The sequence below is a fragment of the Dactylosporangium siamense genome (assembly GCF_016862795.1).
Taxonomy (GTDB): Bacteria; Actinomycetota; Actinomycetes; order Mycobacteriales; family Micromonosporaceae; genus Dactylosporangium; species Dactylosporangium siamense.
This window is the reverse complement of sequence record NZ_BONQ01000183.1, coordinates 1-57,671: the sequence shown is the minus strand read 5'-3', so window position 1 is coordinate 57,671 and position 57,671 is coordinate 1. Positions and strand designations below refer to the sequence as shown.

Here is a 57,671-nt window from a genome sequence, read left to right as displayed (position 1 = left end):
GAGGTGCGGGTGGTCCGGGTGAGCCAGAACCGGTCCCGCTGGAACGCGTACGTCGGCAGCGCGATCCGCTGCCCGGTCAGCATCGCGGCCCAGTCCGGGGACCAGCCGCTGACGTGCATCCGGGCAACCGCGGCGAGCAGCGTGACCGCCTCGTCGCGGCCCTTGCGCAGGGCGGGGACCCCGCCGACGAGCGCGGACAGCACCCCGTCGGGGCCGACCTCCAGGAACCTGGTCACGCCCTTCGCCTGCAGCGCCTCGGCGGCGTCGGCGAACCGGACCGTCCCGCGGACCTGACGGACCCAGTACTCCGGATCGGTGACCTCACCTGTGGACGTGGTCGCGATCGGGATCGCCGGCGGGTTGAACGTCACCGTGGACAGAACGTCGCGGAACGCGTCGAGCATCCCGTCCATCCGCGCCGAGTGGAACGCGTGACTCACCGTCAACCGGCGCGTCTTGGCGAACCCGGCGGCCACCGCCGCAACCGCGGCCTCGTCGCCGGAGATCACGACCGCGTCAGGACCGTTCACCGCGGCAATTTCAGCGCCTTCGACCAGCACCGCCCGGACATCGGCTTCGCCGGCCTGGATCGCGATCATCGCACCACCGGCCGGCAGCGCCTGCATCAACCGGCCGCGCGCCTCGACGACCTTGCACGCATCCTGCAGCGACCAGACCCCGGCGACGTGCGCCGCGGCGAGCTCGCCGATGGAGTGACCGAGGAGGAAGTCGGGCTTGAGACCCCACGACTCGAGGAGCCGGTACACCGCGACCTCGACGGCGAACAGGGCCGGTTGGGTCCACCGGGTCTGGTCGAGCAGGTCGCCGTCGACGTCCGCGAGGCCGTCGATGTGGGCGCAGACCTCGTCATATGCCGCGGCGTAGGCCGGGAACGTCCGGTAGAGGCCGCGGCCCATGCCGGGGAACTGTGCGCCCTGGCCGGTGAACAGCAGCGCCGAGGCACCCTCGAGATCTGCGGCGCCGATGACGACGTCGGGATCCTGCTCGCCGGCGGCGAGCGCGGCCAACCCACGGGTCAGCGCGGCAAGGTCGGCGCCGAGGACGACGGCCCGGTGCTCCAGATGCGCTCGGGAGACGGCCCGGGTCACGGCGATGTCGGCCGGGTCGGCGCCGGGGTGCTCGGCGAGGAACGCGAGCAGGGCGTCGGCCTGCGCCGGCAGAGCGGCGGCCGTCCGCGCCGACAACGCCCACGGCAGCACCGGAATGCCCGGCACCGTGAGCTGCTCCGGCGCCGCCTCGACCTCCGGTGGTGGGGCCTGCTCCAGCACGACGTGCGCGTTGGTACCGCTGGCGCCGAACGCCGACACGCCCATCCGGCGCGGCCGGTCGGCGGCGGGCCAAGGCTGCGCGTCGGTCAGCAGCCGCACCGCACCCGCGGACCAGTCGACCTTCGACGACGGGGCGCTGACGTGCAGTGTGCGGGGCAGGACGCCGTGCCGCATCGCGAGGACGGCCTTGATGACCCCGGCGACACCGGCCGCGGCCTGCGTGTGCCCGAGGTTGGACTTCAGGGTGCCGAGCCACAGCGGCGTCTGCCGGCCCTGCCCATAGGTGGCGAGCAGCGCCTCCGCCTCGATCGGGTCGCCGAGGGTGGTGCCGGTGCCGTGCGCCTCGACGGCGTCCACGTCGGACGCTTCCAGGCCGGCGTCGGCGAGGGCGGCGCGGATGACCCGCTGCTGCGCCGGACCGTTCGGGGCGGTGAGGCCGTTGGAGGCGCCGTCCTGGTTGACCGCGGACCCGCGGACCACGGCGAGGACGGGGTGGCCGGCGGCGACCGCGTCGGAGAGCCGCTGCAGGAGCAGGACGCCGACGCCCTCGCCCCAACCGGTGCCGTCGGCGTCGTCGGAGAACGCTTTGCAACGCCCGTCGACGGCCAGGCCCCGCTGGCGGGAGAACTCGATGAACGACTGCGGGACCGCCATGACGGTGACGCCGCCGACGACGGCCATCCCGGACTCCCCCGCCCGCAGCGAGCGGACCGCGAGGTGCAGCGCGACGAGCGAGGACGAGCACATGGTGTCGACGGTGACGGCCGGGCCGCGGGTGCCGAAGGTGTAGGCGAGCCGCCCGGACAGCACGGCGGCGGCGCCGCCGGTGAGCAGGTGCCCCTCGACGCCCTCGGGGGCGCCCTCGGTCGCGGTGCCGTAGCCCTGGTGGCTGGCGCCGACGAACACGCCGGTCTCGGTGTCGCGGATGCGCTGCGGGTCGATGCCGGCGTCCTCCAGGGCCTCCCAGGTGGTCTCCAGCAGCAGCCGCTGCTGGGGGTCCATGGCGAGGGCCTCGCGCGGGGAGATGCCGAAGAAGCCGGCGTCGAACGCGTCGGCGTCGTGCAGGAAGCCGCCGTCGCGGGCGTAGGTGCGGCCGGGCCGGCCCGGGGTCGGGTCGTAGATGCGGTCGAAGTCCCAGCCGCGGTTGACCGGCACGCCGGTGACGGCGTCGCGCCCCTCGGCGACCAGGTCCCACAGCGCGTCGGGGCCGGTGACGCCGCCGGGGAACCGGCAGCCGATGCCGATGACCGCGATCGGCTCCCGGTCGCGGTCCTCGAACTCCCGGATGCGCCGGTTGGCCTGGCGCAGGTCGGCCGTCACCCGCTTGAGGTAGTCGCGGAGCTTGTCCTCGTTCGCCATCTGGCTCGGCTCCTCGTGACAGCGTGCGGGTGCCCGTCGGCCGGGACGCACGGTGGTGGTCGGTCGGTCCCTGCGGTCCGGCGTCAGGCGCCGACGGTCTCGCCCCGCGGCACCGCCTGCGCCGGGATCGACCCGGCCGGCACAGCACCGCCGGAAGCGGCGTCGCGGGCGACGGCGGCGACCCGGGCGATCGTCGGCTCCCGCACGATCTCGCCCAGCCGGGCCATGAACAGCGGCTCGGCGGCGGCGCCGACGACGTCGCGGCACACGGCGCCGACCATCGACAGCATCAGCAGCGAGTCGCCGCCGAGCTGGTGGAAGTCGGTGTCGTCGGCGAGGCGGTCGGGGTCGACGCCGAGAGTGCCGGACCAGATCGCGGCGACGGCGCGGGTGACCTCGTCGCGGCCGGAGTGGTCGGCGGCGGGTTCGTCCGCACCCGCGAAGGGATCCGGCAGCGCCCGCACGTCGATCTTGCCGTTGACGGTGCGGGGCAGCTCCGCGACGACGGTCACCGTCGCCGGGACCATGTAGCGGGGCAGCCGCTCGGCCACGAATGCCTGCAGCTGCGCCGGGTCGGGCGACGTGCCCACGACGTAGGCGCACAGCAGCTTGTGCTCGCTGCCGGGGCGGCTGCGGGCCAGGACCGCGGCTCGGCTGACCGTCGGGTGGTCCTCCAGCGCCTGCGCGATCTCGGCCGGCTCGATCCGGTTGCCGAGCACCTTGACCTGGTCGTCGGCGCGGGTGAGGAACTCGACGACGCCGGCGTCGGTGACGCGCACGACGTCGCCGGTGCGGTAGACGCGGGTGCCGTCGGCGAGGCGCACGAAGCGGGTCCGGGTCAGGTCCGGCCGGCCGCGGTAGCCGCGGGCCAGCTGGACCCCGCCGATGTACAGCTCGCCGACCTCGCCGGGGCCGACGAACCGGTGCTGGGCGTCCAGGACGTGGGCGGTGCAGTTGTCCGGCGGCACACCGATCGGCACCCCGGCCGCGGTGTCCGTCGCGGGGTCGAACGTGTGGGCGAGGCACTCGATGGTCGCCTCGGTGGGGCCGTAGAGGTTCATGACCCGGCATTCGGGGCCGAACATCTCCAGGGCCTGCAGGGCGACGCTGCGGCGCAGGACCTCGCCGGCCGCCCCGATGACCCGCACCGTGCTCGGGCGCACGTCGAGCTCGCAGATCAGCTCCAGCAGCGACGGCGTCATCGTCAGCACCGTCGGCGCGTCCTCGGTGAGCAGGGCGCGCAGCGTCGCGTGGTTGAGGTCCCCGCGCGGCAGCAGCACGCTGCCGCCGACCAGGAGCGGCAGGAACAGGGTCGTGCACGACACGTCGAACGCGAACGAGGTCAGCAGCGGCATCCGGGTGGACGCGTCGACGCCGAGGTCGCGGGTGGCCCAGGCGACGTAGTTGGCGAGGGCGCCGTGCTCGATCTCCACACCCTTGGGCCGGCCGGTCGAGCCGGAGGTGTAGATGACGTAGGCGAGGTCGCCGGGGCCGGTGGCGGGCTCGGCCCAGTCGGCGGGCGGCTCGCCGGTCAGCTCGTCGAGCAGCACGGTGACGCAGCCGGCCGGGACGGCGGCACGCTCGGCGTGCGGGCGCTGTACGAGACAGACCGGGGCCCGCGCGTCGGTGAGGATGCCGGCGAGGCGGGTGTCGGGGTGCTGGGTGTCCAGCGGCAGGTACGCGGCGCCGGACCGCACGACGCCCCAGATCGCGGCGACGGCCTCGGCGGTGCGGTCGGCGAGCACGCCGACGACGTCCTCACGGCCGATGCCGCGGGCGCGCAGGGCGGTGGCGACGACGCGGGAGCGCCGGTCGAGCTCGGCGTAGGTGAGGTCGCCGTCAGGGCCGGTGACGGCGAGCGCGTCGGGGGTGGCGGCGCACTGCGCGGCGAACGCGGGCAGCACGGTGCGGGACGCCGGCCGCAGCAGCGTGGACGGTGTCCGCAGTTTGGCCGGGGACAGCGCCTCCTCGATCAGGTCGAGCAGCGCGGTGGCCTTCTCCTCGATGCCGGGGCCGTCGTGCCAGCTCAGGGTCAGCTCGGTGTGCCCGGCGCATTCGACGGCGTCGAGCTCGACGGGGCCGCCGGCGGGGCTGCTGGACAGTGAGTACAGCGCGGTCGCGGTGAACGAGGCGGTGCTGAACTCCTCGACATCGACCCGGCCGAGGTGGGCCAGCGACGCGTGCGACGGGTACCGGTTCTGTTTGACGGCCTTGCTCTCCAGGGCACCGTTGATGAACCGCAACAGCGGCTGCGGGATCTTCAGCACGGCCGGGTCGAGGCGGGCCTGCGCGTCGCGTTCCTCGGCGAGCATCGTCAGCAGCCGCTCGTGGGTGGCCTCCCAGTCCTGCCCGGCGGGCACGGTGAAGGGCAGGCTGTGGGAGAGGCTGGCGGTGGAGCGGGTCTGCGGGGCGTAGCGGCGCAGGTTGACCGGCACGGCGAACTGGGCGTCGCCGCCGCACAGCGGTGCGATGGCGGTGGCCAGGCGGGCGATGAGCCCGGCGTGGTAACCGTCGACGCTGCGGCGCAGCCACAGGGTCCGCCGTGGTGTGCCGGGCGTGCGCTCGCCGAGCAGCGCCGGGTACTGCATGGTCGGCGGGGTCGGTTTCTGCGTCAGCGGCGGCAGCAGGTCGACCTCGGTGACGGTGTCGGTGGCGCCGGTGAGCGGCTCGCCGCGCAGGGCGCGGAACACGTCGGCCGCCCAGAGCAGCACGCCGCCGGCGTCCATGACGGCGTGGGAGGCGCGGAACACGACCGCCGGGCTCGCGCCGCCGACGAGGAGCACCTCGCAGGTCGGCCCGCCGCGGTGCAGCAGCGGCTCCTGCAGCTCCGGCAGCCGGTGCACCGGCGTCCCGTCGCCGGATGCGGCGAGGCGGACCGCGGGCGGCCGGCCGGTGTCGACCCACTCCCGGCCCTTGCGGGCGAGGCGGGTGCCGGGGCACGCGTCCGACGCGGCGGTGACCGCCTCGGCGAGCCGGTCGGGGTCGAGCGCGCCGACGCCCTCGACGGCGACCTGCAGCACCGGCACGGCACCGCGCGGATGCGCGGCGATCCACCACTCGACGGGCGACACGGCCCGGCGGAACGTGGCGCTCTGGCGCTGATCGGTGGACGGCAAGTCGGCCTCCCTCTCGCCGCGCCGGCGACGGACGGCGGGCGACACCGGTCGCCGGCCCGCCCGCCGCTGCGGCGCGTCCACGCCGCATCCGTGCGGCGGCTTCGACTTCTGAGACGAAGTACGTCTGCGACGAAGTATGGTGCGCCGTCACGCCCCGCAGCGTCGCCGAGGACGATCTCTAGGAGAACCCTTAAGCCGGGAGCCGGTTCGCGAGCCGCACGACGTCCTCGACGAGTTCCATGGTGCGCACCATCGAGCGCAGCCCGGCGGCCTCCTCGGCGTGGCCGGCGCCGCGACCGGCGAGGACCGCTGCGGTGAATGAGGCGACCGCACCGAGGAACTGGTGCCCGGTGGCGAGGACGAACTCCTCGGTGTGGTCCTGTTCCTCGATGCGCAGCACCGGCTGCCACGTCGCGGCCGGCGTGAACGCCTTGTCCAGCGTCAGCCGGGCCGTGCTGCCCCACAGCGTGTACGAGGAGCCGTAGGTGTGCTCGAAGCCGAACTTCACGTCTACGAGCACCCCGGCGGCCGAGACCAGCAGCGCGTGCCCGGCCACGTCGACGCCGGTGCGCCCGTCGACGCGCAGGCTGCTGCCGACGACGGTCAGGTCGTCGCCGAGCAGCAGCTGCGCGGCGCGGATCGGGTAGACGCCGGCGTCCAGGAGGCTGCCGCCGCCGAGGGCCGCGTCGTAGCGGATGTCGGCGGCTGGCAGCGGCGGGAAGCAGAACGCGGCGCTGAAGGACCGCAGCTGTCCGAGGCGCCCCTCGGCGAGCAGCCGCGCCACCGTCGCGTGCTGCGGGTGGTGCAGGAACGTGAAGTTCTCCCGCAGCACCAGGTCCTGCTCGGTGGCGGCCCGCACCAGCTCGCGGGCACCGGCCGCGGACGTCGCCGACGGCTTCTCCAGCAGCAGGTGCTTGCCCGCGGCGAGGACCTTCAGCCCCCACGGCACGTGCAGCGCGGTGGGCAGCGGCACGTAGACCGCGTCGATGTCGTCGCGGGTGAGCAGCTCGTCGTAGCCGGCGGCGTCGCAGCCGAACTCGGCGGCGAACGCCTTGGCCTTCTCCGGGTCGCGGCTCGCGACCGCGGCGAGCGTCGCGTCAGGGTGCGAGACCAGCGCCGGGATGCTGCGCCGGCGGGCGACGGAGGAGCACCCCAGGACGCCGAACCGGACCGCCATCAGGTGCCCGGCCGGGACGCGGCGACGATGTGGACGCTGCCGCCGACGAAGACGTCCTCCTGGAAGACCTTCGTGCTGTACCCGTGCTGGTGCAGCAGCTCCACGACGGCGTCGAGGTTGCCGTCGACGGCGTGCACCTCGGCGACGACCCGGCGCACGCCGGCCCACTGCTCGGCGCGCAGGCCCCGCAGCACCGGCAGCTCGCCGCGCTCGACGTCGATCTTCAGCAGGCCGACCTCGGTGATGCCCTCCTCGTCCAGCACGTCGCCGAGGGTCTTGACCTGCACCTCGTACCGCTGCAGACCGTCGCGGAAGTCGCGCCAGAAATGCTCGCGGGTGTCGTCGTCGACGCCGAAGTTGCCGAGCACCGCGGTCATGTTGCGGTCGTCGTCGGCGTCGTTGCTGACGATGGTCGCCATCATCGTGTGGTTGGGCAGGAACGTGAGCTCGGCGGTGCCGGGCTCGGCGCCGAGCGCGACGTCGAAGACCCGCACGCCGGGCATCAGCCGGGCGGCGTTGTCGGCGAGCGCCGCGTTGGTGCGCCGGGCCGGCTCGAACGCGAGGACCCGCACGCCGGGGACCCTGTCGGTGAAGTACAGGGCGGTGAGCCCGATGTGCGCGCCGACGTCGATGACCACGTCGCCGGCGCCGAGGCCGTCGATGCCGTCGGCGTAGGGAGAGTCCTCGCTCAGGCTCGGCCACACCAGGACGTCCTGCGGGTTGGTGACGGCGATGAGGCGGCCGTCCTCCAAGGCGACGCGCTGCGGCTCGGGCGTTGCTGCGGTCATGATGTGGCCCTCTCCTCAAGGTGTTCGGCGGCGTGCAGCGCGGCCTCGACGCTGTCGGCGGCCGCGTCGGCGCCGCCGGCGGCCCTGGTCGCGTCGCGCAGTTCGCGGGCCCGGCGCCGGATCGCGGTGTCGGCGAGCATCCGCTCGATCTCCGCCCGCAGCGCCGGCGCGGTGAGCCCCGCGGTGGCGACGACCCGGCCGGCGCCGACCTCGGCGATCCGGTCGGCGTTCGCCTGCTCCTCCGCCATCTGCGGCACGGCCAGCATCGGCACGCCGTGATACAGCGCCTCCATGGTGCTGCCCATCCCGGCGTGGGTGATGAACAGGTCCGCGTGCTCCAGCACGTGCAGCTGCGCGACGAACCGCCGCAGCTCCACGTTGGGCGGTGGGGTGCCGAGCGCGTCGAGGTCGACGCCGTCGCCGACGGCGATGACGACGTGCCCGCCGAGGTCGGCGACGGCGTCCATGCAGGTGCGGAAGAACTGCGGGTTCTGGTTGTAGATCGTGCCGAGCGTGACCAGGATCAGCGGCCGCCGCTCGTCGGTGCGCTCCCACGTGCCGAGGAACCGGCGCTCGAAGAGGCACGGCCCGACGAACCGGTAGGTGTCGTCGAAGGTCTCGCCGCGGAACTGGAACTCCCGCGGGATGAACACGACCCGCCGGTCCGCGCCGTCGCCGGTCAGCAGCTGCTTCGGCGTGATGTCGGTGCCGACCTTGCGCAGGAACCCGCCGAGCTTGGCCAGGAACAGCCACAGGCGCGGCTGGAAGAGGCTGAGTTTGGTGTACCGCTCGCTCATCGACCACTGGTCGTTGGACACGAACATCGGCGACACCTGCACGGCCGGGGTCTTCCACTCCGCGGCGAGCAACCGGCCCCACCAGGCGGCGTTGTCGTAGACGACGACGTCGGGCGGCACCGGGAACGCACCGCGCAGCACCGGCAGCAGCGCCTCGGTCTCGGCCAGGCTCGCCGACATGGCGTCGACGAGGCTGCGGCCCGTGAACTGGAAGGAGCGGAAGTCGCCGGGGTGCTGCTCGGTGTACTCGACGACGGCGGAGCTCACCTCACCGACCCGGTCGGTGTAGTCGTGGGTGGTGGCGTACGTGACGCGGTGACCGCGGCGCAGCAGCTCGGCGGCGAGCCCGAGGGTCGGGTTGAGGTGTCCCGCCGACGGCGGGGCGAAGAACGCGATGTGGGCCACCGCTCAGCCACCGTCCCGGGTCTTCGTCCAGCGGAACGTGGCCAGGCACAGGACCGTCCCGAGGATGACCCAGGCGATGAGGGCGACGGCGACCCAGCCGAGCTGCCAGCTGTGCGCGGCCTCCTGCGCGGCGTAGCTGTCGGGCAGGAACACCGACCGCAGGCCCTGACACATCCACTTGAGCGGGAACGCCGACGCGATCCACTGCAGCCACGGCGGCAGGTCGGTGAAGACGAGCGCGGCGCCGGAGATGAACTGCAGCACGAACGCGAACGGCGCGACGACCGCGGGCGCGGACCGGCTGTTGCGGGGCAGCGACGACAGCGCGATCCCGCACAGGGCGCAGGCGGTGACGCCCAGCAGGCTGACCCAGCCGAACGTGAGCCATGCGTCGGCGGTGCCGGGCAGGTGCGTGCCGTACAGCACCACCGACACGGCGACGAGCACGACGGTCTCCACGACGCTGGTGACCAGCACCATGATGACCTTGCCGATGAAGTACGCGGAGCGGGGCATCGGCGTGGCCGCGATCCGCTTCAGCCCGCCCCGGTCCCGCTCGATCGCGATGGAGATCGCCAGGGTCTGGAAGCCGGTGACCATGAGGCCGGTGGCGATGATGCCGGGCACCAGGTAGTCGCTGTAGGTCACGCCGGGGGCGATCTCACCGTCGAACATCGAGCTGAAGATGACCAGCGCGAAGACGGGGAACAGCAGCGAGAACACCACGGTCTCGGTGCCGCGGAAGAACTGCAGCAGCTCCAGCTGGCCGCGGTACAGGCCGAGCGAGGCGATGCGCCGCAGCCGGGCGCGCGGAAGGCGCCGGGCAGGTGCGACGGTCAGGACGGTCATGAGTCCTCCGTGGTCACGCCGGCGGCGGACGCGAGTGCCGCGGTCGCGGCGGTGTCGGCGCCGATCATCTGCAGGTAGACGTCCTCGAGGCTGGGCCGGTGCACGGTCAGCCCAGGGGCCTCCCCGCCGAGCCTGGCGTGCAGGTCCGCGGCGAACTTCGTGGGCGCCGTCGTGTGCACGGACTCCAGCCCGTCGGGCCCCATCCACGACACGACGGTGGCCTCGGTGTCGCGGCCGCCGAGGGTCTGCGGCACGCCGATGTCCAGGATGCGGCCGCCGACGATGACGGCGACCCGGTCGGCGAGCTGCTCCGCCTCCTCCAGGTAGTGCGTGGTCAGCACGATCGTGGTGCCGGAGGTCGCCAGGTCCCGGATCAGCTGCCAGAAGTCGCGGCGGCTGGACGGGTCGAAGCCCGTCGTCGGCTCGTCCAGGAACAGCACCTCGGGCCTGCCGATGATGCCGAGCGCCACGTCGAGCCGGCGCTGCTGGCCGCCGGACAGCTTCGAGGCGCGGGCGTTGCGCTTCTCCGCCAGGCCGACCCGCTCGATGAGCTCGTCGGGGTCCTGCGCGTCGGGGTAGTAGCGGGCGAAGTGCCGCACCACCTCCCGCACGTTGAGGTCCTCGAACTCGCCGGTGGTCTGCAGCACGACGCCGATGCGCGCCCGCCACTCCTCGTCGGCGCGGAACGGGTCCTCGCCGAGGACCTTGACGGTGCCGCCCTCACGGGGCCGGAACCCCTCGAGGATCTCCACGGTCGTGGTCTTGCCGGCGCCGTTGGGTCCGAGCACGGCGAAGATCTCGCCCTTGCTGACCTCGAAGTCGATGTCGTGCAGCGCGACCGTCTGGCCGTAGAGCTTGCGCAACCCGCGGACTTCGATCGCCGGGCCGGTGTCGTCACCGAGCGGCCGCATGGCGTTCCCCCTCATCGTTCGTTGTGCGGAGCGTTTCGCGGGCTACCTCACCGACACCGTCGAGGGTCGGACGCCGGATGATCCGGCCGAGCTCGGCCATGAACGCGGCCTCGCGTCCGGCCCCGACGACGTCCGCGCAGACCCCGGCGAGCATCGCCAGCAGGAGCACGGAGTCGCCGCCGAGCTGATGGAAGTCGGCGCTGCCGTCGAGCCGGGCGGGGTCGACGCCGAGCACCCGCGCCCAGACCTTCGCGACGCCGTCCCTGACCTCGTCACCTTCGGCAGCGGTCAGGGTGTCCAGGATCGCCGGGGCGTCCGGGGTGTCCGCGGCGGTCTCCGGGAACGGTTCCGGCAGCGCGGACAGGTCGATCTTGCCGTTGGGCGTCTGCGGGAACGCGTCCACCCGGTGCAGGGCGGCCGGCACCAGGTAGCGCGGCAACGACTCCGACAGGAACTCCCGCAGCTCGTCCAGGTCGGTGTCGGGTGCCGCCGCGACGTAGGCGACCAGGACCTTGCCGCTGCCGGACGGTGCGGTGCGGGCCACGACGACCGCGCGGCGCACCTCGGGGTGCGCCTCCAGGGCCGCCGCGACCTCGGCCGGCTCGACCCGGTGGCCGGCGATCTTGACCTGGTCGTCGGCCCGGCCGAGGCACTCGATCTCGCCGCTGGGCAGGACCCGGGCGAGGTCGCCGGTGCGGTAGACGCGGGTGTCGTCGGCGAGGCGCACGAACCGTTCGCGGGTGAGGTCGGCGCGGCCGCGGTAGCCGCGGGCCAGCTGGGCGCCGCCGATGTACAGCTCGCCGACGTCGCCGTCGGGGACCCGGCGCCGGTCGGCTCCCAGGACGTGGACGGTGCAGTTCGCGGCGGGGCGGCCGATCGGGACCGTCGCGGAGTCGTACCGCCCGGCGTGGTGGGCGTGCACGATGCAGCCGATGGTCGCCTCCGTCGGCCCGTAGTGGTTGAACAGGCGGGTCGCGGGGCCGAACTGGGCGCGGGCCCGGGCGGCCACGGCCGGGCGCAGCGGCTCGCCGCCGACGACCAGCAGGCCGAAGCCGACGGGCGACAGGTCGAGCCGGCCGATGAGGTCCAGGTGCGACGGCGTGAGCTTCAACGCGTTGGCGCCGGACTCCTCCAGCAGGTGCCGCAGCGTGACGTGGCTGGGCTCGTCGGGGACCAGCACCAGCGTGCCACCCGCGAGCGTCGACAGGAACAGCGCCGTGTTCGGCAGGTCGAAGGCGGGCGAGGTGAACAGCGCGAAGTTCGTGTTCTCGTCGACGGCGAAGAGGCGCCCGGCCCAGTCGACGTAGTTGGCGAGGGCGGCGTGCTGGATCTCGACGCCCTTCGGCGCCCCGGTCGAGCCGGACGTGTAGATGACGTACGCCAGGTCATCGCCGGTCGGCTCGGCCGGGACGGGCCCCGCACCGGCGGCCGGCAGGTCGTCGAGCACCACGGCGGTGCAGCCGTCGGGGACCCGTGCCGCGCTCCCGGCCCGCACCAGGCACACCTGCGCGCCGGCGTCGCTCAGCAGTGCGGCGAGGCGGGCGTCCGGGTGCCCGGCGTCCAGCGGCAGGTACGCCGCGCCGGCCTTCAGCACCCCCCACAGCCCAGTGACCGTCCACATGGAACGGTCGGCGAGCAGCCCGACGACCGTGCCGCGGCCGGCGCCGAGCTCCAGCAGCCGCCCGGCGACGACGTCGGAACGGGCGTCGAGCTCGGCGAACGTCATCGTCCCGCCCGGCCAGCGCAGCGCCACCGCGTCCGGCCTGGCCGCGACCACGTCGGACAGTCGGCGCACGACGGTCCAGTCCGGTGCGGCGGCGACGGCCGCGGCGACCGGCCGGGCGGCCGGCGGGGCCAGCACGGCGGCGACGGCGTCCAGCGCCGCCTCCATCCGGTCCCTGACGCCGGGACCGTCCCGCCAGGTGAGGGTCAGCTCGGTGCGGCCGCCGCACTCGACGGTGTTGACCTCCGGGGAGCTGACCGCAGCGAGCAGCGGCAGCAGGTACGTGGTCAGCGCCTCGAACGTCCCGGTGGAGTGCGCGGCGAGGTCCGCGCGGCCCAGGTGGGACAGCACCGTCGCGGACGCGTGCTTGTCCTTGCGACCGGCCTCCATGAAGCGGATCAGGGTGCGCAGCGCCGGCACCGGCATCTTGAGCAGGTTGGGGTCCAGCCGCCAGGTGACCTCGCGGTCCTCGGCCATCGCGGCGAGCAGCCGCTCGTGCAGCGCCTCCCACGGCTCCCCGGCCGTGACGTCGAACAGTTCGGTCTGCAGGAGGTTGCCGGTGGTACGGACGTCCTCGGCGTGCCGGCGCAGGTCGAAGGCGATCGCGAAGCGGGCGGTGTCCAGCCCGTACGCGTCGCGCAGCGCCGTCGCGACCTTCGCGGTCAGCGCCGGGTGGTGGCCGTCGACGGTGCGGCGGGCCCAGACGGTGGGCTGCCGTCCCCGGCCGGGCGGGCCGAGCGGCGACGGGAACCACACGTCGGGCTTGCTCTCGGCGTTGGTGATGCCGAGCTTGTCGAAGACGTCGCCGTCGGTGACGGTGCCGGCGGCGCCGAGGAGCGGTTCGCCGCGCAGGGCCCGGAACACGTCGGCGATCCACATCGACTTGCCCCGGCCGTCCATGACGGCGTGGGAGGCGCGGAACACCAGCGCCGGCCGGTCCCCGGGGCACCACAGCACCTCGCACCAGGCGCCGTCGGCGGTCGGCAACGGGTCGTGCAGCGCGGCGAGCCCGGTGACCGGGCCGGCGGTGCCGGTGACCACCCGCACCGACGGCGCCCGGCCGGAGTCGACCCACCACTGCCCCTGCCGTCGCAGCCGGGTGCCCGGGTTCGCCGCGCCGGCGGCTTCGAGCGCGGCCGTCAGCGCCGCGACGTCCACGGCCCCGGTGCCCTCGACGACCGTCTGGATCACGGGCGGGATCTTGCGCGGATGTGCGACGAACCACCAGTCGGTCGCGGACACGGCCCGCCGGTAGGCGGTGCCGGTGGGCGCCGGGCCGGCTTCGCGGAGATCCGCTGTCATCGGCCCGCTCCGCCGGTGGCGACGCTGACCAGCGCGGCGGTGAACATGGTGTCGGCGTGGCGGCGGGCCAGCAGCGCGAACGCGGCGGTGAGCACGGCCAGGTCCCAGCCCGGGAAGTCGCCCTCGACCTCGGCCTGCAGCGGCCCGTTGCCGCCGGCGGGGACGGTGACGACGATCCTGGCGCCGGCACCGCTCAGCGTGCCGGTGAAGCGGCTGCGGTCGCGGGACACGTCCCACTGCGCCCCGGGCAGGCCCGGGACCACGGCGGCGGACGTGTCCAGGCGCAGCACGGGCGCCTGCTCGTCGCCGGCGCACGCCGAACGGCGGCGCAGGCCGCCGCTGTGCACCGCGATGCCGCCCGCGGCGATGACGGCCTCGCCGTGGCGCAACCGCCGGTCTGCGGCGAGGGAACCCAGGACGGTCCCGTCGGCCCCGGTCAGTAAGTAGGCACCCCTGGCGTTGTCGCGGCTGAGCGTCAGTGTGGTCATGGTGCCTCCCCAGGTCGTGCTGATGGGTGGATCGGTCAGCCGGCGGCTGGCACCGCCATCGGTGCGCCGTCGCGGGCCTGGCGGGCGATGTCGCTGACCCGCTCCAGCGTCGGCTCGCGGATGATGCTGCCGAGCTCGGCCATGAACGCCCGCTCCGCGCCGGCGCCGACCACGTCGCGGCACACCCCGGCGAGCATCGCCAGCAGCTGCACCGAGTTGCCGCCCAGGTGGTGGAAGTCGGCGGCCTCGTCGAGGCGGGCCTCGTCCAGGCTCAGCGTCGAGGCCCACACGCGGGCGACGGCCAGCCGGACCTCGTCGCCGCTCGCCGTCACCGCCGGCCCGGTCGCTGCGTGCGCAGCGTGGGGGTCGGGCAGCGCCGCCACGTCGACCTTGCCGTTCGCGTTGTGCGGCACGGCGTCGATGACCGTCGTCGCGCTCGGCACCATGTACCGCGGCAGGTGCTCGCCGAGGAACGCGTCCCAGTCGGCGGCCTCCGCGCCCGGTTCGAGCACCACGTAGCCGTGCAGCTGCTTGTGCTCCGCGCCCGGGCGGGTCCGCGCGACGACGACGGCGGCCCGCACCGCCGGGTGCCGCTGCAGCACGTGGGCGATCTCGGCGGGCTCGATCCGGTAGCCGTTGACCTTGACCTGGTCGTCGGCGCGACCGATGAACTCCAGCTCGCCGCCGGGCAGCACCCTGGCCAGGTCGCCGGTGCGGTACACCCTGGTGCCGTCGGCCAGGTGCACGAACCGTTCGCTGGTGAGGTCGGGCCGGTTGCGGTAGCCGCGGGCGAGCTGGGCGCCGCCGAGGTACATCTCGCCGATCTCCCCCGCCGCGACGAAGCGGCGCTGCGGGTCCAGCAGGTGCACGGTGCAGTTGTCCATCGGCAGGCCCACCGGCACCGCCGGGGCCGCGTCGTCCGCCGCGGTGCACTCGTGCAGGGTCAGCCCGACGGTCGCCTCGGTCGGCCCGTACATGTTGAGGACCCGGCAGCCGGGACCGAACATCGCCCGGGCCCGCGCGGCGACCGCCGACCGCAGCTGCTCACCGACGACGACGAGGACCTTGAACCCGGCCGGGTCCAGGTCGAGCTGGCCGATGAGGTCCAGGTGCGACGGGGTCAGCGACAGCGTGTCGGCGCCCGAGTGCTCCAGCAGGTGCCGCAGCGTCAGATGGTTCGGCTCGTCGGGGACGAGCACCAGCGTGCCGCCAGCGAGCATCGGGGTGAACAGCGCCGTGTTGGACAGGTCGAACGCGAGTGAGGTGAACACGGCGAAGGCGGTGTCCGGGCCGCAGCCGAACCGGCTCGTCGTCCAGTCGACGTAGTTGGCCAGGGCCGCGTGCTCGATCTCCACGCCCTTCGGCTTGCCGGTGGAGCCGGACGTGTAGATGACGTAGGCCAGGTCGCCGGGGGCGGGGGTCACGCCGACGTCGGGCACCCCTTCGGTGGCGAGCTCACTGAGCAGCACGACCGTGCAGCCCGGCCCGGTGACGGACCGGCCGGCGTACTTGTCCTGGACGAGGCAGACCCGCGCGGCGGCGTCGGTGAGCAGGCCGGCCAGGCGCGCGTCGGGGTGCTGCACGTCCAGCGGCAGGTAGGCGGCGCCCGCCTTGAGCACCCCCCACATGCCGATGATCGCCCACATCGACCGGTCGGCGAACAGCCCGACCACGTCGTCGCGGCCGATGCCGAGCTCCAGCAGCCGGGCGGCGACCACCTCGGAGCGGGCGTCGAGCTCGGCGAACGTCAGGGAGCCGCCGGGCCAGCGCACCGCCTCGGCGCCGGGGCGCTGCGCGACGACCTGCCGCAGGCGCTGCACGACGGTCGCCGGGTCAGCGGCCGCGGAGGTCGTGTTGCCGTCCCAATCCCGGGACCGCCGCGGCGACAGGGCCTCGGTGACGGTGTCCAGGACCGCGCCCATCCGCTCGGCCGCGCCGTCGCCGTCGCGCCAGGTCAGGGTCAGCTCGGTGCGGCCGCCGCACTCCACGAGGTTGAGGTCGGGCGGGCTGCCGGCGGTGAGCAGCGGCACCGGGTACAGCGTGCGGGCCTCGAACCCGTCGGTGCACAGCGACCCGGGCTCGATCCGGCCGAGGTGCGCCACGACGGTCGCCGAGGCGTAGCGGCGCTTGTCGGCCGGGCCCTTCTCCATCGCCTTGACCAGGGTCCGCAGGATTGGCCGGGGCAGCTTCAGCAGCCCGGAGTCGAGGCGGCTGCTGACCTCGCGGCCCTCGGCCATCGCGGTGAGGACCTGCTCGTGGAACGTCTCCCACGGCGCGCCGGCGGTGCAGTCGAACAGCTCGACCTGGGACAGGTTGCCGGTGCTGCGGACGCCGGGGACGTGCCGGCGCAGGTCGAACGCGACGGCGAAGCGGGCCGACGGCAGCTCGTAGGCGGTGGTGAGCGCGGCGGCGACCTGCGCGACGAGCCCCCGGTGGTAGCCGTCGACGGTGCGCCGGGCCCAGGCGGTGCGCCGCGAGCCGGACGGCTGGCCCAGCGGCGAGACCCATTCGATCTTCGGGCTCGGCGGCTTCTCCGCGGGTGCCGGGAAGCGGTCGAAGATGTCGTCCTCGGTGGTGGCGTCGGCGGCGCCGAGCGGTGCCTCGCCGCGCAGGACCCGGAACACGTCGGCGATCCACAGCGCCATCCCGGGCCAGTCCATGACGGCGTGGGAGGCGCGGAACACCACGGCGGCCGGGTCGCCGGGGCAGAGCAGCACCTCGCACCAGGCGCCGTCGGGCGTCGGCAGCGGGTCGTGCAGCGCGTCGATGCCGGCGACGGCGGTCCCGTCGGCGGCGCCGTGGACCACCCGGACCCGCGGCGGGGTGCCGCCGGCGAGCCAGGCCTTGCGGGTGTGCCGCAGGGCCGTGTCGGGGCAGGCCGTGGCCACCGCGGTGACGGCGGACCACAGGGCGTCCACGTCGATGGACCCGGTGCCTTCGACGACGGTCTGGATGACGGGCGAGATCGTGTCGGGGTGCGCGAGCCACCAGCGGTCACTGGCGGACACCGGCTTCCTGATCGTACGGTCCCGAACGCTCATGCTCATCACAGTCCTCGCCTCGGTCCGCCGCGCCGCCGGTTCCGTCCTGTCTACTACCGACGGGCTGGTGGATTCCTTAGAGCGGGCGCCGAACCACCGGCTCGGCACGGTCAAGACTGTGAAGACGACCAGTCGTGCTGTGCATCCACCGCCGCGCGACCGGCGACGTCGTAGCGTGCGATCGGCGTGGTGGGAAAGATCACCACGCCCTGCCCGTAGCCACGCTGCGGCCGGCCTCGAGGAGGTGGCACGTGTATCGAATATCTTCACTGCTGGACCGGAGCCGTGGCCATGCCGGACCCGGCCACCGATCGCTCGCCGAGCGGTTCACCGCGTCGGCGGGTGCCGAGGGCCGGTTCCGGACCACCGAGGAGTGCCTGCAGTGGCTCGGCGAGCAGCGGGAGCTGCAGGCCTACGCCGTCGAGCGGGTGCCGTTCGACAAGCTGCAGGGCTGGCGGTTCACCGACGACACCGGCAACCTGGTGCACCACAGTGGACGGTTCTTCACCATCGAGGGGCTCGAGGTCGGCCTGAGCCCGTTCCGCGTGCCGACGTGGACGCAGCCGATCATCGTGCAGCGCGAGATCGGCATCCTGGGCATCCTGGTCAAGGAGTTCGACGGCGTCCTGCACTGCCTGATGCAGGCGAAGATGGAGCCGGGCAACCGCAACCTCGTGCAGCTGTCCCCGACGGTGCAGGCGACCCGCAGCAACTACATGCGGGTGCACCAGGGCCGGGCCATCCCCTACCTGGAGCACTTCGCCGCGCCCCGGCGCGGCCGGGTGGTGGCCGACTCGCTGCAGTCGGAGCAGGGCGGCTGGTTCCTGCACAAACGCAACCGCAACATCGTCGTGGAGGCCGAGGACGACGTCGAGGTCCTGCCCGGCTTCTGCTGGATGACCATCGGTCAGGTGCGGCAGCTGCTGCAGCTCGACGACGTCGTCAACATGGACGCCCGGACGGTGCTGTCCATCATGCCGTTCGCGCGGCCGCACACCGGCACCGGCGGCGATGACCCGTTCCGGTCCGCGGTGCTGCGCTCGCTGGAACCGGAGGCGTCGACCGTCCACACGGTGACCGACGCGATCAGCTGGCTGACGGAGAACAAGGCCCGGTTCGAGCTGACCCAGCGGCGCATCCCGCTGCTGGACACCGCCGGCTGGCACCGCGGCGCCGACGAGATCGCGCACGTGTCCGGCGGCTACTTCAGCATCGTCGGCGTCGACGTGCGCGCCAAGGACCGCGAGGTCGGCGCCTGGATGCAGCCGCTGCTGCGCCCGGCGGCGCCGGGACGGCTGGCGTTCCTGGTCCGCCGGATCGACGGCGTGCTGCACGTGCTGCTGCAGGCCCGGCCGGCCGCGGGCGCGCTGGACATCGTGGAGGCCGCGCCGACGCTGCACTGCACGCCGCAGACCTTCCGCACCCTGCCGACCGCGCACCGGCCCCGGTTCCTGGACTACGTGCTGGACGCGCCGCAGCGGCAGGTCCGCTTCGACACGTGGCTGTCGGAGGAGGGCGGCCGCTTCCTGCACGCGCTCAACCGCTACCAGATCATCGAGGTCGAGGACACGTTCCCGGCGACGCCGCCGCCGAACTTCATGTGGCTCAGCATCCATCAGCTGATGACGCTGCTCCGCTTCGGCAACTGCCTCAACGTCGAGGCCCGCAGCCTCCTCGCGTGCCTGCACACCCTCTGGTGAAAGCGGCACCCGCCGTCATCGGCATCCTCGGGGGTATGGGGCCGCTCGCCTCGGCGGCCTTCCTGCAGACCGTCTACGAGGTCGCGGTCGAACAGGTCGCACCGGCGGCCGAGCAGCAGCTGCCCCGCTGCCTGCTCGACTCCGACCCGGCCATGCCGGACCGCACCGAGGCGATCGTGTCCGGCCGCACCGAGGAGCTGACCCAGCTCGTCTCCGGCCGGATCGAGGCGTTGGTGCGGCTCGGCGCGACCCGGGTGGTGATGACCTGCATCACCGCGCACCACCTGGTCGAGCGCCTCGACCCGGACCTGCGGGCCCGGCTGATCTCCGTCGTCGACGCCGTCTTCACCGAGCTGGACGTCGCCGGCGAGGGACGCTTCCTGATGCTGGCGACGACCGGCACCCGCAGGGTGCGCACCTTCGAGCGCTCACCGCTCTGGCCGGCCGTGGCGCACCGCGTCGTGCTGCCCCCGCCGGACGCCCAGGACGAGATCCACTACCTGCTCTACCGGCTGAAACGCGAGCCCGTCAGCGCCGAGCTGGCGCAGCGGTTCCAGCGACTGGCGGACCGCTTCGACTGCCGGGGCGTGATCGCCGGCTGCACCGAGATGCACCTGGTCACCCGCTGGGGACGGGTGCACGGCGGGGGGCCCCTGGTGCTCGATCCCCTGCTCGGCATCGCCACCGGATTGAGGAAACTGACAGACGACGAGGAGACAGACGCATGATGTCCACCGCTTCGCGATACTGGCGGGACCTCCTGGAGGACTTCGAGGAGCCGACGAGACTGACCCCGTCGCGGTCGGGGCACCGGCCCGCCGCGACGGTGCATGCCGCGTCGATCGGCTGGGACCCGGCGCAGACCGCCGCGCTCACCGCCGTCGCGGACCGCATCGGCGTGCGCGCGCAGGACGTCGTCGTCGCCGCGTGGGGGCTGCTCCTGGCCACGCACGCCGGCACCGACGACGTCGTGCACGGGGCGCTCATCGCCGGCGACACCACCGAGGTCCTGCCGGTGCGGGCCCGGCCCGTCCCCTCCCGGCTGATGTCGGCGCACCTGCGCGACACGGCCGAGCAGTACGCGGAAAACGTCCGGCACGCTGGGCTCCCCGCCGCGCAACTCGCCGAGGCGTCCGGGGTCGTGGACGGCGCCGCGCTGTTCGACACGCTCGTGCGCTGCGGCGCGCTCGTGCCGGACCCGGCGGACCTGGTGCAGCTGCAGGTCGACCTGGGCGGCGCCGGCGCTCAGCTGAGGCTGAGCGCGCCCGCCGACCTGCTCACCGAGGCCGACGTCCGGCTGCTGCTGGTGCACGCCAGCCAGCTGCTCGCCGCCGTCGCCGCCGCGCCGGTCACCGCGCGGTTGCGCGACGTCGGCCCGCAGTCCGGGTTCGAGCAGCACCGCGCCGTGCGGCAGTGGAACGCCACCGGCACGGCCCGCGAGCCCGGCCGGTGCATCCACGACCTGTTCGAGCGGCAGGCCGCGCTGACCCCTGACGCGGTCGCCGTGCTCCAGGGTGCGGACCGGCTGACCTACGCGGAGCTCGACGCCGCCGCCGGCCGCCTCGCGCGGCGCCTCGCCGCGGCCGGCGTCGGCCCGGGCGACTTCGTCGCCCTGCACCTGTCGCGGACCGTGCAGACGGTCGTGGCGCTGCTCGGCGTCCTCAAGGCCGGCGCCGCCTACGCCCCCGTCGACCCGGCGCAGCCGGTGGAGCGCATCCGGGGACTGCTGCGGACGCTGCGGGTGCCGGTGGTGCTGACCGACCCCGGCGCCCTGCCGACCGTGCACGCCGTCACCGAGGCCGTGCCGACCGTCCGCGAGGTGCTGTGGCTCGGCGCGCCGGGCCTGGGCCCGGCGGAGAGCTGGGGCCTGGCGGAGGCCGGCTCCGTCGTACCCCGCGAGGCCCGCGAGGCCGACGTCGCCTACGTCATCTTCACCTCCGGGTCGACCGGCACGCCGAAGGGTGTCGTGCTGACGCACGCCCCGGTGGTGAACCTCATCGACTGGGTCAACGAGACGCACGCGATGGGGCCTGCCGACCGGGTCCTGTTCATCACCTCGCTCGGTTTCGATCTGTCGGTGTACGACGTGTTCGGCGTCCTCGCCGCCGGCGGCAGCATCCGGGTCGCCTCCGACGCCGAGATCCGCGACCCGCAGCGACTGCTGTCCATCCTGGACAGTGAGCCGATCACGTTCTGGGACTCCGCGCCGGCCGCGCTGCAGCAGCTGGAGCCGCTGTTCGCGCTGCGCGCCGCGAACACGTCCAGCCGCCTGCGGCTGGTGTTCCTCAGCGGTGACTGGGTGCCGCTGACGCTGCCGGACGCCGTGCGCGGCGCGTTCAGCGGCGCCGAGGTCGTCGCGCTGGGCGGCGCGACCGAGGCGGCGATCTGGTCCAACGCGTTCCCCGTCGGCACCGTCGACCCGGCGTGGACGAGCGTGCCCTACGGCCGCCCGATCGCCAACGCCCACTACTACGTGCTGGACGCCGCGCTGCGGCCCGCGCCGGTCGGCGCCCCCGGTGACCTGTTCATCGGCGGCGACTGCCTGGCGCTGGGCTACCACGGCGACGCCGAGCTCACCGCGGCGAAGTTCGTCCCGGACCACCTGTCGGGGCGGCCCGGCGCGCGGCTCTACCGCACCGGCGACCGCGCCCGGTACTGGGCGGACGGCACCATCGAGTTCCTCGGCCGCCAGGACCAGCAGGTGAAGGTCCGTGGCTTCCGCATCGAGCTCGGCGAGGTCGAGGCGGCCCTGGCGACGCTGCCCGGGATCGCCACGGCCGTCGCCACCGTCCACGGCGCCCGCGCCGGCGCGCAGCTCGTCGCCTACGTGGTCCCGGAGCCCGGGGTGTACCCGGACCCGCGCGACGTCCGCGAGCACGTCGCCACGCTGCTGCCGGCGTACATGGTGCCGGCCCACGTGATCACCCTGGACGAGCTGCCGGTGACCACCAACGGCAAGCTGGACCGGCGGGCCCTGCCCGAGCCGGGCGAGGACGGCCCGGCGCGGCCCCCGTACGTGGCGCCGTCGACGGCCGCGGAGAAGGCGATCGCCGCGACCTGGGCGGAGCTGCTGGAGCTCGACCAGGTCGGCCTCGACGACAACTTCTTCGACCTCGGCGGGCACTCGCTGCTCATCACCCAGCTCATCGCCCGCCTGAAGGCGACCCTGGAGATCGACGTGCCGGTGCGCGCGGTCCTGGACCACCAGACGGCCGGAGCGTTCGCCGCGGTGGTCGAGGCGGCGCTGATCGCCGAGCTGACCGCACCCGTGCCGACGCCCGACGCCACCGTCGCGGCAGTGTGAGAAGGAGCCCGCAGATGAACGACGCGTTCCGTGTGGTGCGCAACGACGAGGAGCAGTACTCCATCATGCCCTCGGACATGATGAACCCGCCCGGCTGGCGGGACGAGGGCACCATCGGCAGCCGGGCCGCCTGCCTCGCCCGCATCGGCGAGGTGTGGACCGACCTGCGGCCGAAGAGCCTGCGGGAGTCCGTGGCAGCCCGCGCCACCTGAGCCGCACGGTCTGAGCCGCACGGTCTGAGCCGCACGGCCTGAGCTGCACGGTCTGAGCCGCACGGTCTGAGCCGCACGGTCTGAGCCGCACGGTCTGAGCTGCACGGCCTGAGCTGCACGGCCTTCGCTGTAAGGCCTGAGCGACACCAACGGGCCGGCACCACCGACGGGAGGAAGCGTCGGGGTGCCGGCCCGTTGTCGTGCGCCGGTGCGGGTCAGTCCGGGGGGATGGCCGACCGGTCCCGGGCACCGATCAGGGCGGTGCTCAGCGTCGCGGACACGGCGCGGGCCTGGGCGAGGGCGTCCTCGATCCGGCCGATCCGTGCGGCCGGGCCGCTGGCCCGGGCGACCTGCACGAGACCGCACAGCTCGTCCAGCAGCTTGGCGACGTGCCGGAGGGCGGCGTCGTCCAGCGGCGGCAGGACCCCGGGCGGCGCGGTCACGCGGACCGGCGGTACAGAGTGCCCTCTTCCCACACCAGGTCGACCTTGTCCCAGCCGATCGCGGTGGCGACGTCGGGGAAGAAGCCGCTGCCGTTGAAGTTGGCGCTCGTGTTGCACAGCACCGGCACGCCGCTGACCTCGTGATACGCCCGGAGGATCGCGGTGAGGTCGGGGTCCTGGGCGGGGCTCACGGTCTGCAGCCGGGCGGTGCCGTCCAGGTGCAGCACGGCCGGGATGCGGTCGACCCACGCCGGGCGCACGTCGTGCTCGAACAGCATGTACGGGTCGGGCGTGCCCGGCGAGAAGATCTCCGGCGCGTGCTCCTCCAGGCAGATCGGCGCCACCGGGCGGAACGGCTCGCGCCGCTTGATGTCGTTGAGCCGGTCCTTCATCGCCGCGTCGACCGGGGCGGCGAGGATGCTGCGGCCGCCCAGGGCCCGCGGGCCGAGCTCGGCGCGGCCGTTCAGGACCACGACCGGCTCGCCCGTGCTGTGCAACAGCCGGCCCAGCTCCGCCGGGGTGCACGGGGCCGCGGACCAGCCCGCCGGGATCTGCGGCGTCGGCTGCAGGCGCGGCCCGGAGCGCACGTGCCAGTCGATGGCCCGCAGGCCGCCGGTGACGCCGAGTTGCGCGCAGGCGGTGCCGATCGCCGAGCCCGAGTCGTCCGGGAACGGCGGCACCCACATGGCGCGGATCATCGGGTGCCCGCGCAGCGCGCTGTTCCACTTGATGTTCAGCGCGCAGCCGCCGGCGAAGCACAGGTTCCAGGGTGCGTCGCCCTTCCACGCCCGGATCTTCGCGGTGACCCGGTGCATCAGCAGTTCCTCGAGGAACTCGTGGACGGTGGCGAGGACGTCCTCGTCGCTGACGCCGAGCCGCTCGACGTCGGCGGCCACGTCGGTGAGGAACGCGTGCACGTAGCCGTGGGACGGCTCGCCGTTGCTGCCGCAGCCGATGATGGCCGCACGGTACTGCCGGACCCGCTCGGTGGGGGCCTCGAAGTGCTCGTCGAAGCGGTCGGCGAGGATGCCCTTCACCGCGTCGTTCGCCGTACCGTAGGCGATGTACGCCATCAGCTTGCCGGCCACCGACAGGTCGTCGACGTTGCGGGACTTGTCCCGCCGCGCGTAGGGGCCCCAGTGCTGCGACGCCATCGAATACGTGTGACCGATCAGCGGGAAGACCTCGCCGCCGGGCTCGATGCGGCCCTGTCCGTCCACACAGTACAGACGCGGGAAGCAGCCGCCGTCCCACACGAGCACCATCGACGGCTCCTGCCGGGCCGCGAACGGGCTGGTGCTGTAGGCGACGGACAGGTGGCTGGCGACGTGGACGAAGCTGGTGAACGGCCGCACGGTGCCGTCGATGTTGAGCTCACCGCGGTGCGCGGGCCGCCCCGGGTCCGGCACCGCGGGCGTCTCCCGGTAGGGCGCGACGGTGAGGTCGACGGCCCCGGCGACGGTCTGCACCTTGATGTGGCCGTTGCGTGCACCGTCCCAGCCGTCGACGACCCAGTGGTCGACGTCGTCCACCCGGTAGCCGTGGTCGGCCAGGATCCGCGGCACCAGCTGCAGGTCGTCGAAGTTGCTGTACCGGGAATTGTTGTCGAGCTTCTGCATCTCGATGTTGAACTCGAGCCGGTCGCCGTCGATGAGGGCGATCCCGCCGCTCTGGGTGAATTTGAGCCCGGCTGTGATCACGAAGACCTCCTGCGCCGTGCCGCGCGGTGCGTTTCGGTGAGAGTGTTCGCCTGGCGTGCGGCACCGCCGACCTTGACCATTGGACCGCCTCCGAGCTTGGGAAATTCCTAAGCCGCGCGACGCACGAGCGCCGTGAGGCGCGGCACGTCGGCGGCGCCGCCCGCGAGCCAGTCGGCGAGCGGCACGTCGGCGCCGCAGCGGTCGCGGATCAGCTCCTGCACCCGCACCGCGCCGAGGGAGTCGCCGCCGAGGGCGAAGAAGTCGGCCGCGTCGTCCACCGCGTCCAACGCGCCGCCGAGGACCTCCGCGACGATCCCGCGCACCGTCTCGCGGAGCTGGTCGGCGGCGAGGAGGTCCCCGACGGGGGTCGCGGCGTCGCCGGCGACCGTGCGGAGGATCCGTCGGTACGTCTCGCCGAGCGCCGCGATCGTCTGCTGCGTGAACAGGTCGGCGGCATAGGTGAGATCGCAGCGCAGCGCGTCGCCGTCGGCGCGGATGTCGAGCTCCAGCTCGTGCCGCGCGTCCTGCCCGCCGGGTTCCAGGTCGAGGGGGCGCAGCCGCAGCGGGCCGGCCTCCTGCGCCGGTTGTGGGGTGTTGTGCACCGTCATCGCGACCCGGAAGAGCGGGTTGCCGCCCCCGGGCCGGTCCGGCGCGACGTGCCGCACGACCGCGTCGAAGGGGACCCGCTGGTGCTCGTACGCCTCCAGGCAGGTCGCCGCGGTGCGGCGCAGCAGGGCGGCGAACGGCTCGTCCGGCACCACCTCGCCGCGCAGGACCACGACGTTGGCGAGGAAGCCGACGAGGTCGCGGACCTCCTCGTCGGGGCGGTTGGCGACCTGCGAGCCGAAGCTCACGTCGGTGCGGCCGGTCCAGCCGGCGAGCAGCACGTGCAGCGCCGCGGCCAGCACCATGAACAGGGTCGCGTCGTGCGCCCGGGCGAGGGCCGCCAGGCCCGCGGCGTGGTCGGCGGGGAGCGTGAGGCGGTGCGTGCGGCCCCGCAGCGGCAGCGGGGCCGGACCGGGCAGGTCGCCCGGCAGCGGGGTGTCGCACAGCCCGTCGAGCCGCTGCCGCCAGTACCCCAGACTCCGCAGCGCGTCGGGTCCCTGCAGCCACTCCTCCTGCCAGCGGGAGTATTCGCCGTGCTGCGGCACCGGCGGCGGCAGGGTGGCGCCGGTCCGGTAGTGCGCGGCGACGTCGGCGGCGAGGACTCCCATGGACCAGCCGTCGACGACGGCGTGATGGAACGTCAGCAGCAGTGCCGCGTCGCCGTCGCCGAGCAGGGCCAGCCGGGCCCGGATGAGCGGCCCCTCGGCGAGGTCGAACGGGCCGTCCGCGGCGGCGAGCCGGCGCAGCCCCTCCCCCGCGGCTGCCGGGTCGAGGCTGGTCAGGTCGTTCACCGGCAGCGGGACCGGCCCCGGCGGGAGAACGACCTGGACGGGGTGCCCGTCGTGCAGGCGCAGGACGGTGCGCAGCACCTCGTGCCGGTGCACGACGGCGGTGAGCGCGGCGTGCAGCGCCGCCACGTCGAGGGGGCCGGTGAGGCGGGTGTGCGCCGTGGTCAGGTAGGCGGTGCCGGTCGGGGCGAGCCGGTCGAGGAACAGCATGGCCCGCTGGCTGCCGGACGCGGGCGCCGGTCCGTCCGGCGGCGTGCCGAGGTCGGCGACGCCGCGCCGCCACGAGGGCGGCCGCAGGCCGGCCCGTTCGTGCGGCGGGAGCGCGGCGACGGCCGCCGCGGTGAGGACCCCGGCGGGGTGGCCGTCCTCGGCGCACTCCCGCCCGTCGAGGAGGCCGGCGAGGGCCGCGACGCTCGGGTGGGCGAACAGCTCCCGCAGGGTCACCTCCACGCCGAGCCGGTGCCGGACGGCGGCGGCCGCGGTGACGGCGAGCAGCGAGTGCCCGCCGCTGGCGAAGAAGTCGTCGTCGATGCCGAGGTCCGCGACGCCGAGCAGACCGGTCCAGATGTCGTGCAGGACCCGCTCGCGTTCGTCGCGTGGGGCCCGCCGCGGCGCGGCCGGCGCGGCGGGGGTGAAGGCGGCGGTCAGGGCGGCGCGGTCGAGCTTGCCGGTGCGGGTCAGCGGCAGCCGGTCGAGCACCACGACGTGCGCGGGCACCAGGAACGGCGGCAGGGTCCGGGCCAGGATCTCCCGCAGCGCCGCGGCGTCCAGCCCGGGGTCGCCCGCGACGTGGGCGACGAGCCGCCGGTCGCCGGCGACCTCGGCGAGGCTGACGGCGCATTCTCCGACCCCGTCGAGGCGGCGCAGCGCGGCCTCGACCTCGCCCGGCTCGACCCGGTGGCCGCGCAGCTTCACCTGCCGGTCGGCGCGGCCGACGAAGACCAGGGCGCCGTCGGCGCGGCGGCGCACGAGGTCGCCGGTGCGGTACAGCCTGCCCCCGGGTTCGGGGCCGAACGGGTCGGGCACGAACCGGTCCGCGGTCGCGGCGGGCCGCCGCAGGTAGCCCCGGGCCACCCCGGCGCCGCCGACGAGCAGCTCACCGACGACACCGACGGGGACGGGCCGCAGGTGCCGGTCCACGACGTACGCGGAGGTCCCGGCGACGGGCAGGCCGATCGGCACGGCGTCGTCGAGGTCGGCGGGGCCGACGACGTGGGCCGCGGCGGTGACCGTGACCTCGGTGGGGCCGTAGGCGTTGACCAGCGACCGCGGCGGGCCGGCGGCGAGGACCCGCCGGATGCGCTCGGGGTCGGGCACGTCACCGCCGAGGACCAGGCACCGGACCCCGTCGAAGGCGGCCGGGTCGGTGTCGGCGACCAGGTGGAACAGGGCCGGGGTCAGCCGCACCACGCTCGCGCCGTGCCCGGTGACCGCCGCCCGGATGGTTGCGGCGTCCAGCGGCTGGTCGGCGGGGACGACGGCGAGGTGGGCGCCGTTGAGCAGCGCCGACCACACCATGACCGTGGTGGTGTCGAACGACGGGTCCGCGGTCAGCAGCACGACGTCGCCGGCCGTCACCGCCGCGTGGTCGCCGGTGACGAGGTTGACGACGCCGCGGTGGGTGACGGCGACGCCCTTCGGCTCGCCGGTCGACCCGGAGGTGTAGACGATGTTCGCCAGTCCGTCCACGAACCCGGCGCCGCGGGGCGCACCGTCTCCGCCGCTGCCGTCGAGGTGGTCCATGGGCAGGATCGGGACGCCGGTGAAGAGGCCGGCGACCGGGGTGGCGCTGAGCACGGCGCGGACCCCGGCGTCGGCGGCGAGGTACCGCAGCCTCGACGGCGGCAGTGACGGGTCGAGCACGAGGTAGCCGCCGCCGGCCTTCAGCACGCCCAGCATCGCCACGACGAGCTCGGGGCAGCGGCCGAGGTGCACTCCGACCGGGTCGTCGGCGCCGACCCCGGCGGACCGCAGCGCCGCGGCGACCCGGGAGGTCTCGGCGTCCAGGTCACGGTAGGTCCACCGCCGGTCCGGGCCGCTGAGCGCGACCGCGTCCGGCCGCAGCGCGACCTGCTCGGCGAACCCGCCGTCCAGGGTCAGCGACGACGTGCGCGGGGGCGGGTTCCAGGTCCGGACGGCGTCGGTGAGCGCGGCCGCCGACATGAGCGGCACCTCGTCGGCGCCGAGGTCGGGGCGGGCCGCCATCGCCCGCAGGACCCGCACCCACGCGTCCAGCATCCGCCGCACCGACGGCTCGTCCCACAGGTCGGTGGCGTACTGCAGCTCCGCGACGAGCGTGCGGCCGGTGTCCACGACGGTGCACGACAGGTCGAACTTCACGGTGTGCCCGGCGCCGTCGCGGGCCCGGACGGTGGCGCCGGGCAGGCCGAAGCCGCGCAGGTCGTCCTCGAGGACCTGGAACAGCACCTGGAAGAGCGGATGCCGGCCGGCGGCGCGGTCACCGGCGGCGGTGACGACGTGGTCGAAGGGCGCGTCCTGGTGCTCGTAGGCGGCGGTGCAGGTGGCGGCGGTGCGCCGCAGCACCTCCCGGAGCGTCGGCGCGCCGCCGAGGTCGGTGCGCAGCGCCAGCATGTTGACGAAGAGCCCGACGATGTCGTGCAGCTCCCGGCGGGGGCGGTTGGCGATCGGGGTGCCGACCACGACGTCGGTCTGCCCGGCCCAGCGGCCGAGCATGACGGTGAAGCCGGCCAGCAGCGTCATGAACAGGGTGACGCCCTCGCCGCGGCTCAGCCCGCGCAGCCGCTCGGCGAGCGCCGGATCGAGCTCCACCCGCACCCCGGCGCCGTGATGGGACTCCTCGGCGGGGCGGCGCCGGTCGGTCGGCAGGTCGAGGGTGGCGGCGCCGTCGAGCCGGTCGCGCCAGTAGGTCAGCTGGTCCTGGACGGCGCCCTGCTCCACGAGGTCGCGCTGCCAGCCGGCGTAGTCGGCGTACTGCAGTGGCAGCGCCGGCAGCCGGTGCGCGACGCCGGCGCTGAGCGCAGTGTAGACGGCGCCGAGCTCGCGGGTGAAGATGCCCAGCGACCAGTCGTCGGTGACGATGTGGTGGAAGGTGAGCGTCAGCACGTGCCGGCGGGCGCCGAGCCGCAGCAGCACGAACCGCGCGAGGGGCAGCCGCCGCAGGTCGAAGGGCGCCGCGACCTCGGCGGCGGCGACCCGGTCCGCCTCGGCCTCCGCCGCGGCCTCGTCGAGCCCGGTGAGGTCGACGTGCCGCAGGTCCGGCTCGGCGGTGTCGTGGACGAGCTGCCGCGCGCCCGTGTCGGTGGCCTCGAACGTGGTCCGCAGCGACTCGTGCCGCTGCACGCAGACGCGCAGCGCCTCGGTGAGGTGACCGGCGTGCAGGGTGCCGTCGATGTCGACCGCACCGCCGAGGTTGTACGTGGCGGTCCCCGGCACCAGCTGCTCGAAGAACCACATGCGGTCCTGCGCCAGCGAGGTCCGGCAGGCAAAGGCGGTCACGGACGGGGTCACAGGCGGGGTCACGGACGGGGTCACGGGCGGCGGTGGCGGGCGACGGGGGTGATCCCGGCGGTGGTGAAGGCCGACGCCGCCGCTGGTGTCGACGGTGCGGCGAGGTCGGCGGCGATCGCGGCGATCGTGGGGTGCCGGAAGAGCGCGGCGAGCGGCAGGTCGACGCCGAGCTTCTCGCCGGTGCGGGCGACGAGCCGCATCGCGAGCAGCGAGTGGCCGCCGAGGGCGAAGAAGTCGTCGTCGACGCCGACCCGTTCGATCCCGAGGACCTCGGCCCACACGTCGGCGAGCTGCTGCTCGATCGGGGTCCGTGGGGCGGTGTACGGCCCGGCGGCGACGGTGACCTCGCTGTCCGGGCGGTCCCGCAGCGCCCGCTCGTCGACCTTGCCGTTGGCGCTGAGCGGCAGCCGGGGCAGCACGACGAACCCGTCGGGGACCATGTACCGCGGCAGCCGCCGGCCGAGCGCGGTGTGCCAGTGCGCCACCGGCGCGTCCTCGGGCCGGTGGCCGGAGGCCAGGTAGGCCACGAGCCGCGGGCCGCCGCCGGGCCCGGGGCGCACGAGGACCGCGACCGCGTCGACGCCGGCGACCTGGCGCACGGCCGCGGCGACCTCGCCGGTCTCGATCCGGTAGCCGCGGAGCTTCACCTGGTTGTCGGCGCGGCCGAGGTACTCCAGAACGGGGTCCGCGCCGACCTGCCGCCAGCGCACGACGTCGCCGGTGCGGTACAGCCGCTGCCCGGCGTGGAACGGGTCGGGCACGAACCGTTCGGCGGTGAGCGCGGGAGCGCCGAGGTAGCCGCGCGCGACGGCGGTGCCGCCGATGTACAGCTCGCCGGGGACGCCGGGCGGCACGAGCCGGTGCCGTTCGTCCAGGACGAGCACCGTGGCGTTGGGGTAGGGGCCGCCGATGAGCGCCCGGTGGTCGCCGGCGCCGGCGGCGTCGACGGTCAGCCACGTCGAGTCGACGGTGGCCTCGGTCAGGCCGTAGGAGTTGACGACGTCGGCGTCCGGGCCGAGCAGGTCGCGCATCGCGGCGAGCTCGTCGCGGTAGACGGTGTCGGAGCCGACGACCATGAGCCGCAGCCCGTCGAGGCGGGCGCCGACGGCCTCGGCGTGCGCGGTGAGCGCCCGCGCGACGGCCGGCACGAACTCGGCGAAGTCGATGCGTTCCCGGCGGATCAGGTCCAGCAGCGCCCGCGGGTCGAGCAGGACCTCACGCGGGCACAGCACGAGCCGCGCGCCGGTGCCGAGTGCCCGCACGAGGTCCCCGGCGAACACGTCGAACCCGAACGCCGCCATCTGCAGCACCGAGGTGACCCGCTGCGGCAGCCGGTACGCCTCGACCCAGCCGTCGAACGCGCTGCGCAGGCCGCGGTGGTGGACCATCACACCCTTCGGCCGCCCGGAGGAGCCGGAGGTGAAGAGCACGTAGGCGAGCGCGTCCGCCGGTACCGTGGCGGCAATGTCCACTGTGGACCAGGTGGCGGCGTCGTCGAGGCACAGCACGGTGCCGGCGGCCGGTGGCAGGTCGGCGAGCCGGGTGCGGGTCGTCAGCACCGCGACGGGCGCGGCGGCGCTGAGGACGTCGGCGCGCCGGGCCGCGGGCCAGCCGGCGTCCAGGGCGGTGAACGCCGCGCCCGCGCGCCACACCCCGAGCACGGCGGCGACCGTGTCGGCGGACCGGTCCAGCAGGATGGCGACGACGTCATCAGCGCCGACGCCGGCGGCGTGGAGGGCACCCGCGATCCGGCCCGCGCGCTCCCACAACTGCGCGTAGGTCAGGGTCGTGGTGCCGTCGGTGACGGCCGGGGCCGCGGGCACCCGGCGCACCTGCTCCTCGACGGCGGACAGGACCGTTGCGGCACGGTCGCCGCCGGTGGGGTTGCCACGCCCGGCGGCCAGCAGGTGCGCCTCCTCGCCGGCGGCGAGGACGGGCACGTCCGCGACCCGCAGCGCGGGGTCGGCGGCGACGGCGGCGAGCACGCCCTGGAAGCGTTCGGCCAGCAGCCGGGCGGTCCGCTGGTCGTAGAGGTCGGTGCTGTACTCGAGCTCGCCCTCGATGCCGGCGGCCGGGCCGCGCTCCCGCAGCGAGAAGGTGAGGTCGAACTTCGCGGTCGTCGACGGGTGCGGCTCCTCGCGCAGCGTGAGCCCGTCGAGGGTGATGTCGACCGGGGTGGTGTTCTCCAGCGACAGCATCACCTGGAAGAGCGGGTGCCGGGACGCGACGCGGGGCGGGTTCAGCGCCTCGACGAGCCGTTCGAAGGGCAGGTCCTGGTTGGCGTAGGCGGCAAGGTTCCAGTCCCGGACCCGGCCGAGCAGCTCGGTGAACGTAGGGTCGCCGGAGGTGTCGGTGCGCAGCACGAGGGTGTTGACGAAGAACCCGACGAGCTGGTCGAGGGCCGGGTCGGTCCGGCCGGCGACGGGACTGCCGACGGGCACGTCGGTGCCGGCGCCGAGGCGGGTGAGCAGCACCGCGAGGGCGGCCTGCAGCAGCATGAACACGCTGGCGTCGCCGGCGCGGGCGAGGGTCTCGAGGCGGGCGTGCAGCGCGGCGGGGATCTCGAAGGCGACGGTGGCGCCGTCGTAGCTGGGCTCCGGCGGGCGGGGCCGGTCGGCGGGCAGGATCAGCTCGCCCGGCAGCCCGTCCAGGGCCTGCCGCCAGAAGGTGAGCTGGCGGGCGGCTTGGCTGTCGGGATCGTCCTCGCGGCCGATGAGCCGGCGCTGCCACACGGCGTAGTCGCCGTACTGCACCGGCAGCGGCGCCCAGCCGGGCGCCCGGCCGTCGCGCCGGGCGGCGTAGGCGACGGCGAGGTCCCGGGCGAGGGGCTCCATCGACCAGGCGTCGCCGGCGACGTGGTGCACGACGACGGTGACGACGTGCTCGTCGGCGGCCACCGCGAACACCCACACCCTGATGGGCGCCTCGGCGGCGAGGTCGAAGGCGTACTCCCCGGCCGCGGCGACGGCGGCGGGGACACCGTCGCGCTCGACGTCGACGACGGTGACCTCGGCGGGCAGCGTGCCGGGCGCCGCGATCCGCTGCCGGGCGCCGCCGTCGCTGTCGTCGGCCGGGCCGGGCTCGACGGTGGTGCGCAGCGTCTCGTGCCGGGTCGCGAGGTCGCCGAACGCCTGGCGCAGCGCGGTGACGTCGAGGGGGCCGGTGAGCCGCAGCGACATGGCCATGTTGTAGGTGGAGCTCGCGCCGAAGAGCCGGTGCAGGAACCACAGGCGTTGCTGGCCGTAGGACAGCGGCGCCGCCTGCCGGTCCGATGTGGACAGTGCCACGAGCGCCGGGCGGTCCGACCCGGTCAGGGACGCGACGGTGCGGGCGACGCCCGCGACGGTGGGGGCCTCGAACAGTGCGCGGACCGGCAGCTCGACGCCGAACGCGGACCGCACCCGCCCGACGAGCCGGGTGGCGATCAGCGAGTGACCGCCCAGGGCGAAGAAGTCGTCGTCGACGCCGATGTCGTCGCGGCCGAACAGGTCGGTCCAGAGCGCCAGCATCTGTCGTTCTGCGGGGGTACGGGCGGCGCGCCCGACGCTGCGGGCCGCCGGCTCCAGCGGCAGGGCGGCGAGCGCCTGCCGGTCGGTCTTGCCGCTGGTGAGCTGCGGCAGGGCGGGCACGGCGACGAACCGGGTGGGCAGCATCGCCGGCGGGAGCCGGTCGCTGAGCCGACGCAGCAGCGCCGCCGGGTCGGCCATGACGGCCGGGTCGGCGGCGAGGTAGGCGATGAGCTGCCGGTCCTCGCCGGCGGTGCGGATGAGCACGGCGGCGTCGGCGACCTCCGGCAGCGTGCGCAGCACCGCCTCGACCTCGCCCGGCTCGACCCGCACGCCGCGGACCTTGACCTGCGCGTCGGTGCGGCCGATGAACTCGAGGTCGCCGGCGGCGTCGCGGCGCACGAGGTCACCGGTGCGGTACATGCGCGTGCCGGACGGGCCGAACGGGTCGGGCCCGAAGGCGGCGGCGGTCAGGTCGGGCCGGTTGAGGTAGCCGCGGCCGAGGCCGGCGCCGGCGATGTACAGCTCGCCGACGGCACCCGGCCCGACGTCGCGCAGGTCGCGGTCCAGGACGTACAGCCGGGCGCCGGTGACGGGCCCGCCGATCGGCGCGGTCGTGGTGCCCGGGTCGGGGCGGCAGTGCCAGAACGTCGACTCGATCGAGCACTCCGTCGGCCCGTAGAGGTTGTACAGCGGCGCGGCCAGGACCGTGAAGTACCGCTGGACGAGCCCGACCGGCAGCGTCTCCCCGCCGCACAGGACGTGCCGCAGCGTCGCGCACGCGCCGGCGCCGGGCTCGTCGAGGAACTCCCGCAGGGTGCTGGGCACGAACTGCACGGACGTGACCCCGGCCCGCTGGATGAGCGACACCAGGTAACGCGGGTCGTGGTGCCCGTCGGGCGCGGCGACGACGAGGACGGCGCCGACGGTCAGCGGCCAGAAGAGCTCGTGCACCGACGGGTCGAAGGTCAGCGGCGTCTTGAGCATGGTGCGGTCGCGGCCGTCCAGCGGCTGCTCCCGCTGCCACCAGCGCAGCGTGTTGACGATCCCGGCGTGCGGCACGACGACGCCCTTGGGCCGGCCGGTCGAGCCGGACGTGTAGATGACGTACGCCGGGTGCGCCGGCAGCAGGCCGCGTTCGGCGTCGCCGACGGGCGCCGCGGCGGCGGCGAGGCTCGCCCGCACCGCCGGGTCGTCCAGGACCACGACGTGCCGACCGGGTCCGGCGGGCACGACGGCGGCGGCCGCGGCGACGGTGAGGACCACGACCGGCCGGGCGTCGTCGAGCAGCACCCCGACGCGGTCGGCGGCGTGGTCGGTGTCCACCGGCAGGAACGCCGCGCCGGCCTTGCCGGCCGCGAGCGCACCGACGACGAGGTCGGTGGAGCGGGGCAGGGCGAGCGCGACGATACGTTCGGGGCCGGCTCCGTGCGAGCGCAGCAGCCGGGCCAGCCGGTCGGCGCGGGCGTCGAGCTCGGCGTAGCTGAGGACCTCGTCGCCGCACATCAGCGCCATCGCGTCGGGCGTCCGCCGGGCCTGCGCCTCGAACAGCCCCGGCAACGTTTCCTCCGCCGCGGGCTGGGTCTCGGGCTGGGTCTCGGGCTGGGCCGGCAGCAGCAACGGCCGGACCGGTGCCTCGGGGTCCCGCAGCAGGTCCTGCAGGAGCTGCTCGTAGCGGTGCAGGTGGCCGCGGATCGTCGCCCCGTCGAACAGCTCGGCGTCGTATTCGCAGGTGATGATGTGCTGCCCGGGCATCGCGAGGATGTCGACCTCGAAGTCCGCCTTGGAGAACCGGCGGGTGGTCCGCAGCAGCGCCAGGTCCAGGCCCGGCACCTCCGGGATGCGCAGCGGCCGGTCGAGGTTGAAGAACGAGCCGAAGATCCGCTCCCCCGGCGCCAGGCTGACCGGCAGCCGGTCCCGGACGGCCCGCACGGAGAAGCCCGGATGCTGGTAGTCCTCGACGAGCGCGCGCTGCACGGCCCGCAGGTGCTCCTGCACGGTGCCGTCCTGCGGCACGCGGCTGAGCACGGGCAGCACGGTGCTGCAGTTGCCGACGAGGTGGGTGCCGCCGGGCAGGTCCCGCTGCGCCAGCGGCACCCCCACGACCAGGGCGCCCTGGCCGCTGAGCTGGTGCAGCAGCCCGGCGTAGGCGGCGAAGAGGACGGTGAACGGGGTGCAGCCGAGCGCCGGTGCGCGCGCCGTGACGAGGGCGGACACCGCCGCGGACAGGGCGTGCTCGACGCGGCCGCCGGCCCGGGCGGTCTTCGCCGAGCGGGGCCGCTGCGACGGCAGCCGCAGGACCGGGAACCCGTCGGCGAACCGCCGGTCCCAGTGCGCGGTGTCGGCCGCACCCTCGGGGCCGCCGGCGCGCCGGCGCAGGTGCTCGACGTAGTCGCGGAAGTGCGGCGCGGGCGGCTGGGCCGGGCGGGTGCCGTCGCGGTGCGCCGGGTAGAGGGCGAGCAGCTCGTCGATGAGCACGCCGAAGGACCAGCCGTCGATGACGCTGTGGTGCACGGCGAGGTGCAGGTGGTGCAGCTGCGGCTCCAGGCGCAGCAGGTGCGCCCGGAAGAGCGGCCCGGCGGCGAGGTCGTAGGCGTCGCCGGCCCGTTCGTCCAGCCACGCTTCCAGCCCGCCCGGGTCGGCGGTGAGGTCGACCAGCGGCACGGCGGGGGCGGCCGGCGGCAGGACGCGCTGGCTGCCGCCGTCGGTGGCGAACACCGTGCGGAGGCTGTCGTGGCGGGCGACGACGTCGGTGAGGGCGGCGCGCAGCGCGGGCTCGTCCAGGGGTCCGCGCATCACGATCATCACGGACTCGTTGTAGGCACGGGAGTGATCGGCGCTCATCTGGTCCAGGAACCAGATGTCGCGCTGCGCGTCGCTGAGCGGATACGGCCCGGCCGGCGCCTCGGGCGGCGCGGCGTTCACGGGCGCGGGTGCGATGGTGGTCGGGGGCGCGGGTGCGGCGGCGCTGAGCACCGCGGGCGTGGCGGTGAGGGGCACCGCAGGCGTGGCGGTGAGGGGCACCGCGGGCGTGGCAGCGCTGGGCACGGCGGGCGTGGCGGTGAGGGGTGCGGCGGCCGTGGCTGGTGCGGGCGCGGCGGTGAGCAGCGCATGGGCCTGGCTCATCACCCGCAGGTGCACGTCGAGCATGCGCAGGACCGGGTCGGCCTGCTGCACCTGGCGGGGACGATCGTCCACAGTGTCCGGACCTCTCCGTGGTGGCACCGCGACGGGCCCGGCAGCGGGCGCCGCCCACGGCCGGGCGAGCGGCTCAGCCGGCCACCGCACGGAGCAGGTGACCGGCCTGGCACCACGTGTTCCCCGCCGGAGCGTCACCCGGCCCGGCGGGGAACACGTTGCGGCCATCAGACCGCAGCCGCCGACCCCCGCTCAAGTCGAGGGCGGCAGCACTAGGCGAATCGCTAGGCCCGCCTCCCGGCACGCCGCCGGAGGCCGTGACCGGCCCGCCACGGCGGTACCGTCGCGCGGACAGCTGCCGAGAGGATGGACTGAAGGCGACGCCGATGACCCGATCCGGAATCGATCCGCACCAGGCCGCCGGGCCGGTGCCGCTGCGGCGCAACCGCGACTTCGGCATCTTCTGGACCGTGCAGGCCCTGTCGACGTTCGGCAGCTCCTTCTCGCTCGTCGCGATCCCGCTGCTGGTGCTGCACGCGACCGGTTCGGTGGCACAGATGGGGCTCATCACCGGCCTCGCCGGGGCCGGCACCGTCGCCAGCGGCCTGTTCGCGGGCGTCCTCGTCGACCGGGTCGACCGGCGGCGGCTGATGATCTGGTGCGACCTGGCCCGCCTGCTGCTCTACGCGGCGGTGCCGGCGGTCTGGTGGACGGCCGGCGAGCAGCTGTGGCTGCTGTACCCGGTGATCGCGGCCGCCGCCGTGTTCACGATGGTGTTCGACGTCGCCTGCTCCGCGGCGGTGCCGAACATCGTCTCGCGGGAGCAGATCACCGCCGCCAACAGCCGGCTGCAGGCCACGTACGGCGCGGGCTTCGTGCTCGGGCCGATGGCCGCCGGCCTGATCGCCGGGCTGGCCGGGCCGGTGACCGCGATCGCCGTGGACGCCGCGACGTTCGGCGTGTCGGTGGTGGGACTGCTGCTGATCCGGCTGCGCCCATCGACCACTGATCCCGCTGCCGGGCCGGCGGCGGCCGTGTGGCGGGACCTGGCCGTCGGGGTGCGGTTCCTGTGGCACACCCCGGTCCTGCGGGCCATCACCCTGCTCTACACCCCGGTCACCTTCCTCAGCCTCGGCCTGGTCGACGTCTTCATCTACTACGTGCGGCACGACCTCGGTCAGGGCGACCGGGTCGTCGGCGGGCTGCTCGGCGCGGCCAGCGTCGGCGCGATCGTGGCCGCGCTGATCACCCCCGCGGTCCGCCGGCGGCTCGGGTTCGGCCCGGCGTGGCTCGCCGCGTACCTCGCCTGCGGGGTCGCCATCGCGGCCGCCGGGCTGGTGTTCAACCTGGTCGTGGTCGTCGTCGCGGCGGTGGCGTTCGCGTTCGGGGAGACGATGGCGGCGATCAGCTCAGCGTCGCTGCGCCAGACGGTCACCCCAGACCACCTCCTCGGAAGGGTGACGGCCGGGTTCTGGATGGTCCACCACGCGTTCGGGCCGGTCGGCGCGCTGGTGCTCACCGCCTCGGTGGCGCACGTGGGGGTGCACGGCCCGCTCATCGCGGTCGGGGTATCGTTCCTGGTGGTGGTCGCCGCCGGGCTGTGCACCCCACTGCGGTCCAGGCACCTCACCCCCGCGCGGTTCCCCGCGCCCGCCCCCGCCGACCGATGATCGAGATCTGGCGTCACGCCACACGTTGTGTGCGGATCCCGGTGGACAGGGCACATCGCTGGCTACGCTCCGGCGGTGTCGACCATGCGACTCATGGTGCTCGGCCTGGTGTCATCGCTCCAGCCGGTGCACGGTCATGACATCCGCCGCGGGCTGTTGGCCTATGACGGACGACCAGCGATGAGCGTCCCTGCGGGATCGATCTACCACGCGCTGCGCAAGCTCACCGAAGAGGGCCTGCTGGAGCCGGTGAACACGGAACGCAACGGCGGACGGCCCGAGCGCACCACCTACCGGACCACGCCGGCAGGCATGCGGGAGTTCCGGGTGCTGCTGCGGCGGTACTGGTGGCAGTACCAGCTGCCGAGCGACCCGTTCCTCTCGGCGCTGTCGTTCCTGCCGGCGCTGCCGCGCGCCGAGGCGGTGCGGGCGCTGCGGACCCGGGCCGGGATCCTGTGGTCCCATGCCGAGCAGCAGCGCCGCGACCTCGAGGAGGGTGCCGCCGGCCGGCCCGAGCACGTCGACTGGCAGCTGGAGCGGGCCCTGCGGTGGTTCGAGTGCGAGGCCGACTGGTGCGTGGAGATCGCCGGACGCATCGAGGACGGTATGGGCGTGCACGACGCCGAACTGGCGCCGGACCTGCCCGCTGATCCTGCCGAAACGGCACCGGACACACTGGAGGGCACGCGAGCGGGTCATGATCCCCGTCCGCGACGCCGCCCCGCGGCGGGCAGCCGCGCGACCGCGCCGGCCTGACCGCCGTCCGTAGCCACCGAGGAGCCGCATGCCAGCCGTCCAGATCAGCTGTCCCCCGGGCGGCGCCCGACTCCTCGGAGTCGGCGCCTACCGCCCCGACCGGGTGGTGACCAACGACGAGGTCTGTGGTCCGATCGACTCCTCGGACGAGTGGATCCGGCAACGGTCGGGGATCGTGTCGCGCCGCCACGCCCGGCCGGACGAGACCGTGGCCAGCATGGCGACCGCCGCCGCCAAGGACGCGCTCGCCTTCGCCGGGGTGCCCGCCGACCGGGTCGACACGGTGATCGTCGCGTCGATGTCCAACCTCCAGCAGTCCCCGCCGATCGCGCCGGAGATCGCGCACCGCACCGGCGCGGTGGCCGCCGCCGCCCTGGACGTCGGTGCCGCCTGCTCCGGCTTCTGCCACGGTCTCGCCGTCGCCGACGCCCTCGTGCGGGCCGGGACGGCAGGGTACACGCTGGTCATCGGCGCGGAGCGGATGACCGACATCATCGACCCGCGGGACCGCTCCACCGCCTTCCTGTTCGGCGACGGCGCCGGAGCCGTGCTCATCGGCCCCGACGCCAGGCCGCGGATCGGGCCGGTCGTGTGGGGCTCCGACGGGGCCCGCAGCGGCCTCATCGCGCACACCGACTCCTGGCTCGCCGTCCGCGACAAGCCCGACTTCTGGCCGACCATGCGCATGGCCGGTCAGGAGGTGTTCCGCTGGGCGATCCAGAAGATCGCACCGACCGCCCGCGCCGCCGTCGAGGCGGCCGGGCTCGGCGTGGCGGACCTAGCCGCGTTCGTGCCGCACCAGGCGAACCTGCGCATCGTCGACAAGCTCGCGGCAGCGCTGCGGCTGCCCGACGCCGTGCGGGTCGCCCGCGACGTCGTCACGGCCGGCAACACCTCCGCCGCGTCGATCCCACTCGCCCTGCACGCCATGCTCACCGGCGACGCGCCGGCCCCGTCCGGTCCGGCGCTGCTCACCGGTTTCGGCGCCGGGCTCTCCTATGCCGCGCTCGTCGTCGAACTCCCCTGACCCGCCCCTCCCCTCGCAAGGAGCTGCCCATGACCAGACGACTGTTCACGTCCGAGTCGGTCACCGAAGGACACCCGGACAAGATCGCCGACCAGATCAGCGACGGCGTCCTGGACGCCCTGCTGGCCCAGGACCCGCGCAGCCGGGTCGCGGTCGAGACCCTCATCACCACCGGCCAGGTCCACCTCGCGGGTGAGGTGACCACGGCCGGCTACGCGGACGTCCCGGCGATCGTGCGGGAGGTCATCCTCGGCATCGGCTACGACTCGTCCGCGAAGGGCTTCGACGGTGCGTCCTGCGGCGTCAGCGTCTCCCTCGGCGCGCAGTCACCCGACATCGCGCAGGGCGTCGACACCGCGCTGGAGCGGCGGGTCGGCGACACCGGCGACGATCTGGACGGCCAGGGCGCCGGAGACCAGGGCATGATGTTCGGCTTCGCGTGCGGCGAGACGCCGGAGTTGATGCCGCTGCCGATCGCGCTGGCGCACCGCCTCGCGCTGCGCCTGGCCGCGGTGCGCAAGGACGGCACCATGCCGTACCTGCGCCCCGACGGCAAAACGCAGGTCACGATCGAATACGACGGGCACCGCCCCGTGCGGGTCGACACGATCGTGGTGTCGACGCAGCACGCCGGCGACGTCGACCTCGACGCGCTGCTCGCCCCGGAGATCAAGGCCAACGTCGTCGACCCGGAGCTGGCGCTGCTGGGCCTGGACCACGAGGGCTACCGCCTGCTGGTCAACCCGACCGGCCGCTTCGAGATCGGCGGCCCGATGGGCGACGCCGGCCTCACCGGCCGCAAAATCATCGTTGACACGTACGGCGGCTACGCCCGCCACGGCGGCGGCGCGTTCTCCGGCAAGGACCCGTCGAAGGTCGACCGCTCCGCGGCGTACGCGATGCGCTGGGTCGCCAAGAACGTCGTGGCCGCGGGCCTCGCCGAGCGCTGCGAGGTGCAGGTCGCCTACGCCATCGGCACCGCCCAGCCGGTCAGCACGTTCGTGGAGACGTTCGGGACCGAGACGGTGCCGGTCGAGCGGATCGAGGCCGCGATCCGGCAGGTCTTCGACCTGCGCCCGGCCGCGATCGTGCGGGACCTGGACCTGCTGCGGCCCATCTACCGCGAGTCCGCCGCGTACGGTCACTTCGGCCGCGAACTGCCGCAGTTCACGTGGGAGAGCACCGACCGGGCCGACGCCCTCAAGGCCGCCGCCACGTCCTGAAGACTGGTGCTTTCACCAGACCCGTACGTGCGCACGCCGTAGCGTTCGGTGGCGGGCGTCATGCACACTGCGTTCATGGGTCGCAGCGAACCACGTCGATTCCTGCTCGTCGTGGTGTGCATGGCGCTCGTCAGCACCAGCGCCTGCACCCCGGACCAGGACGGCTCGGCCGCCAAGGTGCCCTCCTACGCGAAGCCGCCCCGCAGTTTCGCCGACGTGCTCGACCAATCCGGCGACCGGGCGGTCAAGGCCGACCAGCACAGCCTCACGCTGTCGCACAGCTCGACGTCCGCACGCGTCACCGACGACCTCGGCCAGGGCGTCGTGCTGCACGACGGCGCCGTGACCCTCACCGCGCGCACCACCGGCAAGGGCGGCGGCGGCACCGCGGCGAAGGGCGTCGTCGTCTTCCGCGACGCCGTGAGCGGCACCGACGTCGCCGAGCAGGTGCTCGCACCGGAGGCGGCGCGCATCTTCTACGTCGTCAAGAGCGCCGCGGCGCCGACATCGTTCGACACCACGGTCTCCGGCGCCACCGCGCAGCTCGCCGGCGGCGGCGTCGTGCTGCGGTCGAAGGACAAGACCGTCGGCGCGATCCCGCCCTCATGGGCGTACGACGCCAACGGCAAGCTCGTCCCGTCGCACTACGAGGTGCACGGCGGCACCGTCCGCCTGGTCGTGGAGCACCGCGCCGCCGGGGTCGCGTACCCCGTCGTCGCCGACCCGCCGTTCATCCTCGGCGCCGGCGGCCGGCTCGTCGGCGCCCAGCTCCTCGGCGGGGTCTTCGAGTGGGTGGCGCTCGCCGCGATCACCTGGGGCGTGGTCAAGTTCGACTCCAACGGCTGCCTGACGCTGAGCACGTTCGCGTCCTGCGTCCTGCACCCGCTGCAGCACGACTGGGGCAACAAGGCCGCCCCGAAGGCGTCCCAGTTCGACGCGAAGATGCCCGGCCTGAAGGGCAAGCGGCTGCCGGACGCCCAGACCAGGCTCAACCAGCTGGGCCTGCGCAACATCCACCTCGTCGACGACACCGGCCAGGACCGCCGCGTGCTGGACCCGAAGAACTGGGTGGTCGCGTCGCAGACCCCGGCCGAGGGCACGACGGTGCACGCCAACACCGAGCTCACCCTGCGCGTGCGCAAACCCTCCGACGGCGAGGGCGGCGCAAGCGGCGGCGCCGGCACGGTGCCGGACGTCATGTGCATGAACCTGCAGGAGGCGCAGGACAAGCTCAAGGACGCCGGCTACCCCACCGACTCCAAGGACCACACCTCGCAGGGACGGCGGCAGGTCCTGGACCGCAACTGGCTGGTCGTGGCGCAGTCACCGAAGGCGGGCACCGCGGCGGCGAAGGACACCCACGTCAAGGTGGAGGTCGTCAAGTACGGCGAGCCGACCGGCTCGTCGGGCTGCAAGAGCTGAGGTCAGCGGGTCGCATACAGCAGATGCCTGCTCGAACCGACCGTCGAGCCTCTCTCGTCGAGGCGGCCGAGGACCACCGCGCGCAGGGCGCCGCCCAGCCCTCAGTGGACGTGTTCTCTGCACAGGCGCGCACCAGCGATGCCGAGTCGCCGCCGGAGACAATGACTATCTTCGCTCGGTCGGAGCGTGGGATCCGCGGCTACGCGCGTGCACCGGCCCGGCGCCGATACGCAGCGAGCCCGGGACCCTCTGCGGATACTCCGGTGGACACGCACTGCGGCAAAGCTGTAGAGGGGCAACGCACGACCGGCACCATGAGCGGGACCAAGATCGGCGTCTGGCAGGCAGCTGCTCTACCTGCGGACCCGTGGATCTGCGAGCACGCCGGCGACCACGGCGGTCATCCCGTCGGCACACAGCGTTGGCGCACCGACGATGAACTCCTCCCGTTCGATCCACTCGACGGTCACGACCCCTGGCGCCGCCAGGATCCCCTGGTCGAGCTGCAGCGACGCGCGGTCGTCGTAGTACCCGCGAGCGGTGTCACCGACCCAGAGCGACCAGTGGTAGCCGGCAGCACCCGATCGACGGGCCGTCGCCGAGAGCGGATCGGCCTTGAGATCGCCGGAGCCCAGCAGTTCGGCGACCGTCATTGGTGCGAGGTCCGGACGGGCCGCCTGCACCACCACGTCCAGCACCTGCTCCAGGTGGACCGCGCAGGTGCAACGCCCGCGCTCCGGGGGCGTCCAGTCGTCGGCCATCACCGCACCCTATGTCACGATGTACCCACCATTGCGGGCGCATGGGTGCGGGAGGCGCGGCGCTCGGCGATGCCCGCGCCGCGCACGGCGCAGGCGCCAAAGCTTGATCCGGTCCGGTCGGTGATCGACGAGATCCTGCAGGGCGATCTGGACGAGGTCGCCTCGTTCACCGACGGCGACCGGATAGAGGTACGGCTGCGGCTGAACCTCTGCCTTGCAGCCGCGGCAGGGCCTTGCGTCGCGCGCGCGGATGCACCGCACATGCGCTCACGCCGATCCCGCTGCACTGCCCGAACACGTGGAGCATGAGTCCGGTGAGGCATCATGGACGCATGGGTCAGGACACCGACTGGGTCCCGCTGTTCAGCTACAAGTGCCTTCCCGGCGCTCCGTCGCCCCAGGCGGCGCTGCGATTTTGACTGCGCGAGAACGGCATCGACTGGATGCCGTTCTCTGACGACCAGGTCAGGATCGACGTGATGTGCGGCCGGGACGACTACGGCCGCCCCCTCGGCTGGTTCCGTCTGCACGTCGCCGCCGGCGCGCTGCGGCCGCTCGGCCTGCACCCGGACCAGCCGACGGGCGGCCTGCTCGCCGGCCCCCTGCCGGATTGGTGGCACGTCGCCGTCGACCGCTCCTGGCACCGCCCACCCGACGAGCCCCGCCCCCGTCGCCGCCCAAGCTGATGCCCATCGGTACGCTTCTCCCGAGTCGCCGGACCGTACGCTGAGCTCACCGGGTTGTTGTGACTGTATGCGTATCCGTTCATCTGCTGTGGGTCGGCCAGGTTAATCAGCGGGTCAACGGAGATGAACCGGCCGAGTGCCGAGTCGTACGTGCGCTGACCGAGCTGCAGCAGGCCGACGCTGTCGGCGGTGGCGCCGAGGAAGCCCTGGCTGCTGGGCCAGGTAACTGTTCCGTTGCGGGCGCCGCCGTAGGCAGGTACCGGGTCGACGGTGCGGCCGGGTTGGTGCCGCGGTCGCGGCGGCCGTTGTCCAGCCCGGCAGTGACGCCCGCGGTGCTCGAGGACGAGATCGTGCGGTTGCACAAGGACCGGAACGGCCGGTGGGGTGCGAAAACGCTCCGGGCGGTCCTGGCCGGGCACACAGGTCGTGTTCGGCATGTCCCCGGAACCCCGTGTTCGGAATGTCCCCGGTTCGCACACCTTCGCCCATCGATCACATCTCGAACGCGTAGACCAACACCAGCTGATCGACCTCGTCGCGATAGACCGAGAGCTCCACATCACGATGAGTTCCCGTCACGTCAGCCAGGTAGAAGTCAAATTCGACTCCCTCCCGAATTCCCCAGTCCAAACCCTTGACGTCTGAGGCAGCAAAGCTGAGGGGTTGGACAGGTCCAGCGGACTTGTCGGATAGTCTCTGCCGTTCGCGGTAACGGGAGAAGCAGGGCGAGTCGGCCGTGAAACGTAGGTACAGGTTGTCCTGGATACCGTCGCTTGCGAAGTATCGGATGCCGACGGCGCACTCCGGGATCGTCACACCGAGTTGGGCCGCGAGCGCTTCAAGGCTGACGTCACGGCGCGCACCGTCAAATGCCCTGCTGTCACGATGCGATGACACTCCGCAGCCAACCATGGCAGGTAGGGCGGTAGTGAACGCCAGGGCGCCAGCGACAAGCCGGCGCCGAACGCCCGATCTACGCATGGTTCTTCGAACCTGGATAGATGCCATAACTTTGCTTAGTGTAACCCTTGACTGCAAAGTCCTTGGCGACACCGTAGTCGACCATCGCGTTGTACGGCGCGAAGCCAATGTTCCAGATCTGGTCTTCGTCATCAAAGTTCCAGTCTTTGTACACCTCGACCCAGTACTCACCCATGTAGGAATTCGTGCCTTCCGGGGAGTTCCATACTGTCATATCACCACGCACCCGGAACTGCACACCGCGCACACCCAACTCATAGTCGATGTTGTTGGTCATCGAGGCACCGAACCAGTAGCTGTCGAGTTCGAAGTCGCAGGTCCCGCCGGCGCACTCACCCAGTGCCGAGGCGATCAGAAGGCCCACGATTTCGTCGACCCGCGAACGGAAGTCTCCATCGCGCGCACACGTCCGTCCAAGCCCGGACGAGGTGCGCCGATATGCCTTCGTGCCGCTGGAAGCAGCGACATCATGGGTGACCGCGGCGACCATGCGCCGCCTGACCGCGGCTGTAACGATGCGGACCGCTGGCCTGACCACCTATCTTGCTGATCCCCGGGCGCTTTGATCGATCACTCCATTACGGACTGTGGCGATCTCCGCTCGGCTGTGGCGCGCGACCGGCGCCATGAGCGGACGCCATGATCGGCCGGCACGATGGGCGTCTTCGTCAGCGAGCAGGCGTGCGCTGATTGATTTCGCGTCTTTCTTGGGCCGCGGCGTCCGGTTGTTCAAAGGTAGAAGGGGAGCTGCTCGCGGGCGTAGGCGGCGACGTCGAGTGGTCGGCACCAGTCGTTGGCCTTGAGCCAGGCGGTCCACTGTGGTGGCCAGTCGTCCGGGACGGTGAGTTCGGTGTTCGGGTCACGGTCGGGGCCGAGGATGAGTTCCCCGAGCCGTTGCAGGTCCGCGACGGTCAGGCCGGCGTAGCGCATACCGTAGGTGCCGTCGTAGCTGGTTCTCATCGGTATGTGGGGTAGGAACTGCGGTGTTGTGCAGATCCAGTGCTCGACGACTCGTTTTGCCATCGCGTATCCGCACAGGTCTACCGCGGGGCCAGGATCTGGGAACCGGAACGTGCCTGCGCAGCGGCGTTGCTGCTCGGCGTAACGGTCGTGCCAGAACTCCACCGTCCAACCGGGCCAACGCTCGCCGCAGCGTTCGACCAGTCCGTAGACCGGATCGATGGACCACACGCCGACGGTGTGGTCGGCCGGATCCACGTGCATTCCGCCTCGGGGTATTTCCGGCCACGTCGACAGCCGCGGCAGGTCCACGAGTTGCTCCAGGACAGCGGGACCGAGCGCCCACGGTCGCACGACATTGTCGGCCAATCCGTACGCGGCATCCTCGATCGTGATCAGGTAGTGCAGCTTCGGCGGCTCTTGCGGGTCCGGTCGGCCCCAACGGAACAGGTCGGTGTCGTCCCACGCCTCGCGGGTCAGGACCGCACGGTCCAGCCCGAGCGCGTCCGTCACGTCGACGATGCCGTTGTATGCCCAGCGGACGTTCCATCCGGGCCAGGTCCGTCGATAGGCGTCAAGGTAGGCGCAGCGCTCGTCGTAGTCGACGTTCAAGAACACCAGCAGTTCCTTGGCGTCCACGTCGATCAGTGCACCGGACTCGCATGAGGACTCCCGGTACCACTGATGTTCCTGCCACACCGGAAACGTAGGCGAGAGGAAGGCCGCCAGTGCGGGATCGGGCCCGAGGGCCAGCAAGGTGTCCAGGCTGTAGCCCAGACCGCCACCGCCGCGGTGTGTCCAGACACCGTCCTGCCGGACCGCCACATTCGCCCGAGATCCCACGCACAACATGTTAGATCCGCTATCCGCCTGTCAGCAGAGGGAGGCCGGACGGGACGGTGCTCGCTCATCGGCAGTTCAGTGAGCGCTCTATTGCTGTGCTGGGGTGCCGGTCGTCGAGGCGACGATTGCACCCAGGGCGGCGCGGGCCCTGGCGAGATCGGCCATGCGCGAGTCCAGTTCGGCCAGTTGTGCCCGGAGGTGGTCAAGGACGCATGGCTGCAACTCGCCGGCGTCGCCGACGAAGCAGGGCATCAGTTCCTGGATGACCCGAGTTGGCAGTCCGGCGGCGAGTAGCGTTCGGATCCGGGTGACGGTCGTCGGCGCATCGGGCTGGTAGTGACGGTGGCCGCCTGCGGTGCGATGCGATGCGATGTCAGCAGCCGCTGATCCTCGTAGTAGCGCAACAGTCGCACGCTCACGCCCGTCTTGCGAGCGAGCTCCCCGATCTTCACGTGACCCGTCCCACCTCTGCTTGAATCTCACACTGATGAGAGATTCTAGGGTGGATGACATGACAACCTCCACCGATGCCAAGCCCGTCTCGCTCTACGGATTCGTGACACCTCGACCTGGACATGCCGACCGGCTCCGGTCGCTGCTGCTCGACCTCGTCGAGCCGTCACGTGGCCACGCGGTGGCTCCGTCGGTGAGAACGGGGCTCTGGCGCAATCTCCGTGAATGATCACTGCGACCATGTGGGCGCCGTCGAGGCCGGCGCTGTTCGTGCAGTCCGACGCTCGGCCCTCGGGTAGCCGTTGGTAGCCCACGGCCTGGCTTCACAAAAGTGTGGGCCAGAGCCCCGTTCTCACCGACAAAGCCGGCTCAGACTGACGAACTGGTAGGCCTGACCCGGGCGACCTCTCCGCGTGCTGCTGTAGCCGGCGCACAACGCCGGCGTCCGAAGGTATGCCCGCCACTGCTGACCGGCGCTTGGAACCGGCTCAGGCAACGCCAGCCACGGCCTGCCACGACGACCGGTCGTTGGGCAGGCCGAGCCGTGAAAATGTCCCATCCCAGGCTTCGAGGTGGCTGCCCAAGGACGACAGCGCCCGGATGTCAGACTGGCGGAAGGGCGCGTGCCGGGCGACCATCTCGGCGAGCCGGCGCTGGACGGGCGTGACCGCCGCCGGCGACGGCAGTCCGTCTGGGAAGACCACACGCAGGTACGGCTCGGCCAGCGCGCCGAATGCCCGGCGTTGCTCGCCGACGTCGAGATACGTCGGGTCAGACGGCACCGCGAGGATCGCCGCCGGCAGGAGGCGGTCGACGTCGCGGACGGCCGCGCACAGCCGTTCGGCGAGCGCGGCTTCCGGGTACGGCAGGGCCGAGAGCCCCATCATGCCCTCGAACCCCTGCATGCCGATGACGGCCGGATTCCGGGACGCCTCGGCCAGCAGCACGGTGTTCGCCTCGGGATCGTCGGCACATGCCGGAGCAAGCGCGGCACACACCCGCACGCCCGGATGCGGGTCGCGCAGCCACGCACGCGGTGCCCCGCCCAGTTCGCCGGCGCCCAGCAGCATCGAGGCGCGATGGTGCGCGTCGGCCGAGGCGCACTCCGCCAAGTGGTACGCCAGCAGCCGAGGCCGATGCACCACCAGGTCGGGGTGGCCGCTCAACGTCGCGGCAGTCAAGGCCGCACAACCCCGCAGTGCCGGCACCCGGGCGCTCAACAGCGGCTCGATCGTCGCGTACACCTCGGGCAGCAGGTCGAAACAGTCCACGCGCGCCGCAGCCAGCAGCACCTCACCCGGCGCGTCGGCGTTTGTCCAGTCCAGGACGAAGCGGCGTTCGCGCAAATACCTGGTCAGCCACTCACGCACGTCGGGCGCGTCACGCCGGGACGCTGTCGCGCGGTCGATGCCCGCGAGCACCTCACGGGCGACCTCACGCAAGAACCAAATGGCCCCACTGCGCAGCGTCGGGTCCTCGCCGCCGAACTCGGGCTCTCCGATCGTCCGGACGAGGTACCGCACTCCCTCGACGGTGGCCGGAGTCAGGTTTCCGCCGCAGTACAACGCCGACCACAGAAACGAGTACGGCGCGCGCCAGAACGGTTCGTCAGGACCCTGCGGATGGTCGTCACCCCGGCGAAGGTCGTCGAGGAGGGCCAAGTCGTCACCGGACGGCCCATAGGCGTGGAAGGACACGGCTCGCCGTCACCGGCACGAGTGCCGCAACAGGCTGGTCATGCCGAGAAACCCTAACAGGGCTAGCCCTGGACGCCCCGACCACAAGCACAGGTGCCCGCTCATCGGCCAAGACAGGAAGCGTCGCCGGGGCGCGGCGCTCGCTGTGACGACCACGGTGCCGCCGCCGCGCGAGACCAGCGGCGTGTGCGTGCACCTGATCTTGGCAGCTATCGCGTCGCTGGAGAAATAGCACAGGTGCTGCAACGTGGATTCGACGCTTCTGTGGGTAGTGCCCGACGAGGTGCGGGAACTCCGCGGGCAGTAGCTGGTCCGGGCAGCCGCCTGACCCGCTGTATTGAGGGATGAGCATCGGAGGCCGGAGTGTTTCAGGCAGGGGATGTCCGAGAATGGCTCGGCCACGATGTCGTTGACACCGACGGCCATAAGGTCGGCACGCTGGAGTCGATCTATGTCGACACCTCCACCGATCAGCCCTCGTTCGCCACAGTCACAGTGGGACTGCCGACACGGCACCGCTTGGTGTTCGTGCCGTTGACCGACGCCACCGTCGGTCCCGGCTACCTCAAAGTGAGGTACCTCAAGAGTCAGGTCAAGGCCGCTCCGTCGATCGATACCGATGGAGAACTCCCAGCCAGCGACGAAGCGGGGATCTTCGCGCACTACAACCTCGTCTACGCCCAAGGGGCCAGTGGCGAACGACGCCTCGCGCGCCGGTAATGATCATTCACGGAGATTGCGCCAGAGCCGAGAACGGAACCCGTTTGTCGTTGAACTCGGGACCCACCGGTCGACGGTCGGATGATGTGTTCGCCAGTTCGGGACCCATGCGGGTTGCGTTGGTCGCGGGGCGGAGCTCAAGGGTGGCAAGCCCGGTTCCTGGCCGACAGCTGACAGACGATGTGGACGCGTCGTCGTAGGGTGACGCCCAACCTCGACGGCGTGGAGGACGCGAAATGGCACAGATACTCGCGAAGGGACAGAACGTGCCCGTACGGGCGTCGGTGGTCCATGCCGTGCTGAGCTGGCAGCCGGGTCCCTCCGTGCCCGACGTCGACGTCTCGGCGTTGTTGCTGACCGGCGCCGGGCGGGTGCGCGGCGACGGCGACTTCGTCTACTACAACCAGGCGGGCCACGCGAGCGGGTCGGTCCGCCACGCGGGCAAGCGGACGGACCCGCGGTGGCTGGCGGACACCGTCAGCGTCACGCTCGGACAGGTCGAGCCGGTGGTGGAGCGGATCGTGGTCGCGGCGTCGGCCGAGGGGGCGTTCGGCAGGGTGCCGGGCTTGACCCTGTGCCTGTACGACGAGGCGCACGCCGAACTGGTCCGCTTCGCGGTGGCGGGTGCGGCGACGGAGACCTCGATGGTCCTCGGCGAGCTGTACCGGCGCGGCGCCGAATGGAAATTCCGGGCGGTGGGGCAGGGCTTCGACAACGGGCTGGCCGGTCTGGCCACGGCGTTCGGCATCCAGGTCGACGACCCGCCGGCGCCGCCAGCGCCCGCCGCGGGGCCGCCTGCACCGGTCAACCTCGACAAGGGCCGGATGATGCTCCGCAAGAACGAGTCGGTGAGTCTGGTGAAGACCGGCGCGCCGCCGCTGGTCCGCATTCGGATGGGTCTGGGCTGGGATCCGGCGAAGGCAGGAAGAAGCATCGACCTGGACGCGGGCGTGATCACCTTCGTCGGCGGCCAGCCGGCGGTCACCGTATATTTCGGCAGGAAGACCGGGTACGACGGCGCGATCAAGCTCAGCGGCGACAACCAGTCCGGCCGCGGAGAGGGCGACGACGAGCAGATCCGGGTCGCGCTCGACCTGCTCCCCGTGGAGGTGCACGCCCTCGTCTTCACCGTCAACAGCTACGGCTCGCACAAGTTCACCGCGATCAGGCGGGCCTACTGCCGGTTGCTCGAGGACCGCAGCGGCAACGAGCTCGTCCGCTTCGACCTCACCCAGTCGGAGCCGTCCACGGGCGTGCTGATGGCGGTACTGCGGCGTGGGCCGGCTGGTGTCTGGACGATGCAGGCGCTCGGCGTGTTCCAGGACGGCAGAAAGGCGGAGGACATGGAGCCGCTGGCGACGAGGCTGCTGGCCGTCACGGCGTAGCCGGCGCCGCAGAGTTCGACCGAGATCACCCGATCGAGTCCGGCCCGCTCCCGGACGAATATTGGCGTCTTGCCAGACCCGGTCCACGTGGGTGTAAGGCGCCCGCAACGCCTCGACTGCCCGCGGGCCGGCCGAATCCAACTCGGCAAGACGGCCGGCGTCGTGACCGGCGGCGGCACCACCTTCGTGGTCAGCAAACGTCGAAATTCCCGCATTCGCCGACACCGTCAAACGCTCCACGCGCACCGAGCGCCGGCCGATAGCAACCTGGACCCACCCGACCAGCCGGGACATCCCGACGCTGCCGGACCAAGCCCAGCGCTCAACCGCGCCAAACCCCGCCGCCCGTTGACATAGGAGCGTCAAGATGCTGAAACGCCAGATGTTCGGCCGCGCCAACTTCGACCTCCTCCGCAAGCGCGTCCTCCACACCACCTGAGCAACAGGGGCCAAATCCGATCAACTAAAGGGGGCCAGAACCGACGAAGTCCGTCACAGCCAACGCAGCCTAGCCTGGTGCGTTGCGCTCGTCGGGTCACGGCGGCCTCGCGGGCACCGTGCGATGGGCCAGTTGATGCTCCGCGATCGCTTGCCTCGCTGAGGTCCTCCGAAACAGTGGTGATGGGGACGAATGACGTCCTGCCGCCGCGGGGTGGGGGAACATGTACGTGTGCAGCTGGCGATGGCCAGAGGCGAGCGCCGAGTCATCCAAGCCGGCGTGCGCCGGCACCGAGCAGGACCTCACTGATGAGGTCGGCGCACGAGCTGACGTCGCGCAGATTGAGCAGGCTTGTGCCGGAGGAACCAAGCCGGCTGCTGAAATGTCGGAGGATCTCGGCGGCGTGCCCCGCCTCAGGGACATCGCCACGTGCTCGCAGCAGCAGGTTGGCCCGGACGAGCATATCGGCGTTCTCTATCAGCACAAGGTCCGGGTCTTGGGGCAGCAGGGTTCGGCTCAGGTCGATCCATCGGAACTCTGTGCCCTCGAGCCTGGCCTGTGCCAGGTCGATATCGAGCATCGGATTCGGGTCGGGCTTGGCCTCGCCCATCAATCGGCCGTTGAACACGACCTGTTTCACCTTCCCCGCGAACGTGCAGCGAATCAGGCTCGACTGCCAGAAGTTCACCATTGTCAGATCGGCATCGGAGAAGTCGCAGTCGATATATGTCGCTGCCGCGCTTCCAAGCCGAGCCATCTTCGCGCGGGTAAAACGCACATGGTCGTAAACGTTGCCGCGGGCCTGCCCCTCCAGCCATGCGCCGAGCGACGAGGTACGCAGATCCGCGCCGACGAACGAGCAGTCCGTGAAGTCTGTTCGCCAGATCCGCCAATCGCGGCACAACGCACGGTCGAATCGGCAGCCGACAACCGTGCAGTCGACAAATCGGAACGATGTCAGGTCGCCGGCGTCCAAGGCCAGTCCCTCGAGTCGGCAACCGTCCAACTGGACTGTACGACCGGGGAACGACACCCCCCGTAGATCGATCAGTCCGTCGACCACACCGAGACCGAGGTCGTTCAACCGCCCGCCGCCGCGAAGCCGTGCGCCGGCCTCGGCGGCCAGTTGCTGGCGAGCCGGTGTGGCCCACCGTTGCCGTAGCGCCTTGACCCCCGCCGTCATGTCCACAGGATACCTACCCCAGGGCCGAACTTTTTCTTGTAATGGCGGTGACTGCGCCAACTGCCGGTGGTTGTGAGGTCGTACCAGCCCGCGTGCGTGCCGGCGCGGACGCTGTCCCGGCGCAAGTTCACCCAGTCGGGTCCGGGGTAGCCCTGAGCCTGGTAGATCAGCGCGTCTAGTGCTGTGACCGGAAACGTTGGCCGGGTTGGGTCAGGCTGCTCGGATAGCTGGCTGGCCCCATCGGCGTTGGCGTTCGGAGCGGATGCGGGCGCGTTCGCGGCGTTGCGCGGCCAGGACGTCGGGGTGGCGGGCGTTGGCGTTGCGCCAGCGCAGATAGGTGTGCAACGCCCTGGTGGCGACGGTGTGGTTGGGGTGGTTCGACCCGGCGACGACGAACATCCGCAGGGGTCCGAAGTGCGCCTCGATCGGGTTTGCCCAGGACGAGTAGGTCGGGGTGAAGCACAGCTCGACCCGGTTGCGGGCGGCCCAGGCCCGGATCGCCGTGCCTTTGTGCGCGGACAGGTTGTCCAGGATGACGTAGATCGGTGCGCCGTCCGGTCGGGCAGCTCGGATCGACTTGAGCGCGGTGAGGGTGTTCGCCGCGGATTTGCGGCGGCGCACGACGCCCCAGAGGGTGTCGGTGCCGACGCTGTAGCAGGCGTGGAACTGCCGCACGCCGTGCAGCTTGTGGTAGTTCGCGGGGAGCCGGTCGGGGTGCCCGGCCGGCGCCCACGTGGCGCCGGCCTGCGGGCGGACTGTCAACGGCCCGAACTCGTCGAAGGCGAACACCCGATCAGGGAACCGGTTGGTGACCTCCTCGATCCGGGCGAGTTTCGCCTCGGCGTTCGGGTCGTTGCTCTCCTTCCACGTCTTCGTCCGCTGGAACGTGACGTCGTGCTTGTGCAGTAGCTCCCGAAGACGTTCCCGGCCCACGACCACGCGGTGCGGGCCGTGGTTGTGGGCCAGGTAGTCAGCGAGTTTGCGCAGGCTCCACCGGGTGAACGGCTGCCCGAGCGTGGCTGGTCTGGTCTTGGCCGTCGCGACGATGAACGCTTCATCATCAAGACTGATCCGGCGGGGACGGCCACCCGCCCACCGAGGGTCCAAGCAGGCCAGCCCCATCTCGTTGAACCGGTGGATCACCTCACGGACCGCATCCTCATCACCCTGGACCAGACGGGCGATCGCCGGGACGGTGTTTCCGCTGGCCGAGGCCATGATGACCATCGCCCTGCGCAGCCGGATCGGCGACCCGGTCCCACGCCGAACGATCTGCTGTAATCGCCGGCCCTCGTCATCAGAGAGCCGCCGAGCCCGGACAGGTTCTGCCATCCCGACAGCGTGAACCCCACCCGGCACCACACCGGGAACGCTGACCGGCGTGTCACACAACCCGGCCAACGTTTCCGGTCAAAGCACTAGCTCGGGATCATCCGCCGCAAGTTGCTTGACGCGCTGATCGAGGATCGTACCCTTGCGCCGGTTCTTCAGTGACAGATCATTCGGGCTGGCTTTGATCTTCTCAAGATCTTCGGCGGTGTATCCCAGCAGGCCTTGGTCCCACTCATCGAGCGCCCGATCTGTGTGTCGCTTCAGGGATAAGGCATACGCGTCCGGGCTGGCCATGTCCTTGCCAGCCATGTCCACGATCCGCGCTCTAGGCGCCGTCCGTGCGCCGCGCAGGTACTTGTACAGCGGCCCTGCGGCACCGGACAGGCCGCCCGTGACAGCGCCGATGATCAGGTCGGTCGGCGTGGTCGGCCGGCACATGGCGCTGTTCGCCGCCCAGGTGAAGCCTGCACCGACGACCGCGTCGACGGTGAAGATGGTGGCGATCGAGCCGATTGAGCCGGCCTGCATCCCGAATCGGGCCGCGACGGCCGCGCCGGCGGGTGCGACCAGCACTGCGAGGCCACCGATGACGCCGCCTTCCAGGGCCGACTCGCCGACGGCGCCCCAGTCGTAGGACGGGTCGTTGCGGTGCTGCCACATGTAGCCGCCGGCGCCGATGGCGGCGCCGAGGACGACGCCGACGCAGATGGGGCAGGCGCCGGACGGGTCGGTGTTCTGCAGCGGGTTGTTGTCGGCGTAGGCGTAGGGCTGGCGGGTGCTGTCGACGAGCGGGTCGACGGTGGTGAACTGGCCGGTGGCCGGGTCGTAGTCGCGGGCGCGCAGGTAGACCAGGCCGGTGGTGGGGTCGGTCCAGTTGCCGGTGTAGCCGATGGCGCTGTCGGCGCTGCCGGTGTGCCCGGTCCGCACGCCGTACGCGTCGTAGGTGTTCGTGGCCACGACAGTGCCGGCGGCGTCGGTGATGGTGCGGACCGATCCCAGTGCGTCGGTATGCAGATATTCGATGGTGCCGTCGGCGGCGACCTGGGCGTAGGGGGTGATGCCGTTGCCGTACAGGTAGCGGTGGCCGCCGTCGTCGAGCAGCAGCGGCAGACCGCCGGCTTGGGCCCACACGAAGCGTGCGGTGGCGCCGTTCTGGGTGCGGGTTTGCCGCAGTCCCTCGCCGTCGGCACTGTAGGTGGTCAGTGTCCCGTCGAGGGACGTGGCGGAGCGCATGGTGCCGGTCTGGTCGTAGACGAAGTTTGTGCTGCGGGTTGCGGTGGTGGCTCGGACTCGGTTGCCGTTGCCGTCAAAGGTGTACGTGGTGGCTGTGCCGGTCGTCGGGGTCGAGGACGTCAGTTGTTGCGCGGCGTTGTATGCCTGGGTGGTGCCGTCTGGGAGCCTCTTCAGCAGGCCGGCGGGGCTGATGGCGAGGGTTGCCGTGCCGGAGGTGCGCAGCTGCCCGAGACCGTCGAAGGTGTATGTCTTCGTGCCGTCGTTGGTGAGTTGCCCGGCCGGGTCGTAGGCGTACGTGGTCGATGTCAGCGTCGTGGTGCCTTTGGACAGTGCCAGGTTCGTGACTCGGCCGTTGGTGTCGCGGGTGTACGTCGTGACGACGCCGTTCGGGTCGGTGCGCCCGGCCTGGTCGCCGTCGGCGGTGTAGCCGAACCTGGTGGTGTTGCCCGCCCAGTCGGTCGCGGTGAGCAGCTGTCCCGCGCTGTCGTAGCCGTAGCTGACGCTCTTGCCGTCCGGGTACGTGAGGGACGCGAGCCCGCCTGCCGTGTTGTACGCGTAGCCGACGGTGCTGCCGGCGCCGTTGGTGGTGCCGGTGAGCCGGCCGAGCGTGTCGTAGGTGTAGCGGCTGGTGCCGGTCCCGTCGGTCATGCTCAGGCGGCGGCCCGCGGCGTCGTACGTGTAGCCGATGGCCGACGTGGTCGGGTCGCTGAACGCGATGCCGGTGAGTCGGTCGCCGGCGTCGTAGGTGTTGGTGATGGTGCCACCGGTGGGCTGGGTGACGGTGGCGACGCGGCCCGCGGTGTCGTAGGTGTAGCCGGTCGTGAGGCCGCCGGGCCGGGTTTCGGTGAGGGTGAGGCCGGCGTTGTCGTAGGTGTAGGTGGTGCGGTTGCCGTCGGCGTCGGTGTGCGTCGCCAGCTGTCCGTCGGCGGTGTACTCGTACCGGATCGTGCTGGTGTCGGGCTGGGTGAGAACGGTCAGCGTGCCGGCGGCGTCGTAGGTGTAGCCGGTGACCCGCCCGACGGGGTCGGTCTCGGTCGCGGTGCGACCGGCCGCGTCGAACGTGTAGGTGCGCACGGCGCCGCTGGGGTCGACGGTCTTGGTCAGCTGGCCTGCGACGTCGTACGTGTTGCTGGTCGTGGCCCCGGACGGCAGTGTGGTGGTCAGCGGCCGGCTGTTGCGGTCGTACGTGGTGCGGGACACCGCGCCGTTGGCGTCGGTGGCGCTGATCCGGCGGCCGAGCCGGTCGTAGCCGTACCGGACGGTGTTCCCGGCCGGGTCGGTGACGGTGAGCAGCGCGCCGGCGGCGTCGTAGGTGGAGGTGCTCACGGCGCCGGCCGCGTCGGTGGCGCTGGTCGCGTTGCCCATGAGGTCGTAGGCGGCGCTGGTGGTGATGCCGGTCGCGTCGGTCGTGGTGGCCGGGTTGTGGTCGGCGTCGTAGGTGTACCGCACGGTGCGGTTCAGCGGGTCGGTGACGGACAGGATCCTGCCGCCGCTGTCGTAGGTCGCGGTCGACGTCTTGCCCCCGGCGTCGGTGGCCGTGACGACGCGGCCGTCGGTGTCGCGGGTGACGCTGACCGTGCGGCCGTCCGGGTCGGTGCTGCCGGCGAACCGGCCGCTGGTGTCGTAGGTGTAGCGGGTGACGCTGCCGGCGGGGCTGGTAGCGGTGGCGACGGTCCCGTCGGTGTTGTAGCTGAACCGCTGCGTCTGGCCGGCCGCCGAGGTTGACGTGAGCTGGTTGCCGCGTACGTCGTAGGTGGCGGTGGCGGTGTTGCCGGCGGTGTCGGTCGCCGACGTCATGTCGCCGAGGGCGTCGTAGCCGAACGTGCTGGTGCGGCCGAGGGGGTCGGTGGTGCTCTTCAGGTTGCCGAACGCGTCGTAGGTGAATCTCGTGGTAGCGCCGGTGCCGTCGATGACGCTCGACCGCTGGGACGTGACCGGGTCGTAGGTGTACAGCAGGGTGGTTTCGTCGGCGGTCCCGGCGGCGTCGACGCTGCCCGTCAGCTGGCCGTCCGCACGCGCGCGGCACCAAGAGCCGCACGTCGCGCTCCGGTCGACACTGACCCTGCTGCGGGCCGACGTCCCCGCAGAGGCCACCAACTCGGGCGGTTGGTCCCGTTGGGAGGCGTTGTTGCCGCATGTCTTGACCGCGACCGAATTCAGCGACGCATTGCCGCCAGGCGACCCAGTGGCAAGCGATGCCCGGTGGCTGCTCGATCGGGCCGCGGCATACTTGCAGAGCCGTGGCCACTACGGTCTCGCGCGGCCCCTACTGGAAAGGGCGCTGGCCGGGGAGGAGACCAGCCAAGGGCTCGACCACCCCGCCGTCGCCCGGCGGCTCAATGCGCTTGCCTTGCTGCTGTTTGACGAGGGGGACCCAGCCCGCGCCCGTCCGCTATTGGCGCGGGCGGTGGCGATCAACGAGGCAACCTACGGTCCAGACCACCCCGTCGTGGCAAACGACATGACAAACCTCGCTGCGGTGCTGCTGGAGTTGGGGCAGGCAGACCAAGCGCGGCCGCTGTTGGAGCGAGCGGTGACAATCAACGAGGCGGCTTATGGTCCGGACCATCCTGAAACCGCCCGAAGCCTACGCAATCTCGCTAGCATTGCCCGCCAGACGGGCGATCCGGCGCTGTGCCGCCGGCTTCTTACTCGGGCGTTGATGATTGACGAGGCGGCCTACGGACCTGACCACCCCGTGGTGGTCGCGTCGCTCGGCGAGTTGGCCGCCGTTGTGCACGACCTCGGAGAGGCGGAGGCAGCTCTGCC

Annotated in this window: 38 protein-coding genes and 2 pseudogenes (1 of these 40 running past the window's edge); 15 read left to right on the top strand and 25 right to left on the bottom strand. The window is 72.7% G+C overall.

The window, feature by feature from the left end; genetic code table 11:
- From Dsi01nite_RS58645 to Dsi01nite_RS53235, 10 genes are all read right to left on the bottom strand, one after another.
- Positions 1-2,648, bottom strand: partial view of a type I polyketide synthase gene (locus Dsi01nite_RS58645; RefSeq protein ID WP_203854187.1) — the 5' portion only. The gene continues 11,815 nt to the left of window position 1, outside the view; the window shows 2,648 of its 14,463 coding nt (coding positions 1-2,648); its start codon is at positions 2,646-2,648; its stop codon lies off the left edge, out of view.
- 83 nt (positions 2,649-2,731) lie between these two features.
- The gene (locus Dsi01nite_RS53275) at positions 2,732-5,764 is read right to left on the bottom strand and encodes a non-ribosomal peptide synthetase (RefSeq protein ID WP_203854186.1); all 3,033 of its coding nucleotides are present in this window, start codon (positions 5,762-5,764) and stop codon (positions 2,732-2,734) included.
- Positions 5,765-5,954: 190 nt separating this feature from the next.
- Positions 5,955-6,941: a Gfo/Idh/MocA family protein gene (locus Dsi01nite_RS53270; RefSeq protein ID WP_203854185.1), complete on the bottom strand. Its 987-nt coding sequence runs from the start codon at positions 6,939-6,941 to the stop codon at positions 5,955-5,957.
- Positions 6,941-7,729 (bottom strand): FkbM family methyltransferase, encoded by a 789-nt coding sequence (locus Dsi01nite_RS53265; RefSeq protein ID WP_203854184.1) that lies wholly within the window; start codon positions 7,727-7,729, stop codon positions 6,941-6,943. Before Dsi01nite_RS53265 ends, Dsi01nite_RS53270 begins: the two co-directional genes overlap by 1 nt.
- Positions 7,726-8,931, bottom strand: a complete 1,206-nt coding sequence (locus tag Dsi01nite_RS53260; protein ID WP_203854183.1) for a macrolide family glycosyltransferase — start codon at positions 8,929-8,931, stop codon at positions 7,726-7,728. The genes Dsi01nite_RS53265 and Dsi01nite_RS53260 overlap by 4 nt, the downstream gene beginning before the upstream one ends.
- A gap of 3 nt (positions 8,932-8,934) precedes the next feature.
- Positions 8,935-9,780 carry an ABC transporter permease gene (locus tag Dsi01nite_RS53255; RefSeq protein WP_203854182.1) on the bottom strand — a complete coding sequence of 282 codons (846 nt, stop codon included), beginning with the start codon at positions 9,778-9,780 and terminating at the stop codon, positions 8,935-8,937.
- Entirely contained in the window at positions 9,777-10,691 is a 915-nt protein-coding gene (locus Dsi01nite_RS53250; RefSeq protein ID WP_203854181.1) for an ABC transporter ATP-binding protein, read from the bottom strand. Before Dsi01nite_RS53250 ends, Dsi01nite_RS53255 begins: the two co-directional genes overlap by 4 nt.
- Complete coding sequence (locus Dsi01nite_RS53245) at positions 10,675-13,716, bottom strand: non-ribosomal peptide synthetase (protein WP_203854180.1); 3,042 nt, start codon at positions 13,714-13,716, stop codon at positions 10,675-10,677. Before Dsi01nite_RS53245 ends, Dsi01nite_RS53250 begins: the two co-directional genes overlap by 17 nt.
- Positions 13,713-14,204, bottom strand: a complete 492-nt coding sequence (locus tag Dsi01nite_RS53240; protein WP_203854179.1) for a hypothetical protein — start codon at positions 14,202-14,204, stop codon at positions 13,713-13,715. Before Dsi01nite_RS53240 ends, Dsi01nite_RS53245 begins: the two co-directional genes overlap by 4 nt.
- 35 nt (positions 14,205-14,239) lie before the next feature.
- Positions 14,240-17,212: an amino acid adenylation domain-containing protein gene (locus Dsi01nite_RS53235; protein ID WP_203854178.1), complete on the bottom strand. Its 2,973-nt coding sequence runs from the start codon at positions 17,210-17,212 to the stop codon at positions 14,240-14,242.
- Between the two features lie 284 nt (positions 17,213-17,496).
- Between Dsi01nite_RS53235 and Dsi01nite_RS53230 the strand changes: the two genes are divergently transcribed.
- Genes Dsi01nite_RS53230 through Dsi01nite_RS53215 form a run of 4 tightly spaced genes read left to right on the top strand, consistent with a single transcriptional unit; the run spans position 17,497 to position 22,461 of the window.
- Positions 17,497-18,945, top strand: a complete 1,449-nt coding sequence (locus tag Dsi01nite_RS53230; RefSeq protein WP_239137125.1) for an NDP-hexose 2,3-dehydratase family protein — start codon at positions 17,497-17,499, stop codon at positions 18,943-18,945.
- Complete coding sequence (locus tag Dsi01nite_RS53225) at positions 18,924-19,673, top strand: aspartate/glutamate racemase family protein (protein ID WP_203854177.1); 750 nt, start codon at positions 18,924-18,926, stop codon at positions 19,671-19,673. The genes Dsi01nite_RS53230 and Dsi01nite_RS53225 overlap by 22 nt, the downstream gene beginning before the upstream one ends.
- Positions 19,670-22,249 carry a non-ribosomal peptide synthetase gene (locus Dsi01nite_RS53220; RefSeq protein ID WP_203854176.1) on the top strand — a complete coding sequence of 860 codons (2,580 nt, stop codon included), beginning with the start codon at positions 19,670-19,672 and terminating at the stop codon, positions 22,247-22,249. The genes Dsi01nite_RS53225 and Dsi01nite_RS53220 overlap by 4 nt, the downstream gene beginning before the upstream one ends.
- A 14-nt stretch (positions 22,250-22,263) precedes the next feature.
- The gene (locus Dsi01nite_RS53215) at positions 22,264-22,461 is read left to right on the top strand and encodes an MbtH family protein (RefSeq protein ID WP_203854175.1); all 198 of its coding nucleotides are present in this window, start codon (positions 22,264-22,266) and stop codon (positions 22,459-22,461) included.
- Positions 22,462-22,676: 215 nt separating this feature from the next.
- Here Dsi01nite_RS53215 and Dsi01nite_RS53210 read toward each other — a convergent pair whose 3' ends face one another.
- From Dsi01nite_RS53210 to Dsi01nite_RS53195, 4 genes are all read right to left on the bottom strand, one after another.
- Positions 22,677-22,904 (bottom strand): hypothetical protein, encoded by a 228-nt coding sequence (locus Dsi01nite_RS53210; RefSeq protein WP_203854174.1) that lies wholly within the window; start codon positions 22,902-22,904, stop codon positions 22,677-22,679.
- Positions 22,901-24,604 carry a carbamoyltransferase N-terminal domain-containing protein gene (locus Dsi01nite_RS53205; protein WP_203854173.1) on the bottom strand — a complete coding sequence of 568 codons (1,704 nt, stop codon included), beginning with the start codon at positions 24,602-24,604 and terminating at the stop codon, positions 22,901-22,903. Before Dsi01nite_RS53205 ends, Dsi01nite_RS53210 begins: the two co-directional genes overlap by 4 nt.
- 107 nt (positions 24,605-24,711) lie before the next feature.
- On the bottom strand, positions 24,712-29,475 hold the full coding sequence (locus tag Dsi01nite_RS53200) for a non-ribosomal peptide synthetase (protein ID WP_203854172.1): 4,764 nt from the start codon (positions 29,473-29,475) through the stop codon (positions 24,712-24,714).
- A gap of 32 nt (positions 29,476-29,507) precedes the next feature.
- On the bottom strand, positions 29,508-36,191 hold the full coding sequence (locus Dsi01nite_RS53195) for a non-ribosomal peptide synthetase (RefSeq protein ID WP_203854171.1): 6,684 nt from the start codon (positions 36,189-36,191) through the stop codon (positions 29,508-29,510).
- Positions 36,192-36,517: 326 nt separating this feature from the next.
- Between Dsi01nite_RS53195 and Dsi01nite_RS53190 the strand changes: the two genes are divergently transcribed.
- The 5 genes from Dsi01nite_RS53190 to Dsi01nite_RS53170 all read left to right on the top strand — a co-directional run bounded on the left by Dsi01nite_RS53190 (position 36,518) and on the right by Dsi01nite_RS53170 (position 42,229).
- Complete coding sequence (locus Dsi01nite_RS53190) at positions 36,518-37,801, top strand: MFS transporter (protein ID WP_203854170.1); 1,284 nt, start codon at positions 36,518-36,520, stop codon at positions 37,799-37,801.
- Between the two features lie 84 nt (positions 37,802-37,885).
- Positions 37,886-38,557 (top strand): PadR family transcriptional regulator, encoded by a 672-nt coding sequence (locus tag Dsi01nite_RS53185; protein ID WP_239137131.1) that lies wholly within the window; start codon positions 37,886-37,888, stop codon positions 38,555-38,557.
- A 28-nt stretch (positions 38,558-38,585) separates the two neighbouring features.
- A complete protein-coding gene (locus Dsi01nite_RS53180; protein ID WP_203854168.1) occupies positions 38,586-39,584 on the top strand; it encodes a beta-ketoacyl-ACP synthase 3 in 999 nt (332 codons plus the stop codon).
- 29 nt (positions 39,585-39,613) lie between these two features.
- Positions 39,614-40,807: a methionine adenosyltransferase gene (metK, locus tag Dsi01nite_RS53175; RefSeq protein WP_203854167.1), complete on the top strand. Its 1,194-nt coding sequence runs from the start codon at positions 39,614-39,616 to the stop codon at positions 40,805-40,807.
- Between the two features lie 75 nt (positions 40,808-40,882).
- On the top strand, positions 40,883-42,229 hold the full coding sequence (locus tag Dsi01nite_RS53170; protein WP_203854166.1) for a PASTA domain-containing protein: 1,347 nt from the start codon (positions 40,883-40,885) through the stop codon (positions 42,227-42,229).
- 353 nt (positions 42,230-42,582) lie between these two features.
- Here Dsi01nite_RS53170 and Dsi01nite_RS53165 read toward each other — a convergent pair whose 3' ends face one another.
- Positions 42,583-42,990: a hypothetical protein gene (locus tag Dsi01nite_RS53165; RefSeq protein WP_203854165.1), complete on the bottom strand. Its 408-nt coding sequence runs from the start codon at positions 42,988-42,990 to the stop codon at positions 42,583-42,585.
- Positions 42,991-43,110: 120 nt separating this feature from the next.
- Between Dsi01nite_RS53165 and Dsi01nite_RS53160 the strand changes: the two genes are divergently transcribed.
- Positions 43,111-43,299 (top strand): hypothetical protein, encoded by a 189-nt coding sequence (locus Dsi01nite_RS53160; protein ID WP_203854164.1) that lies wholly within the window; start codon positions 43,111-43,113, stop codon positions 43,297-43,299.
- A gap of 134 nt (positions 43,300-43,433) precedes the next feature.
- A complete protein-coding gene (locus tag Dsi01nite_RS58095; RefSeq protein ID WP_239137133.1) occupies positions 43,434-43,676 on the top strand; it encodes a hypothetical protein in 243 nt (80 codons plus the stop codon).
- Positions 43,677-43,732: 56 nt separating this feature from the next.
- Here Dsi01nite_RS58095 and Dsi01nite_RS58090 read toward each other — a convergent pair.
- From Dsi01nite_RS58090 to Dsi01nite_RS59245, 6 genes and pseudogenes are all read right to left on the bottom strand, one after another.
- Positions 43,733-44,113: pseudogene (locus Dsi01nite_RS58090) on the bottom strand (RHS repeat-associated core domain-containing protein); the annotation flags it as partial.
- Between the two features lie 55 nt (positions 44,114-44,168).
- Positions 44,169-44,573 (bottom strand): hypothetical protein, encoded by a 405-nt coding sequence (locus Dsi01nite_RS53150; protein WP_203854163.1) that lies wholly within the window; start codon positions 44,571-44,573, stop codon positions 44,169-44,171.
- Between the two features lie 76 nt (positions 44,574-44,649).
- Complete coding sequence (locus Dsi01nite_RS53145) at positions 44,650-45,147, bottom strand: hypothetical protein (RefSeq protein WP_203854162.1); 498 nt, start codon at positions 45,145-45,147, stop codon at positions 44,650-44,652.
- 239 nt (positions 45,148-45,386) lie between these two features.
- Positions 45,387-46,460 (bottom strand): hypothetical protein, encoded by a 1,074-nt coding sequence (locus Dsi01nite_RS53140; RefSeq protein ID WP_203854161.1) that lies wholly within the window; start codon positions 46,458-46,460, stop codon positions 45,387-45,389.
- Positions 46,461-46,547: 87 nt separating this feature from the next.
- Positions 46,548-46,832, bottom strand: coding sequence for a MerR family DNA-binding protein (locus tag Dsi01nite_RS59115; protein ID WP_203854188.1), 285 nt, complete (start codon positions 46,830-46,832; stop codon positions 46,548-46,550).
- A gap of 2 nt (positions 46,833-46,834) precedes the next feature.
- Positions 46,835-46,912 (bottom strand): annotated as a pseudogene (locus tag Dsi01nite_RS59245) (MerR family DNA-binding transcriptional regulator); the annotation flags it as partial.
- 59 nt (positions 46,913-46,971) lie between these two features.
- On the opposite strand from Dsi01nite_RS59245, the gene Dsi01nite_RS53130 reads away from it, so the two are divergent.
- Positions 46,972-47,142, top strand: coding sequence for a hypothetical protein (locus Dsi01nite_RS53130; protein ID WP_203854160.1), 171 nt, complete (start codon positions 46,972-46,974; stop codon positions 47,140-47,142).
- A gap of 259 nt (positions 47,143-47,401) precedes the next feature.
- Here the strand turns inward: Dsi01nite_RS53130 and Dsi01nite_RS53125 are convergent, their stop codons facing one another.
- Entirely contained in the window at positions 47,402-48,574 is a 1,173-nt protein-coding gene (locus Dsi01nite_RS53125; protein ID WP_203854159.1) for a hypothetical protein, read from the bottom strand.
- Between the two features lie 399 nt (positions 48,575-48,973).
- On the opposite strand from Dsi01nite_RS53125, the gene Dsi01nite_RS53120 reads away from it, so the two are divergent.
- Together Dsi01nite_RS53120 and Dsi01nite_RS53115 are read left to right on the top strand one after the other, a co-directional pair.
- Entirely contained in the window at positions 48,974-49,330 is a 357-nt protein-coding gene (locus Dsi01nite_RS53120) for a PRC-barrel domain-containing protein (RefSeq protein WP_203854158.1), read from the top strand.
- Between the two features lie 236 nt (positions 49,331-49,566).
- The gene (locus Dsi01nite_RS53115; RefSeq protein WP_203854157.1) at positions 49,567-50,715 is read left to right on the top strand and encodes a TerD family protein; all 1,149 of its coding nucleotides are present in this window, start codon (positions 49,567-49,569) and stop codon (positions 50,713-50,715) included.
- Between the two features lie 704 nt (positions 50,716-51,419).
- Here the strand turns inward: Dsi01nite_RS53115 and Dsi01nite_RS53110 are convergent.
- The 3 genes from Dsi01nite_RS53110 to Dsi01nite_RS53100 form a co-directional block, all read right to left on the bottom strand.
- Positions 51,420-52,337: a pentapeptide repeat-containing protein gene (locus Dsi01nite_RS53110; protein ID WP_203854156.1), complete on the bottom strand. Its 918-nt coding sequence runs from the start codon at positions 52,335-52,337 to the stop codon at positions 51,420-51,422.
- Between the two features lie 210 nt (positions 52,338-52,547).
- On the bottom strand, positions 52,548-53,669 hold the full coding sequence (locus Dsi01nite_RS53105) for an IS630 family transposase (protein WP_203854155.1): 1,122 nt from the start codon (positions 53,667-53,669) through the stop codon (positions 52,548-52,550).
- A gap of 78 nt (positions 53,670-53,747) precedes the next feature.
- Positions 53,748-56,996 (bottom strand): RHS repeat-associated core domain-containing protein, encoded by a 3,249-nt coding sequence (locus Dsi01nite_RS53100; RefSeq protein WP_203854154.1) that lies wholly within the window; start codon positions 56,994-56,996, stop codon positions 53,748-53,750.
- A 34-nt stretch (positions 56,997-57,030) separates the two neighbouring features.
- On the opposite strand from Dsi01nite_RS53100, the gene Dsi01nite_RS53095 reads away from it, so the two are divergent.
- Positions 57,031-57,671 (top strand): tetratricopeptide repeat protein (locus Dsi01nite_RS53095; RefSeq protein ID WP_203854153.1); only part of this gene is annotated, 641 nt, incomplete at its 3' end.

What these genes read in the sequence shown, in the direction of transcription:
- Dsi01nite_RS53270 (WP_203854185.1), bottom strand. Translation starts at nt 6,941, where the DNA reads ATGGCGGTCCGGTTCGGCGTCCTGGGGTGCTCCTCCGTCGCCCGCCGG.
- Dsi01nite_RS53265 (WP_203854184.1), bottom strand. Translation starts at nt 7,729, where the DNA reads ATGACCGCAGCAACGCCCGAGCCGCAGCGCGTCGCCTTGGAGGACGGC.
- Dsi01nite_RS53255 (WP_203854182.1), bottom strand. Translation starts at nt 9,780, where the DNA reads ATGACCGTCCTGACCGTCGCACCTGCCCGGCGCCTTCCGCGCGCCCGG.
- Dsi01nite_RS53250 (WP_203854181.1), bottom strand. Translation starts at nt 10,691, where the DNA reads ATGCGGCCGCTCGGTGACGACACCGGCCCGGCGATCGAAGTCCGCGGG.
- Dsi01nite_RS53245 (WP_203854180.1), bottom strand. Translation starts at nt 13,716, where the DNA reads ATGACAGCGGATCTCCGCGAAGCCGGCCCGGCGCCCACCGGCACCGCC.
- Dsi01nite_RS53240 (WP_203854179.1), bottom strand. Translation starts at nt 14,204, where the DNA reads ATGACCACACTGACGCTCAGCCGCGACAACGCCAGGGGTGCCTACTTA.
- Dsi01nite_RS53220 (WP_203854176.1), top strand. Translation starts at nt 19,670, where the DNA reads ATGATGTCCACCGCTTCGCGATACTGGCGGGACCTCCTGGAGGACTTC.
- Dsi01nite_RS53215 (WP_203854175.1), top strand. Translation starts at nt 22,264, where the DNA reads ATGAACGACGCGTTCCGTGTGGTGCGCAACGACGAGGAGCAGTACTCC.
- Dsi01nite_RS53190 (WP_203854170.1), top strand. Translation starts at nt 36,518, where the DNA reads ATGACCCGATCCGGAATCGATCCGCACCAGGCCGCCGGGCCGGTGCCG.
- Dsi01nite_RS53185 (WP_239137131.1), top strand. Translation starts at nt 37,886, where the DNA reads ATGCGACTCATGGTGCTCGGCCTGGTGTCATCGCTCCAGCCGGTGCAC.
- Dsi01nite_RS53180 (WP_203854168.1), top strand. Translation starts at nt 38,586, where the DNA reads ATGCCAGCCGTCCAGATCAGCTGTCCCCCGGGCGGCGCCCGACTCCTC.
- metK (WP_203854167.1), top strand. Translation starts at nt 39,614, where the DNA reads ATGACCAGACGACTGTTCACGTCCGAGTCGGTCACCGAAGGACACCCG.
- Dsi01nite_RS53170 (WP_203854166.1), top strand. Translation starts at nt 40,883, where the DNA reads ATGGGTCGCAGCGAACCACGTCGATTCCTGCTCGTCGTGGTGTGCATG.
- Dsi01nite_RS53165 (WP_203854165.1), bottom strand. Translation starts at nt 42,990, where the DNA reads ATGGCCGACGACTGGACGCCCCCGGAGCGCGGGCGTTGCACCTGCGCG.
- Dsi01nite_RS58095 (WP_239137133.1), top strand. Translation starts at nt 43,434, where the DNA reads ATGCCGTTCTCTGACGACCAGGTCAGGATCGACGTGATGTGCGGCCGG.
- Dsi01nite_RS53145 (WP_203854162.1), bottom strand. Translation starts at nt 45,147, where the DNA reads ATGGTCGCCGCGGTCACCCATGATGTCGCTGCTTCCAGCGGCACGAAG.
- Dsi01nite_RS53130 (WP_203854160.1), top strand. Translation starts at nt 46,972, where the DNA reads ATGACAACCTCCACCGATGCCAAGCCCGTCTCGCTCTACGGATTCGTG.
- Dsi01nite_RS53115 (WP_203854157.1), top strand. Translation starts at nt 49,567, where the DNA reads ATGGCACAGATACTCGCGAAGGGACAGAACGTGCCCGTACGGGCGTCG.
- Dsi01nite_RS53110 (WP_203854156.1), bottom strand. Translation starts at nt 52,337, where the DNA reads ATGACGGCGGGGGTCAAGGCGCTACGGCAACGGTGGGCCACACCGGCT.
- Dsi01nite_RS53105 (WP_203854155.1), bottom strand. Translation starts at nt 53,669, where the DNA reads ATGGCAGAACCTGTCCGGGCTCGGCGGCTCTCTGATGACGAGGGCCGG.